Source organism: Roseomonas sp. TF40, assembly GCF_057219975.1.
The window spans coordinates 55,299-112,969 of the sequence record NZ_JBXVVR010000001.1; the positions used below are offsets into that span (position 1 = coordinate 55,299).

The window sequence follows — 57,671 nt, forward strand, 5'->3', positions numbered from 1 at the left end:
CGCGTGCCCTCCGGCATGGCCAGGATGCGGTCCACCATCTGGCTCACCGTCTGCGCCTCGATCGGCAGGCCGGTGGCGGGGGAATAAGGCACGCCGACGCGCGCCCAGAGCAGGCGCATGTAGTCATGGATCTCGGTGACGGTGCCAACGGTGGAGCGCGGGTTGTGGCTGGTGGTCTTCTGCTCGATCGAGATGGCGGGGGAGAGGCCCTCGATGCTGTCCACATCGGGCTTCTGCATGAGCTGCAGGAACTGCCGCGCATAGGCGCTGAGCGATTCGACGTAGCGGCGCTGGCCCTCGGCGTAGATGGTGTCGAAGGCGAGGGAGGATTTGCCCGAGCCCGACAGGCCGGTGACGACCGTCAGCGTGTCCCGCGGGATGTCGATGTCGACATTCTTGAGGTTGTGCTCCCGCGCGCCGCGGATGCGGATCATGCCGCTCATGCCTGCCACCGATCATTGGGCGCGGCCCCCTGGCGGGATGCGCGCGACGTTCGCATTGTGTTCTATGGTTCTGCCACCATATACTTGGGCAGGGAAGGGGTTTCGCCACCCCCCCCGCGCCGGGTAGAACCGGGCGTCCTGTGGGGAGATGCGGCGCGATGGCCGGTGTGAACAAGGTGATCCTGGTGGGCCGGCTCGGCCGCGACCCGGAGGTGCGGAACTTCCAGAATGGCGGCCGCGTGGTGAATCTGCGCCTCGCCACCTCGGAGCGCTACAAGGACCGCGAGGGCAACATGCAGGAGCGGACCGAGTGGCACTCGGTCGCCATCTTCAATGAGAAGCTGGGCGAGATCGCCGAGAAATACCTCAAGAAGGGCAGCGAGGTTTACATCGAGGGCCAGCTCGAGACCCGCAAATACGAGAAGGATGGGCAGGAGCGCTACTCGACCGAGATCGTACTGCGCCAGTACCGCGGCGAGATCGCGCTGCTCGGCGGGCGCGGCGGCGGGGGCGGTGGCGACGAGATGGGCGGCGATTCGGGCGGCTATGGCGGTGGCGGGCGATCCGCCGCGCCGGCGCGCAGCGGGGGCGGCGGCTGGGACAACAGCGGCGGCGGGGGACGCAGCTCGGCACCGAGCCGCGGCGGCCCGCCGCGCGGCGGCAGCGACCTCGACGATGACATTCCCTTCTGACCGGCTGGGCCCGGTGGCGTGGTTTTCGCGCGGCCGGGCCCGTTGTCAGGTCCGTCGCACGCCCCCACGTCCCGCGGCATGAGTGAAAGCCACGCCCGGACGCGCAGCAGCGCCATCGAGATCATCCGCCGGCGCGTGCGGCTGTATTACGACGCCCGGCGCGCCCGGCACTAGAGCCGCGTGCCCCGTGCGGCGGAGGATGCCCTCAACGCCATCTCCCTCGTCTTCCCGCCGGGCGAGGCCTTCTTCGCCCGCTCGGTCGCGCATTATCGCGACCGGATCACGGATCCCGTCCTGAAGAATAGGCCGAGCGCTTCATCTACCAGGAAGCCATGCATTCCAAGGAGCACGGCCGGTCCAACGCCGTGCTGCGGGAAGCCAATGTGCTCGGCACCGAGCTGGAGACGGCGACGCGGATCTTCGTGTGGATCGCCTCGCGCCTCTCGCTGCCCTCCACGCGCCTCGCCATGACCTGTGTGCTGGAGCACTTCACCGCCATGGTGGCCGAGCGCCTGCTCGCCTGCCGCTGGCTGGACCGCGAGGGCACGGATCCGGAGTTCCGCGCCCTGTGGATGTGGCATGCGGCCGAGGAACTCGAACACAAGGCCGTCTGCTTCGACGTCTACCGGCACATCTTCGGCACTGGTGTGCTGGCCTGGCTGCATCTCTGTTTCGCCATGCTGGTCATCACCCTGTTCAACGGCACGGGCATCCTGGTGGCCTTCGCCGTGGTCCGGCTACGGGCCTGGTGGGGGCGCCTGCGCCGCCGCGGGCAGGGGACGGCACCCGCCGCCACGAAGGGCCCGAGCCTCTCGATCCTGCTGACCGGGCTCGGGCCGCGCCGGTATTTCGACTTCTATCGCCGCAACTTCCACCCCTGGGACCATGACGACCGGGCGCTGCTCGAGGCATGGAAGGCCGAGAATCCCGGCTTCGGCCTTGGTGATCCCGCCGCCCGGCCCGCCGCCGCCTGACCGGCCCTCAGCCGCGGTCGAAGCGGAGCAGGCTGTAGCTCAGCATCCCCGTGCGCCCGGCGAGATCGAGCGCCCCGAGGCTCGCCCCGCCGACGATCCGGAGGCGTCCTGCCACCTCCGCCTGTCGCATCATCCGCCCGAGAAAGGCGTAGGTCGGCAGGATGTGGCGGGTGATGTCCCGGCGGGTCGTCTCTGTCAGCCCGGCAGCCGCGGCCAGGCGGCGGTAGCCGGCGGCGGAGCAGGAGACATCGCAGGCGCCGAACAGCGGCACGCGCCGCAGGCCCAGGCGCATGCCCAGAAGCAGCACCGGAACGCAGGCCTCCGCCGGCACGAAATCCGACAGCACCAGAACCCCCCCGGCCGCAGCACGCGCCGCACCTCGGCGAGGAAGGCGCTGCGGGAGGGGAAGTGGAAGATGCACTCCACCGCCAGCACCCGGTCGAAGCTGGCATCGGCGAAGGGCAGGGTGCAGGCATCGGCGGCGACGAAGGTAGGCGGCGCGCCCACCCCCTCCTGCGCCAGGGCGGCCGCGCGCCGCAACTGCCGGGCATCGATGTTGAGGCCGACCAGGTCGAGTCCCGCCCCCTGCGCGCGCAGGCTGGCCAGCGTGCCGCCGAAGCCGCAGCCGGCGTCCAGCACCCGCATCCCGGGGCGGATGTCGGCCATCGCCAGCAATTCCTGGCTGAGCCGCTCCGCCGCCCGGCCGTAATCCTCGGGCGAGTCCGGTTGGGCGGCAGCGGGGTCGGGCCAATAGCCCCAATGGATGTGGCGGCCGAAGCTGTGTTCCAGCGCGGGCGTCCCGCGCGCGAGATGCGTCAGCAATTGGTCGATATAGGGCAGGCTCATGGTGCGATTTCTCCCGCCGGGTCGCCCCGGTGTCGCACATCCCCGTTCGCTGCCGGTAGCCCCTCGGGCCGGAGCAGGGCAGGGGCGAAGTTTCGCCGCATCCGCGCCCGGCACCCTTTCGCCAGGGCGCCAAATTGCCTAATCCATACCGCGCCGGCCCCCGCTTTGCCCGGCCCCTCATGAGGATTCCGCGTTGAGCGACACGCCGCCTTCACCCCCAGGCTCGCCCCCCGACGAGCCCCGCTTCGGGGCCGACACCGCGCCGATCGGCCTCGAGACGGAGATGCGCCGCTCCTATCTCGACTACGCCATGTCGGTGATCGTCGCGCGCGCCCTGCCGGATGCGCGGGACGGGCTGAAGCCGGTGCACCGGCGCATCCTCTATGCGATGCATGAGGCCGGCTACGCCTCCGACAAGCCGCACCGGAAATCGGCGCGCGTCGTGGGCGACGTGATGGGCAAGTATCACCCGCATGGCGACGCCTCGATCTACGATGCGCTGGTGCGCATGGCGCAGCCCTTCTCCATGCGTGTGCCGCTGATCGACGGGCAGGGCAATTTCGGCTCGATGGATGGCGATCCGCCCGCGGCGATGCGCTACACGGAGGTCCGCCTCGCCCGCGCCGCCACCGCGCTGCTGGAAGGGATCGACGAGGACACGGTCGATTTCCAGCCCAATTATGATGAGAGCGCGGAGGAGCCGAAGGTCCTCCCGGCCGCCTTCCCGAACCTGCTGGTGAACGGGGCGGGCGGCATCGCGGTGGGCATGGCGACCAACATCCCCACCCATAATCCGGGCGAGATCATCGATGCCACGCTGGCGCTGATCGCGGAGCCGGCGCTCAGCCTCGAGGAGATCATGAAGATCGTCCCGGGGCCGGATTTCCCCACGGGCGGGCTCATTCTCGGCCGTTCGGGCATCCGTTCCGCCTTCGAGACCGGGCGCGGCTCCATCCCGCTGCGCGCGCGCGCGACCATCGAGGAGATGCGCGGCGGGCGCTCGATGATCGTCGTCACCGAGATCCCCTACCAGGTCAACAAATCCACGCTGATCGAGAAGATCGCCGAGCTGGTCCGCGCCAAGGCGATCGAGGGTATCTCCGACCTGCGCGACGAGAGCGACCGCGATGGCTTGCGCATCGTCGTCGAGCTGAAGAAGGACGCGACGCCCGAGGTCGTGCTGAACCAGCTCTACCGCTTCACGCAGCTCCAGACTTCCTTCGGCGTGAACTTCGTGGCGCTGGATGAGGGCCGGCCGCGCCAGATGGGGCTGCGCGACGCACTGCTCGCCTTCATCAAGTTCCGCGAGGAGGTCATCCTCCGCCGCAGCCGCTTCCGCCTGAACAAGGCGCGCGACCGCGGCCACCAGCTGATCGGCCTGGTCATCGCGGTGGCCAATATCGACGATGTCATCGCGCTGATCCGCGCCGCCCCCGATGCCGCCGCCGCGCGCGTGGCGCTGATGGCGCGCGACTGGCCGGCCGCCGATGTCGGCCCGCTGCTCGCCCTGGTCGATGACCACCGCAACACCCTCTCGCCCGAGGGCACGGTGCGCCTGACGGAAGAGCAGGCGAAGGGCATCCTGGAGCTGCGCCTGCAGCGCCTGACGGGCCTCGAGCGCGAGAAGATCGTGGCCGAGCTGAACGAGGTCGCCGCCACCATCGCCGAGCTGCTCGAGATCCTCTCCTCCCGCCCGCGACGCATGGAGCTGATGGCGCAGGAACTGGCCGCGGTGCGCGAGAAGCTCGCCGTGCCGCGCATGACGGAGATCGTCGATGGCGTCGCCGACCAGGATGATGAGAGCCTGATCGAGCCGGGCACGATGGTGGTGACGCTCACGCGCGACGGCTATGTGAAGCGCACCGGGCTCGACATCTTCCGCAGCCAGAATCGCGGCGGGCGCGGGCGCTCGGGTGCGGCGACGCGCGAGGACGACATCGTGGTGCGCAGCTTCGTCGCGCACACGCATCAATGGGTGCTCTTCTTCACCTCCCGCGGCATGGCCTTCCGCGAGAAGGTCTGGCAGCTGCCGGAGGGCGGCACCCAGGGCAAGGGCCGCTCGCTCCGCCAGGTGCTGCAGCTGCAGCAGGATGAGCAGGTCACCGCCGTGCTGCCGCTGCCGCAGGATGAGGCGCTGTGGGAGAACCTGCACCTCGTCTTCGCCACGGCGCAGGGCAATGTCCGGCGCAACAAGCTCTCGGACTTCCGCAACATGCGCGCGGTCGGCCTCATCGCCATGAAGCTGGATGAGGGCGACACGCTGATCGGCGTGGCCACCTGCCGCGAGGGCGACGACGTGATGCTCGCCACGCGCAAGGGCCGCTGCATCCGCTTCCAGGCCGAGGCCGAGCAGCTGCGCGTCTTCGCGGGCCGCGATTCCTCGGGCGTGCGCGGCATCAAGCTGCTGGGCGATGACGCGGTGATCTCGCTCGCCGTGCTCGGCCACGCCAAGGCCACGCCGGCCGAGCGCGAGGCCTATCTCCGCCTCGCCGCGCAGAAGCGCCGCGCCGCCGGCGAGGAACCCGCCGAGACCGCGCCCTCGCCGGAAGAGGCCGAGGACAGCGGCGAGGCCGTGACCCTCTCGCCCGAGCGTGTGGCGGAGATGGAGGCGCTGGAGGAAATCCTGCTCTGCGTCACCGATCGGGGCTTCGGCAAGCGCAGCTCCGCCTATGAGTATCGCGTCACCGGTCGCGGCGGCCAGGGCATCACCAACATCAACCTCACCCCGCGCACGGGGCGCGAGGTGGTGGCCACCTTCGCCGTGCGCGCCGGCGATGGCGTGATGCTGGTGACCGATGGCGGACGGCTGATCCGCCTGCCGGCCGACCAGGTGCGCATCACCGGGCGCAACGCCATGGGCGTGACCCTGCTGCGCCTGGGCGAGGATGAACGCGTCACCTCCTGCTTCCCGGTCATGGAGGATGACAGCGCCGAGGAGGCCGCGACGGATGCCTGAACTGCGGGTCGGGCTCTACCCCGGCACCTTCGATCCCGTCACGAACGGTCATCTGGACGTCATCGCCCGCGGCGCGCGGCTGGTGGATCGCCTCGTCATCGGGGTCGCCATGAATGCCGGCAAGGGCCCGCTCTTCCCGCTGGAAGAGCGCGCCGAGCTGGTGCGGGCGGAGACCGATGCCATCGCGGCGCGCACGGGCTGCGAGATCCTGGTGACACCCTTCGACGGGCTGCTGGTCGCCTTCGCCCGGCAGATCGGCGCGCGCATGATCGTGCGCGGGCTGCGCGCCGTCTCCGATTTCGACTATGAGTTCCAGATGGCCGGCATGAACCATCGCCTGGAGCCCGAGATCGAGACGGTGTTCCTGATGGCGAGCGAGACCAACCAGTTCATCTCCTCGCGCTTCGTGAAGGAGATCGCGATCCTGGGCGGCGACATTTCCAGCTTCGTGCCGCCTTTGACCCTCGAGCGCACGCTCGCCCGCGTGCAGAGCCGCAAGGACACCACCGCGTGACAGACCTCTCCCTCCGTCGCCGGGGCCTGATCGCCGCCGGCCTCGCCACCCCCTTCCTGGCGCAGGGCGCCGCCGCGCAGGGCGCGAGCGACCCCGAGAACACCCTGTTCATGGAGCTGAAGGATGGCCGCGTGACCATCCAGATGCTGCCCGACCTGGCACCCCGCCATGTCGCGCGCATCAAGGAACTCGCGCGGCGCAACTTCTACGACAACACGCCCTTCCACCGCGTGATCGAGGGCTTCATGGCCCAGGGCGGCGACCCGACGGGCACCGGCACGGGCGGCTCGCCGCTGCCCGACCTGCCGGCGGAATTCGTTCCCGCGAGCCGCGCGCGCTTCGTGCGCGGCACCTGCGGCATGGCGCGTACCCAGAACCCGAACAGCGCGAACAGCCAGTTCTTCATCATGTTCGCGCCCGCGCCGAGCCTCGACACGCAATACACCATCTGGGGCCGTGTGATCGCGGGCATGGAGGCGGTGGACCGCATCAAGCGCGGCGCCGGCCCCTCCGGCATGGTGCCGCCGCCGCCCGACCGAATCCGCACGCTCCGCGTCGCCGCCGACGTGCGCTGACCATTTCCCGAAGGACATCGAAATGAGCACCCAAGAGAACACGCTGCTGCTGGAACTCGCGAGCGGCGTCGTGACCATCGAGCTCCTGCCCGAGCTCGCGCCGCTGCATGTCGAGCGCATCAAGACCCTGGCCAGCGCCGGCTTCTACGACAACACGCCCTTCCATCGTGTGATCGAGGGCTTCATGGCCCAGGGCGGCGACCCGACCGGCACCGGCACGGGCGGCAGCGACCTGCCGGATCTGCCCGCCGAGTTCAGCCCGCCCGGCAAGGCGCGCTTCGTGCGCGGCACCTGCGGCATGGCCCGCACCCAGAACCCGAACAGCGCGAACAGCCAGTTCTTCATCATGTTCGCCCCGGCCTCGAGCCTCGACGGCCAGTACACCATCTGGGGTCGCGTGACCGCCGGCATGGAGTTGGTGGACGGCATCAAGCGCGGCGCGGGCATGAACGGGATGGTGCGCGAGCCCGACCGCGTGAAGTCCATGCGCCTCGCAAGCGCCGCCACGCAAGGCAGCGATGCCGCTGACGGGGTTGACAGCACGCCCGCCGCCGACGCCTAAAAGCGCCGACCGAGCCCGTAGCTCAGCCGGTAGAGCACGTGACTTTTAATCATGGGGTCGTGGGTTCGAATCCCACCGGGCTCACCACTTGCTGGCCGCCAGCATCTTACCCGGGGGCATCCGCCCCGAGGAAGGGTGACCGCGCTTCCTGACGCGATCAATCAGGTCTGCGCACAGCGCGCAGGCCATGCCCTTGCCGCCGTGCTTCACCCGCAATCGGCGGATAGTCCGTTCGCGGCGCACCACGCCAGCGATTCGCGTTCAGCCTCGGCGTCGGCATCGCGCAGCAAATCGAGAAAGGCCTGCTCGGCCTCCGCGAGCGGTCTTGCTCGCAGCCTGATGATGCCCGGATGCAGCGATACCCAGGGTGCGCGCCAACGCAGTGCCTCCACGGTGCCCATCCTCATCGCGGGCAGGGCGATCGCCAGGGTGGAGGCGGCAACGGCATCGCCATGTCGCAGCGCGGACATCGCCACCGTTGGGCTATCGTGCAGGATCGCCGGGAAGGCCGCATGCGGCTTGCCCGCAACTGCCGCCGCCTCGCGCGCCGCCGCCATCGGGCCCTGCACCGACTGCGGTGCGCGCGAGATGAACGCAAATGGGTAGGACATGATGTCCGACAGGCTGATGCTCGGCAGTTGCGTCAGCGGATGTCCAGGGCGGACCACGAAGATGCCCGGCTGGCGGCGCAGGGGCTCGACCTCCAGGCCCGGGTCGGGTTCGACGCCGCGCAGGTCGAGCAGGCCGACCGTCGCCTTGCGGGCATGCAGGGCGTGCGGAACATCTGCCCAATTGCCGCCCTGCAGCCTCAGGCGCACCCGCGGGTAGAGCGAAAGCATCCGCATGGCCGCCGTCATGCCAATCGATTCCAGCACGAAGCTACCTGCCATCACCGAGAGATCGCGCACCTGACCGCCGCGCACCTCCGCCATGCTGCGTTCCACGCGCTCCAGCCGGCCCAGGATGTCTTCCGCCTCTGCCATGAGGGCGCGACCGAGATTGGTGGTGATCACGCCCTGGCGATTCCGCTCGAACAACGCGCCGCGCAGCCTGGCCTCCAGCGCCGCGAGGCTGCGTGTCAACGCGGGCTGGCCCATGCCGAGCACGCGTGCCGCCCTCACCAGGCTGCCCTGGCGCTGGATCTCCAGGACGAGACGTAGGTCGCGCACCTCGATCATATGTTCCCACGGGCAAGTCGAGATTGCCGTTTGGGCATTGGCGCGCAGCGCCCGTGCTTTGGCAACCTCTTCTTGGGGAGAGGAGCGCGAAGCATGCGTGGGACGAGGGATGCCGCCGACGCTGCCGTCGCGACTCATGCCGGACCGGCCGGCATGCTGCGCATCCCCGGTGGCCGCTTCCTGATGGGTTCGGACCACCACTACGCCGAGGAAAAGCCTGCGCACCACGTGGCGGTCAGCGCCTTCTGGATGGATTGCAGCACGGTCACCAACACCGAATTCGCGCGCTTCGTCCACGCGACCGGCTATCGCACCGTGGCGGAACGCCCGCTCGATCCGGCGGACTACCCGGGGGCGAGGCCCGACATGCTGGCGCCCGGCGCCCTGGTGTTCCGCATGACGGACGGGCCGGTGGATACGCGCCAGGTGGCCCATTGGTGGCGCTGGACCAAGGGCGCGCAGTGGCGCCACCCCGAAGGGCCTGGCAGCGACCTCGCCGGCCGCGAGGACCACCCCGTCGTTCACGTCGCCTATGAGGATGCGCTGGCCTATGCGCACTGGGCGGGCAAGGATCTGCCCACCGAGGCAGAGTGGGAATTCGCGGCGCGTGGCGGGCTGGAGGCCGCGGAATTCGCCTGGGGCGACGACCTCACGCCGGGCGGCGTGCACATGGCGAATACCTGGCAGGGCCCGTTTCCCTGGCGGAACTTCGCCGCCGATGGCTTCGAGCGCACCGCGCCGGTCGCCAGCTACCCACCCAACGGCTATGGCCTGCACGACATGGCCGGCAATGTCTGGCAATGGACGAAGGATTGGTGGTCCGCCCGACATGAAGCGGACCCGGCCAAGCCCTGCTGCGCGCCCTCGGATCCGCGCGGACCGGCGATGGAGGGCAGCTATGACCCCGCGCAGCCGCGCATCCGCATCCCGCGCAAGGTGGTGAAAGGCGGCAGCTTTCTCTGCGCGCCCTCCTATTGCCGGCGCTACCGCCCTGCTGCGCGCCACGCGCAGATGATCGACAGCGGCATGAGCCATATCGGCTTCCGCTGCGTGCTTCGCGACAAACCGGAAACCAGGAAGGAAGACGCCCGATGATCGAGACCCTGACAGGCCGCCGCGCATTTCTGGCGTTGCCGTCGCTGGCGCTGCTCACGGCCTGCGGCGGCGGCACACCCGATGTGCAGAGCCAGCCGCAGCGCAGCATCATGGAGGTCCTGGCCTCCGACAGTTCCTTCGAGCGCTTCGTGGAGGCGGCCTCGCGCAGCGGCCTGCAGCAATCCCTGGTCGGCGCAGGGCCCTTCACGGTCTTCGCCTTCACCAATTCGGGCTGGGCGGACCTGCCGGTCTTCCTGCGCCAGTCGCTGCTCGACCCGGCCGAGATGCTGCGCCTGCGCTCGGTCATGGGCAATCTGGTGGTGGATGGGCGCCAGACCATCGCCTCGCTCGGCGGCCAGAAGCGCGACTTCACGACACGGGCCGGCACGACGCTGACGGTGGACGCGACCAATGCCGAGCGCGTGAGCGTCGAATCCTCCGGCGGGCGCGCGATGAGCGCCGGTGCCGCCACCGCGGGCCTGCGCTCCGCACGCCTCATCCGCCAGGACATCGAGGCGTCGAACGGCGTCATCCATGTCCTCAGCCAGATCATCGTGCCCTGAACGGGCCAGGAGGGGAGACGAACCAATGAGCGATCATCGCACCTCGCGCCGGGGCATGCTGCTGGGCAGCGCCGCGGGCGTTGCCGCGGCCGCGCATGGCCGCACCGCCCTGGCGCAGGCCCAGCCGCGCCCGGCCCAGCCCGCGGCGGCGCCGGGCGGCCCGGCACGGCGACCGAACATCCTGGTGATCTTCGGCGACGATGTCGGCTGGTCCAACATCTCCGCCTACAACATGGGGATGATGGGCTACCGCACGCCCAACATCGACCGCATCGCGCGTGAGGGCGCCATGTTCACCGACGCCTATGCGGAGAATTCCTGCACCGCCGGACGCTCGGCCTTCATCACCGGCCAGAGCCCGATCCGCACCGGCCTTTCCAAGGTCGGCCTGCCCGGCGCCGCCGAGGGCATGCGGCCCGAGGACCCGACCATCGCCGTCCTGCTCAAGGCGATGGGCTACGCCACCGGCCAGTTCGGCAAGAACCACCTCGGCGACCGCGACGAGCACCTGCCGACCATGCACGGCTTCGACGAGTTCTTCGGCAGCCTCTACCACCTCAACGCCGAGGACGAGCCGGAGAACGCCGACTATCCGCGCGACCCGGAGTTCCGCCGCCAATACGCGCCGCGCGGCGTGCTGAAGACCTGGGCGAACCCCGATGGCACGCAGCGCATCGAGAATACCGGCCCACTGACCATGAAGCGGATGGAGACGGTGGACGAGGAGTTCCTCGGCGCCGCGCTCAACTTCATCGACCGCGCGCACAGCGCCAACCGGCCCTTCTTCACCTGGTTCAACGCCACACGCATGCATATCTGGACGCGCCTCAAGCCCGAGAGCCGCGGCGTCACCGGCCTGGGCGTCTATGCCGATGGCATGGTCGAGCATGACGGGCATGTCGGGCAGCTGCTGAAGAAGCTCGACGACCTCGGCATCACCCAGGATACGATCGTGATCTACAGCACCGACAATGGTGCCGAAATCATGTCCTGGCCCGATGGCGGCAACACGCCCTTCCGCGGCGAGAAGGCGACCGCCTGGGAGGGCGGCTTCCGCGTGCCGATGGCGATCCGCTGGCCCGGGCGGATCCCGGCGGGCCGCGTGCTCAACGACATCTTCTCCCACCAGGACTGGCTGCCGACGCTGCTGGCCGCGGCGGGCGACGCGCAGATCAAGCAGAAGCTGCTGGAGGGGCATCGCGTCGGGGCGCGCAGCTACAAGGTGCATCTCGACGGCTACAACCAGTTGCCGCTGCTGACCGGCACGGGGCCCGGCGCGCGGCACGAGATGTTCTATTTCACCGATGACGGCGACCTCGCCGCGCTGCGCTACGACAACTGGAAGATCCACTTCATGATCCAGGAGAATACGGGCCTGCGTGTCTGGGAACGCAGCTTCACGCCGCTGCGCCTGCCGATGCTGTTCAACCTGCGCTCCGATCCCTTCGAGCGCGCGGATGAGAGCTTCGACTATGGCCGCTGGCGGGTGGAGCGCGCCTTCGCCTTCGTTCCAGCCCAGCAATATGTCGGCCGTTTCCTCGCCACCTTCCGCGACTTCCCGCCGCGGCAGGCACCTGGCAGCTTCAGCCTGGGCGATGCGATGGCGCGGCTGCGCCAGGGCGCGGCCGCGCGCTGAGGTCAGGCAACCCGCCGCAGCCTCCTCCGCGGCGGGCCAGGAGTCGGCGGGCGCGCGACCATCCGCGCCCGCCGGACCCGCGACAGGCGCAAGAGGACAGCGCGATGCAGCGGCGTGACAGGACCACACGCGATGATGGCGGCGGCCTCATGGCCCTGCGACGCATGCTGCTCGAAGGCGCGCTGGTGGTGCTGCCGATCGGCGCGGTCGTGCTGCTCGTGCTGGGATTGCTCGGCCGGATCGAGCACGCGGCGGATCCGCTCGCCGGGCATGTCGTGCACCCGGCGATCGTCGCCGTGGTCGGGCTGCTGCTGATCTGCCTTGTGGTCGGCCTTGCCATCCGCTCGCGCCTCGGCCACCGGATGCGCGCGCTGATCGAGGGCGCGCTGCTGGACCGGCTGCCGGGCTATCGCCTCGCCAAGGCCTTCGCCTCCGACGGCCCCTGGAGCGGCAGCGGCGGCCGCGCCGTGCGCCCCGCGCTGGCGGCCATCGAGGAAGGGCTTTGCCCGGCCCTCGTCATGGATGAGTTCGACGATGGGCGCCTTGTGGTCTTCGTCCCCGGCGCGCCGGCACCGATGGCGGGCGCCATCTACGTCTTCGCACCCGAGAAGGTCACGCTGCTGGACGTGCCGGTGCTGCCCTTCCTGCGCACCATCTCCTCCTGGGGGCTCGGCCTGGTCGAGCTCATCGAGGCGGCGGAACGCGCGCGCAAAAAGGAGAGTCTCACGTGACCCACCCGGACCTGCCCCGTCGTACGCTCGGTGCGCTCGGCCTCGCCGGGCTTGCCGCGTCGCAGGCGCGTGCCCAGGCGGCCGATCCGCTGCCCTCCTGGCGCGAGGGACCACGCAAGCGTGCGCTGCTCGACTTCGTGGCGGCGGTCACGGCCGAAGGCAGCCCCGATTTCGTGCCACCGGCCGCGCGCATCGCGGTCTTCGACAATGACGGCACGCTCTGGGTCGAACAGCCGGCCTACACGCAACTCCTCTTCGTGCTCGACCGGCTGCGCGCGCTGGCCCCCGCCAACCCCGCCTGGCGCGAGGATGCGCTGTTCCGCGCGGCGCTCGAGGGCGACCTGCATGGTGCGGCCGCCGGCGGCACGGCGGGGCTGCTGCGCCTGGTCGGCGCGGCGCAGGCCGGCACCACGCCCGAGGCCTTCCAGCAGCTTGCCGCCGCCTGGCTCGCGACGGCGCGCGACCAGCGCTGGGGCCGGCCCTACACCGCGCTTGTCTACCAGCCGATGCTGGAGGTGCTGGCCCTGCTGCGCGCGCGGGGCTTCATCACCTTCATCGTCTCCGGCGGCGGGGTCGAGTTCATCCGCGCCTATGCAGAGGCCAGCTACGGCATCCCGCCGCACCAGGTGATCGGCTCGACCTTCGCGCTGGAGCCCGGCGAGGCCGAGGGGCGGATCGTGCTGACGCGTCAGCCGCGCGTGGATTTTGTGGATGACGGGCCGGGCAAGCCGGTCGGCATCGCGAAGCATATCGGCCGCCGCCCGATCGCCGCCTTCGGCAATTCCGACGGCGATTGGCACATGCTGCGTTACGCGACCGAAGGGCAGGGGCGCCGCCTGGGGATGATCCTGCGCCATGACGATGCGGCGCGCGAATTCGCCTATGACCGGGAGAGCCATGTCGGCCGGCTCGCCCGCGCGCTGGATGAGGCGCCGGCGCGCGGCTGGCAGGTGATCTCGATGCGTGAGGATTGGTCGCGGGTCTTCGCCTGAGATCCTCTTACGCGCTGTTGAGGCGCGTCAGTTCGCTCATCAGGAAGCGCGTCAATTGCCGCGCCGGGGCCGTGGGGGCACGCGCCTCGGCGATGACCAGGCCGACGCAGAGCGCGTTGATCGCGGCACTCTCGAAGGGCCGCCAGGCCACTTCGCCGCGCTCGATCTCGTCGAGGAAACCCAGCCGCGTGAAGAAGGCGATGCCCATGTTCAGCCGGATCGCGAGTTTCAGCGCCTGGATCGAGTTGGACACCAGCCGCGGCTTCAGCCCGGCGCGGAAGCGGGCGAAATCGGGGTCGATGTCGGCCGAGCGCGGCAGCGGCCCGGATTGCGCCAGGAAGGGATAGGCGACCGTATCCTGGAAACGGATGCTGCTGCGCGCCGCGAGCGGATGATCCGCCGGCATCACCACGCCGATGGGGGCGGGAAACTCGGCCGCGAAATGCACCGCGCGGCTGCTGCGCGCGACGAAGGTGAAGCCGATATCGGCCTCGCCATCCGCCACCATCTGCGGCACCGCGGCCGGCGGGACCGCATCCAGCGCATAGGTCACGGCGGGGAAATCGGCCCGGAAACGATCGAGCGCGCGGGGCAGGAAATCCACCAGCAGGCTGTCGATGGCGACGATGCCGACATGGCCCGAGCGCGCGGCGCGCAAGTCATCGATCTGCGCGCGCACCGCGTCGAAATCATTGAGCGTCGCGGCGACATGGCGCAGCAGCAACTCGCCCGCCGCCGTCAGCCGCATGCCGCCCGGCAGCCGGTCGAAGAGCGGCGTGCCCAGCGCGGCTTCGAGGTTCAGGATCTGCCGGTTCAGCGCGCTCGCCGCCACGTTGAGATGCGCGGCGGCGCGGCGGATGGACCCCAGCCGCGCGGTCTGGCGGAAATAGGTCAGCGCGGCGGCGTGCATCCCAGGGCTATTCCCCGCGCCAGACCGGCTTCCGCTTCTCGACGAAGGCGCGCACGCCTTCGTCCTGGTCCTTCGCGTGCAGGGCTTCGATCAGCGCGGGCAGGCGCGCGGCCTGGGCCTCCTGCGCGGTCAGATGCGCGGTACGGCGCACGGCCTGCTTGATGGCGCGCACCGAGAGCGGCGCGCAGGCCAGGATGCCCTCGAGCCAGCGCTCGACCGCCGAGTCCAGTTCTGCCTGCGGCACGACCTCATTCACCAGGTCGAGGCGCAGCGCCTCGGCGGCGGTGATGCGCCGGCCGGTGAGCATGATGCCCATGGCGTGGCGGAAGGGGATCTGGCGCTGCAGCAGCGCCATGCCGCCATCGAGCGGCAGGCGGCCAAGGCGCGGTTCCGGCAGGCCGAAGCTCGCATTCTCGGCGGCGACGATCAGGTCGCAGCCCAGCACCATCTCGAAGCCGCCGCCCAGCGCATGGCCGTTGACGCGCGCGATCACCGGCACGTCGAGCGTGGTGCGCAGCGCGATGCCGCCGAAGCCGCCCGGGCGGGGCGCCGCCCAGTACTCAAGTCCCGTGACGCCATCGCCATCCTTCACATCGGCGCCGGCGCAGAAGGCGCGCGTGCCGGCGCCGGTCAGCACCACGGCGCGCACCCCACGGTCGGCCTCGATGGCGGTCCAGATGCGCTGCAACTCGGCCTCGGTCGCGCGGTCCACCGCATTCATCGCCGCGGGGCGGTCGATGGTGATTCGCGCGACGTGGTCCTTGACCTCGAAGAGAACGCTCATTCGGCGGCCATGCCCTTCGCGAGTTCCGCCTTCACCTCCGCCGTGTGCCGGCCGAGCGAAGGGGGCGGGATGCGGATCGCAACCGGCGCGTCGCTCATGTTGATGGGCGAGCCGATGACGCGCACCGTCTCCACCTCGCCGGCGGCCTCCAGGATCATGCCGTTGATCGTTGCCTGCTCATCGGCCAGCGCCTCGGCCAGGGTGCGGACCGGCGCGCAGAGCAGATCCTGCGCCTCCAGCCGCGCCAGCCAATAGGCGGTGGTGTTGCTGCGGAAGCGCGCCTTGAAGATGGCCTGCAGCGCGGGCTTGTTCGCGACCTGGTCGGCGAAGGTGGCGAAGCGCGGATCGCGGCCGAGATGCTCGATCTCGAGCGCGGTGGAGATGTCGCCCAGCGGATCCGCCTTGAAGGCGCCGACCATCACCAGCGCGCCATCGGTGGTCTCGAAGACGCCCGAGAGCGGCATCGCGCCCCAATTCACCTCGCGCCCGCGCATCAGATGGGCGGTGCCTTCCTGGGTCTGCGCGGCGAGCATGGAATCGAGCAGCGAGACCGCCACGCGCTGCCCGCGCCCGGTCTGCGCGCGCTGCAGCAGCGCCAGCAGCACGCCCTGCACCAGATGCATCCCGGCCGAGTAGTCCGCAAAGGTCGTGGCATGCACGGCGAGGGGCTGGTCGTCATTGGAGCGGCGATGCATGACGCCGCTCATCGCCTGGGCCAGCACATCCTGCCCGCCCTTGTGCGCGTAGGGGCCCTCAAGCCCGTAGCCCGTGCCGACGGCGTAGATGATGCGCGGGTTGAGCTTCGTCAGGTCCTCCCAGCCGAAGCCCAGGCGCTCCATCACGCCGGCGCGGAAATTGTTCACCACCACATCGGCGCCGCGCACGAGGTCGAGCACCACCTGGCGCTCCTCAGCCTTGCGCAGGTCGAGCACGACGGAGCGCTTGTTCCGGTTGAGCGAGCAGAAGACCGGCCCCAGCAGCCCGGCCGGATCATTGGGGAAGGCGGTGCGGGAGAGGTCGCCGGCGGGGCGCTCGATCTTGATCACGTCGGCGCCGTAATCGGCCAGCATCTGTGTGGCCACGGGGCCCATCATCACCTGGGTGAAGTCGATGACGCGAATGCCCGCGAGCGGGAGGGGCGTGCTCATGCCGCCTTCTCCAGGATGGTGGCGTTGGGCGAGGGGATGTCGCCCGGATCGCCGCCCTGGGCGCGCACGCGCGTGCAGATCTCGGCCACCGGCACCTCGCGCAGCCCGATGCCGCGATGCGCCGCGATGGCCGCGGCGATGCCGGCGGACTGGCCCATCGCCATGCAGGGCGGGATCTCCCGCGAGTTCTTCTGGGCCGATTCGGTCGCGGAATAGTGGCGCCCGGCGACGACCATGCCCTCGAGCCCCTTCGGCAGCATCGCGCGATAGGGGGTGTAGTAGTCGCGCCCGCGCGCCACCGTATCGGCGAAATGCACGCGGTTCATCACATCGTCCTTGGTGACGACATAGTCGCCCACCAGCAGCCGCGTCTGCCGCACGCCGAGCTGGGGGGCCACGTCGATCACGTAGGCGCCGGCGAAGCCGGGCATGTTGGCACGGATGAAATCGACCATCGCGTAGATGCGCTTGCGGCCCTCGAAATCGGCGCGGGTGGAATCCTCCACCGAGATGCCGTCGAGCCCCGTCATGTGCGGACAGTTGCACCACACCACGCCGGGCAGGGGTGTCTTGAGCCACCAGCGATCCCAGGAGCCGCCGATGATCTTCTTCGCCTGCTTGTCGAGCACGGCGAAGCGCGCGGGGTCTTCCCAGCGGAAGCGCTCGGCGGCCTCGGTGTCCACGCCGCCCAGGCGGAACACCGTGGTCAGCATGTAGGAGCCATGCACGAAGGGGCTGCCGGCGGCGACCGCGACGTCGAGGTCGCCGGTCGCATCCACCACCACCTGGCCCATGATGGCCTGGCGCCCGGCCTTGGTCTCGCAGATCACGCCGGTGATGCGGTTGTCCTCCATCACGGCGCGGGAGAACCAGGAGTTGAGCCGCACATCGACGCCGGCTTCGGCGATCATCTCGTTGGAGATGCGCTTCCAGCCATCCGGGTCGAAGGCCGCCGCCATGACGATGGGCTGCGGCTTCGATTGGGCGCGGAAATCGAAGAGGCCCCAGCTTGCCCATTTGCGGTGCATCGCCTCCGTCCCCAACCGCTCGGCCACGGGCGGATAGACGCAGGCATCGACGCGCGCCATGCGCTCGATCATCTCCATGCACAGGCCGGTGGTGGTGACCTGGTCGCCATTGTGCATGTCGTCCAGCACCAGCACCATGCCGCCGGCGGCGAGCCCGCCGAGATAGGGGTAGCGCTCGATGAGCGTGACGGAGGCGCCCTCACGCCGCGCGGCGACGGCGGCGGCGAAGCCGGCCGGGCCGCCGCCGACGACGACAACGTCCGAGCGCGCAACGATTTTCGCCTCGCCCGGGCCTTCGCTGATCCGATCTTTCTGCATGGGCGTGTCCTCAGACGGGGTTGGCCGGCTGCCAGCGGACGAAGAAGCGCTCGGCGGCCACGATCAGCGCGAAGAACGCGACCGAGAAGGCGGAGCCGACGATCACCGTCGCGTAGAGCATCGGGCTGTCGAAATTGTACATGGACTGGATGATCAGCGCGCCGATGCCGGTGGTGGAGCCGATCCACTCGCCGACGATGGAGCCGATCACCGCCGTGCTCGCCGCGATCTTCAGCGCCGAGAACAGATAGGGCAGGGAGTTGCGCAGCCGCAGCTTGAAGAAGATCTCGCGCTCGCTGGCGGAGAGCACGCGCATCAGCTCCATCGCCTGCGGGTTCACCGATTCCAGCCCGCGCACCATGTTCACCAGCGTGGGGAAGAAGCAGATCAGGGCCGCGATGGCGATCTTGGGTTCCATGCCGTTGCCCATCAGCAGCACCAGGATCGGTGCCTTGGCGACGACGGGGATGGTGTTGATCAGCACCACCACGGGGAAGAAAGCCTCCTCCGCCGTCTTGCGGTGCACGAAGACGGTGGCGATGACGATGGCCGCGAGATTGCCGAGGATGAAGCCGGCGATGGCCTGCATCGCGGTCGGCATCAGGTTGCGCAGCAGCGTCTCATGCTTCTCCACGAGTGTGGCGGCGACAAGTTGCGGCGAGGGGGCGACGAAGCGCGGCACCTCGAAGAACCAGACGATGAAGGCCCAGAGGCCGAGGAAGGTCGCGATGCCCGCAACCGGCAGCAGCCGCCGCCGCCAGGCCAGGCGCCGCATCTTCTGGTGATAGGCCGCCTCGGCCGCCTGCAGGCCGGGATCGAGGGGCGCCTCAAGCGTGGTCGTGCTCATGCGGCGCGGTGTCCCTGCGCGGTGCGCGGACCCGCGCGACCCATCACGTCGCGGAGTCCGGCAACGATGGCGGTGAAGGCCGGCGTCTCGCGGATGATCAGCTCCCGTTCCCGCGGCAGGTCGACATTGACCCGCGCGGCGACACGGCCCGGATGGGCGGCCAGCACCAGCACCTGCTCGCCCAGATAGACGGCCTCATAGACCGAGTGCGTCACGAACAGGATCGTCGTGCCGGTCTCGATCCAGATGCGGCGCAGTTCCTCATTCAGCCGGTCGCGCGTGATCTCGTCCAGCGCGCCGAAGGGCTCATCCATCAGCAGCAGCCGCGGCCCGCCGAGCAGCGCGCGCGCGATGGAAACGCGCTGGCGCATGCCACCGGACAATTCATGCGGGAAGCTGTTCTCCCAGCCCTCGAGGCCGACGAGCTTCATCAACTCGCGCGGCGTCGGCGCGCCGGGTGGCAGGGCGCGCCGCCCGCCGACCTCGAGCGGCAGCTCGACATTCTGGATCGCGCTGCGCCAGGGCAGCAGCGCCGCGTCCTGGAAAACGAAGCCCAGGGCCCGGGCCGCGCGCGCCTCGGCCGGCGAGGTGCCGAGCACCGTCGCCGTGCCGGAGGAGGGCGGCACCAGATCAGCCACCACGCGCAGCAGCGTCGATTTGCCGCAGCCCGAAGGGCCGAGCAGCGTGAGGAAACCGCCCGCCTCCACCTCGAAGGAGACGTCCTGCAGCGCCGTCACGGTGCGCCGGTCCGTCACGAAGCGCACGGTGACGTTGCGGCACGCCACCGCAGCCGCGCCCGACATCCGCGTCAGCCGATCAGCGGGCGCTGCCCGTTGGTCATGCGCAGGATGTCCATGGTCATCACCTCTTCGAGCCGCGGCGTGCGGCGGGCGAATTGGCCAAGCTGCGCGTAGAGGTCGATCTGCTCGCGCCAGACGGCGGGATCCATCGTGCCCCAGCCCTCGGCGGCGGTCTTGCTGCTGAAGGCGTATTTCAGCATCACATCGGCGGCCGCACGCTCATCGGCGCGGTTGAGGTTGGGGAATTCGCGCACCAGCATGTCCACCGCCTGGTCGGTATTGGCATGGGCGAAGGCCCAGCCGCGGCCCGTCGCGCGCAGGAAGCGCGCCAACACATCGGCGCGGCGCTCGATGGTCTGGACCGTCGCGTAATAGGGCAGGGCGTAGAGCCGCACGCCCGTATCCCACAGCCGCATCACGACGGGGTCCGGGATCACGCGCAGCGCCGTGGTGTTGGTCAGCCAGCCGGTGATGACATCCACCTGCCCGGTCATCAGCGGCGACATGTCCGAGCCGATCGGGATGATCGTCACCTGGCTTTCCGCGATGTTGTGCTTGGCGAGCAGCGCGCGCAGCAGGATGACGGCGGTGGATTGCGTGCCGATCTTCTTGCCGATCAGGTCGCGCGGCTCACGCACCGGGCGCCCGGCGCGGGAGATGTAGCTGAAGGGGTGCTCCTGCGCGCCGGCGGCGAAGCAGCGGATCGGCAGATCCTGCGAGCTTGCCAGCATCAGCGACGGCGAGGAGGAGACCTGCCCGACCTCGAAGCGGCCCGAGGCCACCACGGCGACGCCATCGATGTTCGGCCCGCCCGCCTGGAAGCGCAGCTCCAAGCCTTCCTGTTCGTAGAAGCCCTGCTGCTTGGCGCAGACCTCGCCGATCTGGTTGCCCGAGAGCAGCCAGCCGAGCTGGAGGTTCACCACCGCGCGCCCCTGCGCGCTGGCCTCGACGCCGAGCATCGCGCCGGCCGGCGCGGCCGCCGTTGCCTTGAGGAAGGTCCTGCGTGCGATTGCCATGGGTGTGCTCCTGTCCCGCTGCTGCAGCCGCGTCCGCCCCCCGGCGGATCGCCAATCCGTGTATCGAAGCACGGGGGGAGCGTTCGCAGAAGTGCAAACTTATGGCCTTGCTGTCCTTAATTTGCGTACGCTCGGCACGCCCTGTGCGTCGGCTTGACCGGGCGCGGCGGCGTTGCTCGGCTGCGGGCGGACAGGTGGGAGGCCGCCCATGGCCCTGGTGCTGCAAGCCGCCACGGTGCTGACCGTGGATGCGGCGGATCGGCTGCTGCACGCGGTGGATATCCGCATCGAGGGCAACGCCATTGCCGCCATCGGCCCGGACCTGCTGCGGCCGGGCGACACGGCGCTGGATTGCCGCCGCGGCCTGGTCATGCCGGGCCTGGTGAACGTGCACACCCATGCCGCGACGGCGCTGTTCCGCGGCCTGGCGGAGGATCTGCCGCGCGAATTCTGGGCCGGCGCCTATAAGGTGCCGGGCGAGGCACGGTTCGGGCCGGCCGACTACGCGCTCTCGCTGCGCGCCGCCTGCGCGGAGTTCCTGGCCAATGGCGTGACCTGCATCGCCGATCGCCTCGCGGGCATGGACCGCCTGGCGCCGGTGATCGAAGAGAGTGGGCTGCGCGCCGTGGTCGGCAGCACGCTCACCGAGGCGCGCGCCCAGGCCGCCTGGGCGGAGACCGAGGCGCTGCTGTCGCGCTACGGCACCAATCCTGCCGCGTCGCGTGTCACGGCGGGCATCGCGCCGCATGCCCTCGACAGTTGCTCGGACGCGCTGCTGGCCGAGTGCGCGCGGCGGGCGCGGGCGGTGGGGGCGCGGGTCTTCCTGCATGTGGCGCAGAGCGCGCCCGAGGTCGCGGCGGTGCGCGCGCGCGGCCATGACGGCGCGCTCGCCTGCCTGCGCGCCGCGGGCCTCACCGGGTCCGATGTGGTCGCCGCCCACGCCCTCTATTTGGATGAATCCGAGATCGAGGGCTGGTGCGCGGATGGCACCGCGATCGCGCATTGCCCGGCGAGCAACCTCAAGATCGAGGCCCGCACGCTGTCGCTGCATCGCTTCGCCGGGCGCGTGCCGGTCGGCCTCGGCACGGATTGGACGGCCTCCGACAACAGCATGGACATGTTCTGGGAGGCGCGGCTCGCTGCGCTGGTCGGCAAGATGAACGCAGGTGATCCCACCGCCCTGCCGGTGCGCAGCATGCTCCGCATGATGACCATCGAGGGCGCGCGCGTGCTCGGCCTCGATCACCTGATTGGCAGCGTTGAGCCCGGCAAGCGCGCCGATCTGATCGTGCTCGACCTCGACCGGCTGGAGATGGCGCCGGCGCATGATCTGGCCGCGAATGTGCTCTACAGCGCCTCACCGCGCAGCGTGCGCGACGTGATCGTGGATGGCGTGCTGCGCAAGCGCGACCACGCGCTGCTCGATGTCTCGGAGGCCGCGCTGGTCGCGCAGATGCGCGCGGCCGGCTGGGCGCAACCGGGGTGAACGGCGCCGGCTGCGCTTTCGCACCCAGCCGCGCTACCTTGAAGCCTTTCCGCCGGCCGCAGGAGTACCCGCGTGATCGACATGCATTCGCACTACTACGGGGAAGCCCTGTTCCGCCGCATGGCGGCGCGTGCGGCCGTGCCACGGGTCGAGCAGGCGGGCGGTGCGCGCTTCATGGTCACGCCGACCAGCCGCTTCGAGCTGCGCGGCGGCTTCACCGACCTCGCGGAGCGGCTGGGCTGGATGGCGGGGCAGGGGATCACCCACCAGCTGCTGACCTTCCCCGGCGCGCTGGGGCCGGATGTGCTGCCGGCAGAGGAGGCGCTGCCCCTGGTGCGCGACGTGAATGATGAACTGGCCGCCGTCTGCGCCGCGCATCCCGACCGCTTCAGCGCGCTCGCCGGCCTGCCGCTGGCCGATGTCGATCTCTCCGTGGCGGAGCTGGAGCGCGCCGTTGGCGGGCTCGGCCTGCGGGGCGTCATCATCCCGAGCAACTACTTCATCAGCCTCGCCACGCTCGCGCGGCTGCACCCGGTGCTGGCGGCGGCGAGCCGGCTCGGCGCGCATGTGATGGTGCATCCCGGGCAGCGCCATGACGAGGACCTCGCGCCGCGCCGCTACGATGATCTGGGCATGCATCGTGCCTCGACCATCGACCTGCACAATGGGCTGAGCCACGCCACCACCACGCTGATCCATGCCGATCCGTCCGGCACCTGGCCGGCGGCGAGCTTCCAGGTGGTGAATTTTGGCGGCGCCTTTCCCTTCCTGCTCGAGCGGCTGGACCATGTGAGCGCGATCCGCGCGCCGGAGGCGCCGCTGCCCTCGACGCTGATCGGCAACCTGTTCTTCGACAGCGCCTCGCTCGGCCCAAGATCGCTGGAGATGGCGGTGGCGATGCTCGGCGCCGGGCGGCTCTTCCTCGGCACCGACTACCCGATCTTCACCACCAGCATGGCGACCGAGGCGCTGCGAACGGCGCGGATCAGCGAGGCCGAGCGCGCGGCGATCGCCACGGGGCATGCAGCGGCGCTGTTGCGGGGCCGGGCCTCAGCCGCGGGGTGAACCGAGCCGGCGATGCGTGCGCCAGGCGATGGCCGCGCCCAGCGCCGGTACCGCCGCCAGCACGCCGAAGGCGCCGGCATAGGAGCCCACCAGGCTCACCGTCAGCGCGAAGATCGAGGGCCCGACCACCACGCCGGTGAAGGTGACGGCCAGGATCGCCCCCGTCGCCGCCCCGGCGGCGCCCGGCGGGGCGAGGCGCGCGCCCTCGGCCATGGAAAGCCCCGTCCAGCCCGCGGTGCAGGCGCCGAAGCCGCAGAGCAGGACCAGCACCATCGCCGCCGGCCAGCCCAGCGCGAAGGGCATCACCGAGGCGGCGGCCGCTGTGCACAGGCCGATCACCGCCAGCACCGGCAGCCCCGCGCCGATCCGGTCCGCCACCGCCGCCCAGATCAGGCGCCCGACGGCCCCCGCGATCAGCGAAGCGGCGGCCGCGCCACCGGCGGCCACGGCGCTCCAGTGGAATTCCTCGACCAGCATCGTCACGGCATAGGCGCCGAGCGAGAGCTGCATGGCCGAGAAGCAGGCCCCCATGGCCGCGAGCGGCACCAGGCCCGGCTGGCTGCGCAGCAGCGCGAAGCCGCGCGGGCCCTGGCGCGCGGGCGGAAGGGCGCCCTCCTTACGGCCATCCCAGGGGCCATCCCAGGCTGGGCGGAACAGTCCCACGGCCAGCGCCGCCAGCCCCGCCAGCAGCGCCACCACGCTAAGAGCCCCGCGCCAGCCCAGCAGCAGCGACAACCCCGGCAGCAGCAGCCCCGCCGCCGCCCCGCCCAGGGGCACGCCGGTCTGCTTGATCGAGAACACCATGTTGCGCCGATGCGCCGGCGCCAGCTGGTTCAGCACCTGCGACGCCGCGGGGTTGGTCAGCCCATAGCCGATGCCGAGCAGCAGCGAACCGGCGGCCGCGCCCGCCAGCCCGCCCCAGGCAATGGCCCCCGCGCCGATGGCCGCCGCGGCAAGGGCCATCTGCGTGCTGCGCGCCGCGCCGAAGCGCGCCAGGATCTGGCCCGCGCGCAGCGAGGTGCTGGCCGCCGCGACATAGATCAGCGCCACCTGGTAGCCCACCAGATGGGGCGCCACGCCGAGGTCATCGGCGACCAGCGGCGCCAGGGTGGGCAGCGCGAAGACGGCGAGCGTGGCCAGGGCCTGGGCGGTCGTGGTCGCGAGCAGCGCCGCGGCCAGGCCGTGCAGCCAGGGGCGCAGGTCCGGCGTCACGGGAGAGGGGAAAGCGGCATGGCGTCGTTCTGCCACGATCGGCGGTGTCGCGGCCATGGGCCGAGCCCCGCATTCCCGGCCGGTCTGGCCTTGCGCAAACCGGGCGGCTGGGGCGTGGTGCGGCAGCATTCGCCGGAGGAGTCCAAGACATGCCCGACACCGCCATTCCTGGCCCGCACTTCCCCGTGGGCCTCGCCGATGCGCCCGGCCGCAATCGCCGCCTGCGCGAACTGCTCGCGGGTCCGGACCTGTTCCTCGCGCCGGGCGCCTTCGATGGCGTCAGCGCCCGGCTGGTCGAGGCTGCGGGCTTCGGTGCGCTCTACATCACCGGCTCGGGCGTCTCGATGAGCGCGCTGGGTGCGCCCGATGTCGGCGCGCTCTCCTTCGGGGAGATCCTTGATCGCGTGCGGCGGATCTGCGACGTGGTCTCGATCCCCGTGATCGCGGATGGCGATACCGGCTATGGCGGGCCGCTCAACGTGATCCGCACGGTGCGCGAGTTCGAGCGCGCGGGCGTTTCCGCGATCCAGATCGAGGACCAGGAATGGCCGAAGAAGTGCGGCCATGAGCCCGGGCGCCGCATCGTGCCGGTGGCCGAGATGTGCGCGCGCATCCGCGCGGCGGTGGAGGCCCGGCGCGATCCCGACTTCGTGGTGATCGCGCGCACGGATTCCCGCGCGGGAGAGGGGCTCGACGCCGCCATCGCCCGCGCCCGTGCCTATCGGGCCGAAGGGGCGGATGTGATCTTCGTCGAGAGCCCGCAGAGCGAGGCGGAGCTGGAGACGGTCGGCCAGGCTTTCCCCGGCGTGCCGCTGCTGGCGAACATGGTGGAGGGCGGGCGCACGCCGATCCTGCCGGCCGCGCGGCTGCAGGCGCTGGGGTATCGCCTGGCCATCTATCCCAACGCGCTGACGCGCCTCTTCGCGAAGGCGGGGCTGGAGATGCTCGCTTCGCTGAAGGAGACGGGGTCCTCCAACGCCATGGCGTCGCGCATGCTGAGCCATGGGGAGCTCTGGACGCTGTTCGACAATGCGAATTGGCGGGCGCTGGAGTCCCGCTATGCGGGCAGTGGCGGGACCGGCTCACCCGTCTGAAGGCGCTGCGAGGGCGACCTCACGAATTCGTGATGTGAAGCTCCTGTGTCGATGCATGATGCCGGGGCGTCAGGCCAGAATCACGATAAAACAGTGATCTAGTGGTGTTCGGGGTGGCCGCGCGGGCCGTGTGGCGCTGCGCTGGCCGGGATCGGCCCCATGGTCGGGCGGTGCTCGATACCGGGCGAGTGGTCCGAAGAAAACACAACCGTGAAGAGAAGGCGTGACTTGCCCTGCACCGCAAGGTTCGGGCGAGGCCGCCCGCGTGCATCCACGAAGCTGCGTGGTGATGGCCGACCTGCCTGGGGATTCCGGCATCCGCCGAGAGGGGAGCATTGCCTCGGCCGCGAGGTGCTCGCCCCGCCGAAAGTGGCAACGAGGTAATTCCGGGAAGCATATGTCGCGGAAGTGCAACCGTTGCGGGAAGAACAAGATTGTTTATCCAGTCACGTAACGACCAAGTAAATAAACTTTCTTACCTTTGTGCGGTGATCGCATTCATTGACAAAAATTACCGTGAGCGGCGTTCTAGGAGTCTAGGTCGTAACGAAAGCACGCCATGAAGGCGGGTGCTTTCGTCAGGACTCATGAACTCAGGAGGCCGCCCCGATGACGACTTCTCCCTTCACCGAGAACGACGATTTCCGCTCTCTCTCCAACGCCGCGAATGGCACCGAGGCCGCCCCCATCCAGGCTGGCGCCGGGGCCGATATCGTCTTCGGGAATGGTGGCAATGATGTCATTCAAGGTGAGGAAGGCGCCGACATCCTGGATGGCGGCACGGGCAATGATCTTCTGGATGGCGGCGAAGATAACGACGCGCTGAGCGGTGGCATCGGCGCGGACACCCTGCTTGGCCAGGGCGGAATTGATTCCGCGGCCTATTCGGATGTGCTGACGCTCGGCTCGATCGTGGATGCCGGCGACAACTGGATCATCACCACGACCGAAGAGGGGGTGGACCAGCTCAACGGCATCGAGATCGTCACCGACGGCAGCGAGGGCGGCGCACGCTACCTGCTGGTCGGCAATGGCGGCTTCGCCTCCATCCAGGCCGCGATCGACGCGGCGCAGGATGGCGACACCATCGTTGTCGGCGCGGGCACCTGGGGTGCCTTCACCGTGCCCGCCGGGCTCGACAACATCACCATCGCAGGCGTCAACCACGCGCTGGGCGGCGCCGCGCATGGCGTGGGCGGCAGCATCGTCAATGCCTATGGCTCGGTGGTGAACGGCACCGGCGTGACCATCACCGGCCTGCGCTTCGATGTGACGGGCAATCAGGGTGCCGAAACCTCGGCGCTGCGCATCGCCGGCGCGGGCGTGACGGTGGAGAACAGCGTGTTCTTCCGCACCGGGGCGCCGGGCAGCAGCACCTGGCACCACGCGATCGTGGTGGACAATGCAGCCGGCGTGACCATCGCCGACAGCCTCTTCGACCAGGCCGCGCCCGGCCCCTTCACCTCCACGCAGAGCAATGGCTGGCGCAACGGCGTGCTCGCCACGGGCACCGGCACGGCTGACATCAGCATCACCGGCAACACCTTCCAGGGTGGCGGCACCTCGGCCCTCTCGCTGCTCGCGCTCGGCGCGGCGACCGAGGTCGCGGGTAACACCATCTCCGGCTACGGCACCTTCGCGACCATCGCTGATCCCGCGATCAACAACCCGGGCAGCGTCTTCACCAACAACGCCTATACCGGCCCGGCCGCCAATCTCGGCGGCAACGGCACCTTCCTCAACGCCCAGGCCGGCAGCGGCGCGGCAGTGACGGTGGATGCGGATGACCTCGCCACGGCGGGCAACACCAGCACCACCAATGGCGGCTCGGGCTTCATCATCTTCAATGGCGGCGCGAATGTCGCCAACGACACGCTCTCGGGCGGTTCGGGCAATGACGGCCTGGGCGGCAGCGGCGGCAACGACCTGCTGAGCGGCGATGCGGGCAATGACGTGCTCACCGGCGGTGCGGGCGACGACACGCTCGATGGCGGCGAGGGCACCGATACGGCCGTCTATGGCAATGGCGCCGTGACTGTCGATCTCCACAACGGGACCGCCAGCGGCGCCTTCGGTTCGGACGTCCTTACGAGCATCGAGAACGTTACGACCGGCAACGGCAATGACGTGGTGATGGGCACCTCCGGCGCCAATGTCATCACCACCGGCGCGGGCAACGACACCATCGACGGCCGCGGCAACGACACCTCCGGCGGCGGCGACAGCGGCGATGACGTCATCGATGCCGGCGACGGCACGGCCGACACGGTGGTGATGTTCGACAGCTTCGCCAGCTACACGATCGGCTTCGTCGACGGGAAGCTGACGCTGACGCGCGCGGGCGAGACCACCACGCTCAGCAATGTCGAGCGCGTGAACTTCGCCGACCGCACCATGCTCGTCGTGGACAAGGACAGCGTTGCGAGCGACCTGACGACGATCGGCGCGGCCGTGACGGCGGCCGATGCCATTGCCGGGCCGGTGACCGTGCTGATCGCCGATGGCAGCTATGGCGAGGATGTCGCCGTCACGCGCGGCGACCTCACCTTCGCCGGCCAGAGCCGGGCGGGCGTGGTGCTGAGCGGCCAGGTCAGCGTCACCGGCACGCAGAACGGCGCGCTGGCCTTCCAGGATCTGACGATCAACGCTGCCGGCGAGAGCTACGGCATCCTGCACAATGCGCTGGCCGGTGCCGGCGCTACCCTGTCGCTGGCGCGGGTCTCGATCAGCGGGGCGCTCGAGAACGCGCTGCTCTACACCCGCCCGGGCAACAGCAGCACGCCCAGCATCACCACGGATCTGCTGTCGGGCATCAGCATCGTCGACAGCCATCTGAGCGACAGCGGCATCACCAACACCGGCAACAACGGCCGCGGGCTGATGAATCTGTTCGGGTTCAACGGTGACCTGACCGTCACCGGCAGCACCTTCTCCGTCAGCAGCGGCGAGGCGGCGCGCAAGGGCATCGCCGTCACCGGCTCGCCGCGGACCGGCACGCTGAGCGAGGGCGGCGCCATCGTCTTCGAGGACAACAGCATCGAGGGCGCCTTCCTCACCGACGCCATCGCCTTCTACTACTTCGCCGATTTCGCGAGCTTCGCCGCCAGCGGCAACATCGCCGATGTCACCGCGCCCTGGGGCGTGCTGAACATCGACAAGATCGGCGGCGCCGTGAGCATCGCGGACTTCTTCTCCAGCGCCACCAACGCGGCGCCCCAGGCCATCGGCGTGCTCCAGGGCAATGCCACGGATGACAGCCTGACCGGCTCCGATTTCAACGACGTGCTGCTGGGCAACAACGGCAACGACGTGCTGGTGGCCGGCCATGGCGCCGACTACCTCGATGGCGGCGCGGGCGACGACACGCTGACGGGCGACGATCGCTCGCCGGAGGCCACCGGGGCGGACACGCTGATCGGCGGCGCGGGCAATGACGTGCTGATCGGCGGCGCCGGCGCGGATTCGCTGGTCGGCGGCGGCGACACCGACACCGCGCAATACAGTGAGACGCTCACCACCGCCGATATCTCCGCAGTGGGCGGGGGCTGGCAGGTTCAGGCCGGCGGGGCGACCGATACGCTCGCGAGCGTCGAGGTCATCTCCCATGCCGGTGGGCGCATCCTGCTGGTGGGCAATGGCGGCTACGCCACGATCCAGGCAGCGGTGAATGCCGCGTCCGCGGGCGATACCATCCAGGTCGCGGCCGGGACCTATACGGAGACGGTGACGCTCGACAAGCAGGTGACGCTGATCGGCGCCAATGCGGGCACGGCCGGGTATGGGAGCCGCGCCGCCGAGAGCGAACTGGCCGGCAGCTTCATCGTGGCGGCCGATGGCGTGACCATCAACGGCTTCAAGATCGGCGGCGCGGCGGATGCGATCCGCGGCGTCTCCGGCGGGTCGGCGCATGACAACCTCACCATCGTCAACAACCTGATCAGCGGCACCACCGACAGCCCGATCCGCTTCGGCCTGGGCTTCGGCGGCGGCATCGGCAGCGATGACTGGGTGATCACGGGCAACCTGATCGAGGCCATCAACGGCAATGCCCGCACCGCGATGGTGCTGTTCAACATCGACGGCCTGCTGGTGTCGGGCAACGTCATCAACCACGACGTCGAGACCTCGACCGGCCGCCGCGGCATCAACCTCGACGGTGTGCTCAACGCGCAGATCGGCGGCAACACGATCAACATGGGCCTGGTCGCGCCGACGGATGCGACGGCGGCCAGCACCGCCACGCCCTGGGCGATCCAACTCTCGATGAGCGACCGCGCCCTGGAATCGGTGACGGTCTCCGGCAACACGCTGCAGGGCAGCAGCACGGGCATCGTCGGGCTCAGCCAGCGCGGCATGACCGATGTCGCGATCACCGGCAACACGATCAGCAACGTCGTCAGCGGCGTGGTGCTGAATGGCGGCAGCGTGCCGCCGGTTGCGCCGGGTGTCGTGATGGATGTCGGCGTGTTCGGCAACACCATCACAGCCGCCGTCAACGCGGTGTTCGTGCGTGACCTGCATGGCGGCCACCCGAATGGCCCCGTCGTGTTCGAGGGGCTGGGCGTCGCCGGCAACACCATCAACGCCGGTGTGGTGCAGATCGGCCGGGCGGAGACCTTCGTGCCCAGCGGCGCGTCCGGCCCCGGCAATGGCCTGCTGAACATCACGGGTCAGGCCACGCTGCTGGGCGCCGAGGGCAATGACGTGGCGCAGCTGGAGGGCAGCGGCTCCGCCCTGTTCATCGGCGGTGCCGGCAATGACCTCTTCATCGGTGGCGCCGGGAACGACACGGCCGTCGGCGGCGAAGGCGCCGATACGCTCCAGGGCGGCGGCGGCAACGACACGCTGCAGGGCGGCAATGGCGGCGACCTCTACATCGTGGATGGTGGCGAGACCATTCTCGAGATCCCCGGCGACACGGGTGCCGACACGGTCCAGTCGAGCGTGAGCTTCACCGCGCCCGACAGCGTCGAGCAGCTGCATTTGACCGGCAGCGCCGATATCGACGGCACGGGCAATGCAGGTGCCAACACCATCCTCGGCAACAGCGGCGCGAACGTCCTCACCGGTGCGGGTGGCAATGACGCGCTGGACGGCGGTGCCGGCATCGATACGGCGGGCTATGCCGAGGCGATCGACGCGACCGAGATCTCGATCGTGGATGGCGGCTGGGTTGTCACTTCCGACGACGAGGGCACCGACACGCTCAAGAACATCGAGGTCGTGGATGGCGCTGGCGCGGGCAAGTTCCTGCTGGTCGGTGCGGGCGGCTTCGCCACCATCCAGGCGGCGATCGACGCGGCCACGGCGGGCGACACCATCGTCGTCGCGTCCGGCAGCTTTGGCGGCGCGACGGTTTCCAAGAGCCTCACCATCCTTGGCGCCAAGCATGGCGTCGCCGGCTACACCACCCTGGGCCTGACCGGGGAGGCCCGTGACGCGGATGGCGAGACGGTGATGACGGGCGGCTTCACCGTCCAGGAAGGCATCAGCGTCGAGATCAACGGCTTCCGCTTCGTCAACACCAACGCGATCAACACCAACAGCGGCAGCCTGGTGCAGGACGTGGTGTTCGCGAACAACGTTGTCGTCGGTGGCGTGAACCAGTTCATCGGCAACGCCAACGGCCTGGGCACGGTGTCGGTTACCGGCAACTTCATCAGCAGCGCCACCAGCAACGGCTTCCAGATCAACGGCGCCGGCAATGGCGCCGTGACGATCGAGGGCAACCTCTTCGATGGGACCGGCAGCGGCGGCGCGGCCGTGAACGCGAACGGCATCGCGACCTTCGACTTCAGCGGCAACGTCGTGATGAACACCAACTCGCACGGCATCCAGGTTGCCGGCGCGATGGGTGACGTGACCATCGACGGCAACACCTTCGACGGCACGGTGCAGTCCGGCGCCCTCGATCGCGGCGCGATCTCGGTGGCGAACCCGCAGGGCTTCACGAGCCTTTCGATCACGGACAACACCGTGACCGACAGCCCCTTCGGCGTGGTCTATCGGGGCGCCAACGATGCCAATCCGGGCGCCATCACGCCGACCCTGTCGGGCAATGACTTCACGGGCGCGACCGTCAGCGCCTTCGGCTATGCCGGCAACAACAGTGCCAACCTCCTGACCGGTGGCGCCGAGGATGCGGTTTTCCGCGGCTTCGACGGCGCAGACACGCTCTTCGGTGGCGGCGGTGACGACGCCATGGACGGCGGCACGGGCGTGGACGTGGCGCTGTTCGACACGACCATCGCGGCGGCATCGGTCTCCGCCAGCGGCGGTGGCTGGACCGTGGAGAATGGCGACGACAGCGACACCCTCGCCAATGTCGAGGTCATCAGCCATGCCGGTGGGCGCATCCTGCTGGTCGGTGCGGGCGGCTTCGCCACCATCCAGGCGGCGATCGACGCGGCGAACGCGGGCGATACCGTCATCCTCGCTGCCGGCACCTATGGCGATGCTGTCACCATCGACAAGGCGATCACCCTGCTCGGGCCCAATGCCGGGGTCGCCGGGACGGAGAGCCGCGACGATGAGGCGGTGATCACGGGCGCGGTGACGATCTCGGCCGCGAGCGGCGCCGTGACGATCGGCGGTGTCGAGTTCCGCTACACCGGGGCCGCGGATACGCTGGGCGTGATGCTCAACGTCACCGGGGCGGCGGATGTCACCATCGAGGACAATCGCTTCTACACCGAGGCGGCGCAGGGGGCGGCCGGCAGCGGCCGCGCCATCCAGCTGACCACGGCGGCCGGCGGCAACATCACGATCGACGACAACTTCTTCGGCGGCGTGGTGGTGGATCCGGCGGCGCGGTTTGGCGGTGCCAATTTCAACCGTGCCATCTGGTCGGATGGCAGCTCGGCAAGCCTGACGATCACCGACAACACCATCGTCAATGCGCGCACGGCGGCCAACCTGGATGGCTTCGACGCCGCCCCGGTGACCACCGTCACGGGCAACACCATCGTCAACAGCGGCAGCGGCTTCTCGATCGCCACGCCGGGTGGTACGGCCATCACCGGCATCTCGGGCAACGTCTTCCAGAACGTGCAGTCCGACTTCAACCTGCAGAACGTGACGACGGCCTTCACCTTCGCCACCGGTACCAACTCGGCGACCACGCTGGTGTCGACGGAGCCCGGCCTGCGCGTCCTGGGCGGCACGCAGGATGACGCCCTGACCGGCAATGATGGCATCGACGAACTGTTCGGCCGCAACGGCAACGACACGCTCAATGGCGGCGGCGGCGACGACGTCCTCAACGGTGGCGCGGGCAATGACAACCTCGTCGGCGGTGCGGGCAATGACGCGGCGACCTTCGCGGCTGGCACCACCCTGCTCAAGAACTTCGACGGCAGCGTGACCGCCACCGGCCCGGATGGCACCGACCAGCTCAGCGGCGTGGAGACGGCCTTCGTCGGCACCACGCCGGTGGACCTGGCGGCCATCCCGACGCCGAACGTCACCATCGCGCTGACCACGGATACCGGTGAGGACGATGCGGCGGACGCCACCAGCGACGCCACGGTGAGCGGCACGGGGCGTCCGTTGACCGATGTGAAGGTGACCTGGACCGTGGGGGCGACCAGCCTCACCACCACCGTCACGGCGGATGCCGCCGGCAACTGGTCGGCCAGCCTGCCCAGCGTGCTGCCGGATGGCGAGGTCAGCGTCACGGCCGAGCAGAAGGACGGCCTGGGCGTGACCGACAGCGCCGGCACGGCGTTCCTCTACGACACCGTCATGGATGTGCCGGACATCGACCTCGATCCGGCGTCCGATACCGGCGCCTTCGACGATGACTACGTGACCGGCGACAACACCCTCGCGCTGTCCGGCACGGCCGAGGCCGGCAGCGTGGTGGTGATCAAGGACGACCTGTCCGGAGACACGCTGACCACCTTCACGGTCGGTATCAGCGGGACCTGGACCTTCACCACGGACCCGCTCGACGATGGCACCTACGACATCTTCGTCACCTCCAAGGATGCGGCGGGGAACGGGAACAACTCCGACTCGATCCTGGTGTTCGTCGACACGACCGCACCGGATGCGCCCACGATCGACCTGCTCGCGGCATCCGACAGTGGCGCCTCCGCGACCGACAACATCACCAAAGACACCACGCTGCGCCTTGCCGGCACGGCGGAGGCCGGCAGCAAGGTGGAGGTGTTCTCGGGCACGACCTCGCTCGGCTTCGCCGATCTCGTCGGCAGCGACTGGACCTTCACCCGCGTCTTCGATGCCGGCACGCTGCCGGATGGCGATTACGCGCTGACGGTCGTCTCCACCGATCTGGCGGGCAATGAGACCGGTTCCTCGGTTCTGACCGTGACCGTGGACCGGACCATGGCGACGCCGACCATCGACCTCGTCGCGGCGTCCGACAGCGGGGTGTCCGACACGGACAACCTGACCTCGGATGCCACGCCTTCGCTCTCCGGCACGGCCGAGGCCAACAGCACGGTCGAGATCTTCGACGGTGCGACCTCGCTCGGCAGCGTCACGGCGGACGGTACGGGGAACTGGAGCTTCACCAGCCCCAGCCTGGCTGCCGGCGCGCATGACCTGAGCGTCACCGCGACCGACGCGGCGGGCAACAGCGCGACCTCCGCGGTGCTGACCGTGGCCGTGGATGTCGCGACCGCCACGCCGACGATCGATCTCGATGCGGCCTCTGACAGCGCCAATGACAGCGACAACATCACCACCGACACGACGCCGAGCCTGAGCGGCACGGCCGAGAAGGGCGCCAGCGTGGAGATCTTCCGCAATGGCACCTCCGTCGGCACGGTGACCGCCGACAGCCTCGGTGCCTGGAGCTTCACCTCCGCGGCCCTTTCCGACGGCAGCTACAGCTTCACGGCGGTGGCGACCGACACGGCGGGCAATGTCAGCGCCACCTCGGCCGGCCTCGCGGTGACCATCGACACCACGGCGCCGGCGGCGCCGGTGCTGACGGCAGCCGGGGCTGGCGTGGGCAACACGCTGACCGTGGTCGGCACGGCGGAGGCGAATGCCGAGGTCGAGGTCTTCATCGGCGCGGTCTCGATCGGCACGGCGACCGCCGATGATGATGGCGAATGGGCGCTGGAGAATGCCGCGATTTCGGCCGGGGGCGCCATCACCGCCCGCGCCACCGATGACGCGGGCAATGTCAGCGCGGTCTCGGCGTCCTACACCCTGGGCATCGGCCTGCTTGGCGGGGCGCTCACGGGTGGTGCGGGGGCGGACAGCCTCGGCGGCAGCGACGGTGCGGACACGCTGGCGGGCATGGGCGGCAATGACACGCTCAACGGCGGCGCGGAGAACGACACGGCCGACTACCGCCATGTCGCGGGCGGCATCACCGTCGATCTCGCGGCCGGCACGGCCTCGGGCGAGGGCGATGACATGCTGATCTCGATCGAGAACGTGTTGGGCGGTGCCGGGGTGGACTTCATCTTCGGCAGCGCGGCGGCCAACCTGCTCGTGGGCGGCGGCAATGACGACATCCTCGACGGTGCGGAGGGCAACGACACGCTGCTCGGCGGCGCGGGCGCGGATGAGATCAGCGGCGGCGATGGCTTCGACGTGCTCAGCTATGCGGGCTCGGGCGCTGCCGTGCAGATCTCGCTTGCGGCGGCTTCGGCGGCCGGTGGCGACGCTGAAGGCGATGTCTTCTTCGATGTCGAGGGCGTCATCGGCTCCGGCTTCGCGGACAGCCTGGTCGGCAGTTCGCTCGCTGATCTCCTCGATGGCGCGGTCGGCAACGATACGCTCATCGGTGGGGCTGGCGCCGACACCCTGATCGGCGGCGACGGCTTCGACACGGCTTCCTATGCCGGGTCCTCGGCGGTGAACGTGAACCTCGCGACCGGCACGGCCGCGGGCGGTCATGCGACGGGCGATGTCCTGTCGGGCATCGAGGCGCTGATCGGCGGCAACGGGTCGGACGTCTTCACCGGCAATGCCGTGGCCAACATCCTCTCCGGCGAGAATGGCAATGACCGCCTGATCGGCAACAGTGGCAACGACACGCTTTCGGGCGGCATTGGCAACGACACGCTGGATGGCGGCGACGATGCCGACAGCCTGTCGGGCGGCGACGGCGCCGACAGCCTCAGTGGCGGCGCTTCGGATGACGTTCTCTTCGGGGGTCTCGGCAAGGACACGCTGAGTGGCGGTGCAGGCGCGGATCGTTTCGTCTGGACGTCGGCGGCGGAGTCGGCGGCAAGCACGGCGGGTCGCGACGTGGTGGCCGACTGGGGGGTGGGCGATCGCATCGACCTGTCCGGCTTCGACGCCAACATTGTCCTGGCTGGCGTGCAGAGCTTCACCTTCCGTGGCACGACCTCCAGCTTCAGCACGGCGAATGCGGGCGATGTGTGGACCTACGTCTTCGGTGGCACCACCTACATCATCGCGGGCGTCGACGGGGATGCGGTGCGCGATTTCCAGATTGAGCTGACCGGCGTTCACGCGCTGACGCTGAGCAGCTTCATCGGCGTGGGTGGCCTGGTTCTGGGCACCAGCGCCTCGGAGACGCTGACCGGCTTCGAAGGCAACGACACGGTGAGCGGCCTGGATGGGGCGGATACCCTGACCGGTGGCCTGGGCGCCGACTCGCTGAACGGTGGTGGCGGCGAGGATGTGCTGGAGGGCGGTGAGGGTAACGACGTCCTGCAGGGTGGCGCCGGGAGCGACGTGCTGATCGGTGGCGGCGGGCGCGATACGCTGGCCGGCGGCGACGGCCTTGACCGCTATGTCTGGACGAAGGCGAGTGACAGCACCGCGAGCGCCACGACGCGTGACGTTGTCAGCCAGTGGCAGGCGGGTGAGTTGCTGGACCTGTCGCTCATCGACGCGAATACGGGCGTGGATGGCGACCAGGCCTTCACCTTCGGCGGCGTTGCGGCAAGCCGCACGGCGGCGGGTGCGGGGCAGGTGTTCTTCTACACCAGCGGGGGCAACACCTTTGTCATCGCTGGCGTGGATGGCGACGGGATCGCGGATATGGAGTTCGCGCTGAATGGGCTGCACAGCCTGACGGCCGCAGACTTCGTTCTCTGATCGCCCCGCCCGCGGCGCCGCACCCGCGGCGCCGCGCGGACCTCGGCGCGCGCCGGTCCTGTCTTTGGGCCGGCCGCTGCACAGCGCAGCCTGGTCGCATTGAGGCATTGCGATCAGACTTCGCGATGTAGCTTCAACAGCCTGCCGCGCAGCAGATCCGACCAGATGATTCCCTCTGGTCGGATATTGCTCTAGACCGGGCGCGTGACCCTCGCCTCTCGTCCCCCGCAGCTTGCCGTCATCATTCCGGTCTTCCGGGAGGCGGCGAATGTCGAGCCGCTCGTTGCGCGGCTCGACACCGCGCTCGCGGGCATCGCCTGGGAAGCGGTCTTCGTCGATGACGACAGCCCCGATGGCACGACCGAAGCGGCGCGGGCCATCGCGGCGGTCGATCCGCGCATCCGCTGCATCCGCCGCGTCGGCCGGCGCGGGCTTGCCTCGGCCTGCGTCGAGGGACTGCTGAGTGTCTCCACCCCCTTCGTCGCGGTCATGGATGGCGACCTGCAGCATGACGAGGCCATCCTGCCCGCCATGCTCGCCGCCGTGCAGGGCGGGGCGGACATCGCCATCGGCAGCCGCCATGTGGCGGGTGGGGCGGCTGCGGGCGGCTTCTCGGCGGCGCGCGGCGCCCTGAGCGACGCCGGCACGCGCCTGGCCCAGGCGCTGCTGCCCACCCGCGTCGCCGACCCGATGAGCGGCTTCTTCCTGCTCCGGCGCGACCTGGTCGAGGAGGTCGCGCCGAAGCTCGCCGCGCGGGGCTTCAAGATCCTGCTCGACATCCTGCTCAGCGCCGGGCGGCGGCTGAGCGTGGCGGAGATCCCCTACAGCTTCCGCAGCCGCCAGGCGGGCGAGAGCAAGCTCGACGCCACGGTGCTGCTGGAATTCGCGGGACTGCTGCTCGACAAGGCGACGGGCGGGCTGGTGCCGCTGCGCTTCGTCGCCTTCGCCGCCGTGGGCGCCTTCGGCGTGCTGGTGCACATGGCCGTGCTCGCGGCGCTGGTGCAGGGCGTGGGGGCGGGCTTCGGGCCCGCGCAATGGGGCGCGACGGCGGTCGCCATGACCGCGAATTTCTGGCTCAACAACCGCATCACCTACCGCGATGCGCGGCTGCGCGGGCCGCGGCTCTGGCGGGGGCTGGTGCTGTTCTACCTGGTCTGCGGCGTTGGCGCGGCAGCGAATGTGGGCATCGCGGGGCTGCTGGTGCGCGATGGCATCCTCGCCTGGGGGCTGGCCGGCGCAGCGGGGGCCCTGATCACCGTGGTGTGGAACTACGCCGTCTCCTCCACCCTGGTCTGGCGCGCCCGGTGACCTCACAGGGCTTGATCTGGGCGGTGGCCCTCGCGGCGCTGACGGCGCTGCGGCTGGTCTTTGCCGCGCTCGTGCCGCTTTCCCCGGACGAGGCCTATTACTGGGTCTGGTCGCGCACGCTGCAGGCCGGCTATCTCGACCACCCGCCGATGGTCGCCCTCTTCATCCGCGCCGGCACCTTGCTGGCGGGCGAGGGGCCCTTCGGCATCCGGCTGATCGGGCCGCTCTCCATCGCGGCCGCAAGCCTGCTCCTGGCGCGAGCGGCGGATGACCTCTTCCCCGATCGCCGGCCGGGGCTCTGGGCGGCGGCGCTCTTCAACGCGACGCTGCTGGTCGCGGTGGGTGGGCTGCTCGCCACGCCGGATCTGCCGCTGCTGGTCTTCTGGGTCGCGGCGCTCTGGGCGCTGGCGCGGCTGCACGCGACGCAGGACGGTCGCTGGTGGCTGGTCTTCGGCGTGCTGGCGGGCCTCGCGCTGGTCTCGAAATACACGGCCGTGCTGCTGGGCGCGGGGGTGGTGGCTTGGCTGCTCGGCAGCCGGAGCGCCTGGCGCTGGTGGCGCGATTGGCGGCTCTATGCCGGCGGCGCGCTGGCCCTGGCGGTCTTCGCGCCGGTCGTGCTCTGGAACGCGGCGCAGGGATGGGCGAGCTTCGCCAAGCAGGGCGGGCGCGCCGGTGTCGATGAGGCCGGCTTCACCCTGCGCTATCTCGGCGAGTTGATCGGCGGGCAGATCGGCCTCGCCACGCCGCTGGTCTTCGGCATGGCGGTGGCGGGGCTCGCCCTCGCCGGCCTCGCCTGGCTGCGGCGCGGCGATGCGGGGGCGGCGCTGCTGGTGGCGCTGGTGCTGCCGGGGGCGATGCTGTTCCTGTGGCAGGCGACGGGCAGCCGGGTCCAGGCGAATTGGCCCGCCCCCCTCTGGCCCGCGGCCTGCATCGCGGCGGCGGCCTTCGCGCCGCGCTGGCGCGGCTGGGCGGCGGGGCTCGGGGTCGGGCTGGGCGTGCTGATCTACCTCCAGGCCGCCTTCGCGCCGCTGCCGCTGCGCCGGGCGCAGGACCCCACCTTGGCGCGCATGGGGGGCTGGGCGGAATTCGCAGCCCTGGTGGAGGCCGAGCGCCTGCGCCAGGGGGCCAGCTTCGTCGCGGCGGAGGAATACGGCCTCGCCGCCCAGTTGGCGCTTCGCCTGCCCGCCGGCGTGCCGGTGATCGCGCTGCATTCGCGCTGGGCGCTCTTCGACCTGCCGCGCCCCGCGCCCGGGGCCACCGGCCTGCTGGTGCAGAGTGCGCGGCGCGATTCCGTGCCCGATTGGCCGGGGGCCGCCGACCTCGCCACACCGCTCGAGCGCAGCCGCCGGGGCATCCTGGCCGAGCGCTACCGCAGCTTCCGCGTGGAGACCACGCCGGGCCTGCCCGCCGCCGCCGTGCTGCCGCGGCCTTTCGACGTAACCGCGCGGCCTTGACGCGCGAAGTCTCCACCCGATGCTTTATAGTCATCGGCACGGCCGGAGGAGTGGGACCATGTGGATCAAGCGCAGGCGTGGCTGGGAGATCCCTGAGAGCCGGGTGACGCCCGAGCCGCTGGTGCTCAACCGGCGCGCGCTGATGGCCGCGGCCGGGGCAGGGACCATGCTGGCGCCGACCGTCGCCAAGGCGCAGTTCTTCCGCCGCAGCGAGGCCGACCCCTGGGCGCGCCTGCCCACCGACACGCCCGACCTGCCCGCCGCCATGCGCAACCCGCGCTACGTCGCCGGCCGCGCCCTCTCGCCCGAGCGTGAGGCGGTGACCTTCAACAATTTCTACGAATTCGGCAGCAGCAAGGATGTCTGGCCGACGGCGCTGCGCATGCCGGTGCGGCCCTGGACCATCCGGATCGACGGCATGGTGGAGAGCCCCGGCGAGTTCGGCGTCGATGACCTCATCCGCCGCATCGGGCTGGAGGAGCGCGTCTATCGCCTGCGCTGCGTCGAGGCCTGGGCGATGACCGTGCCCTGGACCGGCTTCGAACTCTCGAAGCTGCTGGAGATCGTGAAGCCGCTCGGCTCGGCGAAGTATCTGCGCTTCGAGACAGCGCAACTGCCCGCGGTGATGACCGGGTTGCGGCAATCCTGGTATCCCTGGCCGCATATCGAGGGCTGCACGATCGAGGAAGCGGCCAATGAGCTGGCCTTCATGCCGGTGGGCCTCTTCGGCAAGCCCCTGCCGCCGCAGAATGGCGGGCCCTTCCGCGTGATGCTGCCGTGGAAATACGGATTCAAGTCGGGCAAGTCGCTCAGCCGCATCACGCTCACCGACCAGCGCCCGAAATCCTTCTGGGAGACGCTGCAGGGCAGCGAATACGGCTTCTGGGCCAATGTGAATCCCGCCGTCGCGCATCCGCGCTGGAGCCAGGCGACCGAGCGCCTGATCGGCAGCAATGAACGCGTGCCGACGCAGATCTTCAACGGCTATGGCGAATTCGTCGCCGGCCTCTACACCAACCTCCAGGGCGAGCGGCTCTGGGCCTGAGCCCGGCCCATGGCTGAGCCGCGGCCCGAGCGGGTGCTGCTGGTCGAGGACACGGCCTCGCTCGCCGCGGTCTATGGCGAGTATCTGCGCGCCGCCGGCTATGCGACCGAGCACGCCGGCTCGGCCGAGGCGGCGCTGAAATCCGCGGCCGCCAACCGCCCGGATGGCGTGCTGCTCGATCTGCGCCTGCCCGATGCCGATGGGCTTTCCGTGCTGCGCGCGCTGCGGCGCGAGGATGCGGATCTGCCCGTGGTGGTGATGACCGCGCATGGCTCCGTCGCCACGGCGGTCGAGGCCATGCGCGCCGGCGCGATCGACTTCCTGGTCAAGCCCTTTGCGGCCGAGCGTCTGGCGGTGACGCTGCGCAACGCGCTCGAGCGCGCGGCCCTGCGGCGCGAGGTGCGCAACCTCGCGCAGGCGCAGCCGCGCACGCAATTCGCGGGCTTCATCGGCGCCGCGCCGGCGATGCAGGCGGTCTATCGCATCCTGGAGACCGCCGCGTCCTCCCGCGCCACGGTCTTCATCACGGGCGAGAGCGGCACGGGCAAGGAATTGGCGGCGGAGGCGGTGCACAAGCTCTCGCCGCGGCGCGACGGCCCCTTCATCGCCATCAACTGCGCGGCGATCCCGAAGGAGCTGATCGAGAGCGAGGTCTTCGGCCATGTGCGCGGCGCCTTCACCGGGGCGGTCGCGGACCGCATCGGCGCGGCGCAGGCGGCGGATGGCGGCACGCTCTTCCTCGACGAGCTGTGCGAGATGGATCTCTCGCTGCAGGGCAAGCTGCTGCGCTTCATCCAGTCCGGCAGTTTCCAGCCCGTGGGCTCCACGCAGCTGCGCCGCACCGATGTGCGCTTCGTCTGCGCCACCAACCGCAACCCGCTGCGCGAGGTGCGCGAGGGCCGCTTCCGCGAGGATCTCTACTACCGCCTGCATGTCGTGCCCGTGGCCCTGCCGCCGCTGCGCGAGCGCGGGGAGGATGTGGTGGCGATCGCGGAAGCCATGCTCGCCCGCGCCGCGACCGAGGAAGGCAAGCCCTTCCGCGGCTTCGCCGAGGATGCGAAGGCCGCGCTTCTCGCCCATCGCTGGCCGGGCAATGTGCGCGAACTGGAGAATGCCGTGCGCACGGCGGTGGTGCTGCATGGCGGCGAGTGGATCACCGCCGCGATGCTCCCCCTCGTGCATCCCGAGAACGCGCCCCCGCCGCCAAGCGCGCCGAAGGAGGACCGCACGCGCCAGATCCGACCGCTGGCCGAGATCGAGCGCGAGGCGATCGAGCGCGCGGTGCTGCTCTGCGACGGCAATATCCCGAAGGCCGCCGCCCATCTGGGCATCAGCCCCTCGACGCTCTACCGCAAGCGTGCGGCCTGGGGCGAGGGCGCGTAGCTACCGCAGCATTTCGCGCGCCTCGTCGATGACGCGCAGCGCCTCGGGCGTCAGCGCATAGGGCGCGAGGTCGCGCGTATCGGCCCAGATCGCCTCGGTCACGTCGCCGCCCGGGCGGGGCTCGCCCGATTGCCAGCGCGCGGCGTAGTCGATGATCGTGTAGTGGAAGCGCGGGCCGCGATCCGCCTCGCCGGGCGTGATGGCGTCGATCACCGCGAGCAGGCGCAGCGCGCCGACTTCGATGCCGGTCTCCTCGCGCAATTCGCGCCGCGCGCAGGCCTCGGCCCCTTCGCCCAGGCGCTGGCCGCCGCCGGGCAACGACCAGGAACCTGCCCGCGGCGGGCGCCCGCGACGGATCAGCAGCACCTCCTCGCCGCGCAGCGCCACCACGCCGATACCGACCCAGGGGCGCGTGGGGTATTCGCGCGGGCTCGGCGCCTCGCTCATTGCGGCGCGGGGGCCTCGGCGGGGGCTTCGGCGGGGGACTCGGGCGGCGGCTTCACGAGATCCGCGAGGCGCGGCGCGAAGGCCTTCTCCTTCCACTGCCCGACCTGATAGGCCCAGCCGCGGAAGCGCGCATTCAGCCGTGCCGCTTCCTCATCGCCGGCGGCGGCGATCAGCGCCCAGAGATTGTCGCCCTCCTTGTGCAAGGTGAGGGTGAGGGCGAGGTTGTCGGTCAATTCGAAACGACCCTCGCCGATCCGCGCGCCGGGGATCTCCGCGGCCGGCTTCACGTCGAGGAAGGTGAGGAATTCGAAGGCACGCGCGACCTCGTCGAGGCTGACCTCATCCAGTTCCGGCGTCTCGGCGGGCTCGACCACGCGCAGCGGCGCATCGCCGTCCGGGCCGCGTCGCAGGATCAGCGGCGGCTCGCCCTCGCGCGTCACGCGCAGGCTGCGCACGCGCTCGCGCGCGATGTTCGTCAGGTCCCGGTCGATCCAGAGATTGGGGTCGCCATCGAGCGGCAGGCGGCCCTCGGCGAGCCAGGTCTGGCTCTCATTCGGGCGGCGCACATAGATGCTCTCGGGCACATTGCCCTGCATCCGCACGCGGCGGCGGCCGAGCACGAGTTCCACGATGGGCTGGCCCTGCGCATCCAGCACCCGCAGCAGCGAGGCGGTGGAGCCCGGCCGCGTCGGGTCATCGACGCCGAGGCGTTCCAGCATCTCGGGATTGGCCGTGCGCGGCTCGGTGAAGCGCAGCTCCGTGAGGCCCACGAGCAACTCGCGCACGCGCTCGGGCCGCACGGGGTAGTCGGATTTCGCGGGCAGCACCCAGCGATCGGGCCCCTCGCGCTTGATCAGCAGCGTGCCGTCATGCCGCCGCACCTCGATGGAGCCCGCCGCAGCCAGCCGCGCGGCGAGGTTCGGGAAGGCGAGCGGCACGCTGGAGGGCGGCGGCGGCTCGGCGCGATCGGGCGTCAGCAGGATCGCCGCCGCGATGAAGGCACCCGCGGCCGTGCCGAGCAGCAGGAGGTTGCGCCGGTTCATGCGCGCGCCTCCGCGCGCCTGCGGGCCCGCATCACGCCCAGCACGATGGCGAAGATCGTGAGCAGGGCAGGGACGAGAGCGATGTTGAGGATCCGGAGGAAGGTCTCCAGCCCCTCGATGTCGCGGCGCAGTTCGAGCTGCACCTGGCGCAGCTCGCCGCGCGTGCGGCGGATTTCCTCGCGCGCGCGGTCGATCTCGGCGCGCTGCTCGGGCGTGATGATGGTCTGCGCGGCCCCGCCTTGTGGGCCCTGGCGCAGTTCGCGCAGCCGGCGTTCGGTCGCTTCCAACCGCTCGGTCAGGCCGCGCTCGGTCTGGCGGAACTGGGCTTCCGCGTCGCGGCGGATGTTCTCGACCAGTTCGAAGGGCCGCAGCGATTCCCCGCGCGAGCGCAGCGAGATCAGCGCCTCGCCGCCGGCCATGCTGTCGGCGAGGTTGATCAGGAAGCTGCCATTGTCGCTGAGCGGCGTCGTGACCTGCTGGCCGAAGAAATCCTGCACGCGCACCCAGAAGCGATCCTCGAGCAGGTCGGCATCATTGCCCACAACGAGGTTCGCCGGGTCTTCCGTGCGGGCGCGATGGGCGGGGAAATCCGCCGGGCGATCCGCACTCTCGGGCGGGCCGGTGAAGGCGGAGGTCAGCTCCCCGCGCACGCGCGCGACGATGACGCGGGACTGGCCATCGGGCCGGAACTCCGCGAGCAGCCGCGCCGGGCTCGGCTCGCGCTGCACGGCGGTGGCATCGACCAGCATGGCGCGCTCGCTGCTGCTGACCAGCGGCACGAATTCGATGCTCGCCCCCTCGCGCCGCCGCACCTCGCCGGCGGAGGCGACCGTGACCTGCGCGAGTTCGGCGGTGGCGATCTCGCTGCGGTTCAGCCCGGCGGCGGGCACGTTGAACCAGGCGAGGTAGTCCACCGCCTGCACCCGGTCGCGCGGATCGGCGCGCACGCGCCACGCCCCGCGCTGGTCCAGCACCACCTTGTCCGACGGCGCCTCGATGCCCCAGGCATTGAGCAGGCGATGCAGGCTGGAGCCCGTGTCGCTCGGCGGGCGCCCGGTCGGGCCGGGGCGGGAGGCCTGGCTCTCGCTATGCGGATCGGTGAGTGCGATCAGCCGCCCGCCGCGCATGACGAACTGGTCGATGGCGTAGAGCGTCGTCTCCGGCAGGTTCTGCGCATGCGCCACCAGCAGCACCTGCACGTCCGGCTCGATCACCTGCGCGTCGAGCGCCACGTCGCGCACCGTGTAGAATTGCCGCAGCTGGTTGAGGATGACGAAGGGCTGCCCCGCACCGGGCTGGCGCATCATCATCGCGCGCGGATCGCCGTTCAGCGGCAGGGAGGACAGCACGCCCAGCACCGGACGGCGCGGGTTGCTCAGCTCCCAGATCATGCGGGTGAGGTCGTATTCGAGGAAGCGCTCGCGATCCGGCTGGAAGAAGGGGATGGTGCGCTCGTCATCCAGCAGGTTGATGCCGGCGAGGCCGAAATAGACCTGCTCGCCCGATTGATCCACCGGCACGCCCTGCAAGCCGAGCGCCATGGCGCGGTCCTCGGTCTCGCTGAAGGGCTCGGGGTCGAAGATCTCGAGCCGCACCTTGCCGCGGCTGACGGAGGCGTATTCGCGCAGCATGGCGATGACGCGCTCGGCATAGGCGCCATAGACCGGGATCGTCGCACCCAGGCGGCGCGAATAGTAGACGCGCAGCGTGATCGGGTCCGACAGCCCCTGCAGCACCTGCCGCGTGCCGTCCGAGAGCGTGTAGAGCCGGTTCTGGGTGAGGTCGATGCTCGCGCGCGGCAGCAGCCTGTCCGCCAGCATGTTGACGCCGATGGCGAGCAGGCCCGCAAGGAACAGCGCCAGCGCGGCGGAGAGGCCGCGCTTGCCGCGCGGGGTGGCAGTGGTGGTGCTCATGCGCTCAATCCGCCTTCCGCTGATCGACGGCGACCGTGTTGGCGAAGAGGAAGAAGCCGATGAAGGAGGCGAAGAAGATCAGGTCCCGCGCCCCGATCACGCCGCGCGAGAAGCCCGCGAGGCGATCGGTGATGCTGATGGCGCGCGCCACTTCCGCCATCTGCGGGATGCGCTGGGAGAGGAACTCCGTCACCACCGGGCTGCCCGCGGCGGTGAGGAAGAAGCAGGCCGCGACGGCGAGGACGAAGGCGATGACCTGGTTCTTCGTCATGGCCGAGATCGCCGCGCCCACCGCGAGGAAGGCGCCCGCCACCATGATGCAGCCGAGATAGCCCGAGAGGATCACGCCATTGTCGGGGTTGCCCAGCACATTCACCGTGATCACCAGCGGGAAGGTCAGCGCCAGGGCGATGGTGCAGAAGGCCCAGGCGGCGAGGTACTTCCCCACCACGGCCTGCCATTGCGCGATCGGCAGCGTCAGCAGCAATTCGATGGTGCCCAGGCGCCGTTCTTCGGCCCAGAGCCGCATGGTGAGCGCGGGCACCAGGAACAGGAACAGCCAGGGCACGAAGGTGAAGAAGGGCCCGAGATCCGCCTGGCCGCGGGCGAAGAAATTGCCCAGCGTGAAGGTCAGCGCGCCCGACAGCACCAGGAAGATCACGATGAAGACGGTGGCGACGGGGGTGGCGAAGTAGCTCGCCAATTCGCGCCGGAAGACGGTGACGACGCCGCCCATCACGCGGCCTCCTCTTGCGGCAGGGTGAGCGCGCGGAAGACCGCATCCATCGAAGGCCCGCGCGCCGCGAGTTCCGCCGGGGTTGAATCGGCCACCACGCGGCCGCGCGCGATGACCACGGCGCGCGTGCACACCGCGCCGACTTCCTCGAGGATATGGGTCGAGATCACGATGGCCTTGTGCGGCGCCATGGCGCGGATCAGGTTCCGCACCTCATGCTTCTGGTTCGGGTCGAGGCCATCCGTGGGCTCGTCCAGCACCAGCACGGGCGGGTCGTGCGACAGCGCGGCGGCGAGGCCCACACGGCGCTTGAAGCCCTTGGAGAGCGTCTCCACCGGCTGCAGCCGCACGCCTTCGAGCTGCGTGAGTTGCATCGCCTGCGCCACGCGATCCGCGAGCTCACTGCCGCGAAAGCCCCGCGCCCGGGCGCAGAATTCCAGGAAGCCGGTGACGCTCATTTCCGGATAGGTGGGCGCGCCCTCGGGCAGGAAGCCGAGGTGGCGGCGCGCCGCGACGGGCTTGTCCACCACATCCTCGCCGCAGATGCGCGCGGTGCCGGCGGTGGGCGTCATGAAGCCCGCCAGCATGCGCATGGTGGTGGATTTGCCGGCGCCGTTCGGCCCCAGGAAGCCCACGACCTCCCCCTTGGCGACGGAGAAGGTCACGTCATCCACGGCCGTGAAGGCGCCGAAGCGCTTGGTCAGGCGCTCGATCTCGATCAGCGCGGTCAAGGCGGTTTCCCCGAATTACCCGGCGCAGCGATTAAGGAGGGCAGGGGGCGGATGCAACCCCCGGAGAGCCACGCGGAACCTCCGCAGAGCCCTCTCCCCCCGCCGGGGGGAGAGGGTTGGGTGAGGGGGGATGCACGACAGGTCCATTTCTAACTGGTTGAAAATGCTTTCGTCTGGATATGACTGGGTCGGCAATCTGCTGAACAAAGCCCCCTCACCCAACCCTCTCCCCCCGGAGGGGGGAGAGGGCTTCAGTGGCGCTTTTCCGCGCTCAACCTACCCCGCATCCAGCGCCGCCATGGTCGGGTCATGCCCGAACAGCGCCAGCAACGCCAAGGCCGCCCCGCCGCGCGGCCCATCCAGCGCGGGCTCATCATGCAGCAGCTTCTGCGCGTCGCGATGGGCGATGCTGATCAGGCGGCCATACTCCTCCGGCTCCTCCCGCGGGTCGAGCAGCCGCGCGCCGGGCATGCCGGCCTGGCGGGCACCCAGCGCGTCCCCGCCGCCGCGAGTCAGCAGATCCTCCTCGGCGATGCGGAAGCCATCCTCGGTGTCGCGCAACACGAGCAGGCGGCGCTTCTCGGCCTCGCCCAGGCCGATGGAGTGGACCAGCAGGCAGGATGAGGGCTTCGCGCCGCGCCCGACCCGCCCGCGCAGCTGGTGCAGGGCCGCGAGGCCGAAGCGCTCGGCCTGTTCGATCAGCATGATGGTGGCCTCCGGCACATCGACGCCGACCTCGACCACCGTCGTCGCCACCAGCAATTGCGTGCGCCCGGCGGCGAAATCGCCCAAAGCGGCCTCCCGCACCGCCAGCTCCTGCAGCCCATGCGCCATGCCGACCTGGCCGGGGAAGCGCGCGGAAAGCTCGGCAAAGCGGTCCTCGGCGGCGACGGAATCGTCCCTTTCCCCCCCCTGGATGGCGCGCACCACCCAATAGGCGCGCTCGCCACGGCCCATCGCCTCGCCGAGCCGGTCCACCACCTCCGGCAGGCGCTCCTGGCTGACGATGCGCGTTGCGATGGGCTGGCGGCCGGCGGGTTTGCCCTCGAGGCGCGAGACCGCCATCTCTCCCCACTGCGTCAGCAGCAGCGTGCGCGGGATGGGCGTTGCGGTCATCACCAGCATGTCCGCATCCCGCCCCTTGGCGGCGAGCATCAGCCGCTGGCCGACGCCGAAGCGGTGCTGCTCATCCACCACCGACAGGCCGAGGTCGCGGAAGGCGACACTTTCCTGGAACAGCGCATGGGTGCCGACCACGATCTGCACGCTGCCATCGAGCAGCCCGCGCAGCACGCGCTTGCGCTCCGCCCCCTTCACGCTGCCGGTCAGCAGTTCGACATGCACCCCCGCCGGCACGCAGAGCTTCGCGAGGGTGCGCAGATGCTGGCGCGCGAGCAATTCCGTGGGCGCCATGAGCGCCGCCTGCGCGCCCGATTCCACGGCGCGGAGCATCGCCAGGATCGCCACCAGCGTCTTGCCGCTGCCGACATCGCCCTGCACCAGGCGCAGCATCCGGCGCGGGGCGGCCATGTCGGCGCCGATCTCGGCCAGGGCCTGGGCCTGGCCGGGGGTGGGGGCATGGCCGAAGGCGGCCAGCGCCTTCGCCTGCAGCTCGCCCGTGCCGCGCAGCGCCCGCCCCGGCCGGCCGCGCTGGCGGCGGCGCACCAGCGCCACGGCAAGCTGCGCGGCCAGCAATTCGTCATAGGCCAGCCGCCGGCGCGGCGCCTGGGGCAGGGGGCCGCCCGGGCGCTGCAGGGCCCGGATGGCGGCGCCGAAGCCGGGCCAGCCCTCCCGCGCCAGCAAAGGGGCGTCAGCCCATTCGGGCAGCGGCGGCAGCACGGCGAGTGCGGCCTCCATCGCGCCCCGCAGCCTTTTCTGGGTGAGGTCGCGCACCAGCGGCCAGACCGGCTCGACCAGCGGCAGGTCCTCCTCCCGCGCGGCGCAGAGCGGGTTGAGCATGGCCCAGCCCTGGCTGCCCTCCGCCAGCACGCGCCCGGCGACCAGGCGGAAGCTGTCGCGTGGCAGCAGCTTCTCGATCCAGGGCAGGCGGCCATTGATGAAGCGCAGCGTGAGCTTCTCCCCCCCGCTCACCGCCTGCACCTCCACATAGGGTCGGCCCGTGCGGTGCGAGCGCGCGGCGCGCAGGGCGCGGATCTCCACCTCCAGGATGCAATCGGCATCAAGCGGCGCTTCCGCGGGGCGGGCGACACGGCGGCGGATCACCACGCGCTCGGGCAAGTGCAGCAGCAGGTCGAGCACGCGCGGCCCGCCCCCCGCCTCGGTCAGCAGCTTCGCGAGCGTCGGCCCCACCCCCGGCAGGCTCTCCAGGGGCGCGAGGAGGGGTTCGCAAGCGTCTCGGGCTGACAGGATTCCCATGCGCCTCTATATGCCAGCCGAGATCATGACAGACACCCCAGTGGCACAAGACCCGACACCCGAGCTCTCCCCGCGGCGCCGCCGGCTGCAGTTCCGCGCCTGGCACCGCGGCACCAAGGAGACCGATCTGATGGTCGGCGCCTTCGTCGCCCGCCACATCGCCACCTTCACCGAGACCGAGCTCGACGAGATCGAGCATGTGCTGGAGCTGGACGATGTGGACCTCGCCGATTGGCTGAGCGGGCGGCGGCCCATCCCGGCGGAGGTCGCCACCCCCATGCTCACCCGCATGGCGGTGGAATGCGCCGGCTCGGGCGCGGGGCTGCCGCCGGAACTGCGCCGCTGATGGCGATCCTCACGGTCCATGGTGCGCCGGAGGGGTTCGACGCGCTGCTCCTCGCCCGCCGCCGGGCCGAGAGCACCGCGCCCATCCTGCATGTCTGCCGCGACGACGCCCGCATGGCCCGGATGGGTGAGGCGCTGGCCTTCTTCGCCCCGCATGTCGAGGTGCTGCGCTTCCCGGCCTGGGACTGTCTGCCCTATGACCGCGTCTCGCCCAATCCCGAGATCGTCTCCGAGCGCATCGCCACGCTCACGCGCCTCGCGGAACGGACGAACCAGCCGCGCATCCTGCTGACCACGGTCAACGCGCTCGTGCAGAAGCTGCCGCCGCGCGCCGCCTTCACGGGTGCGGTCATCGCGCTGAAGCGCGGCGGGCGCGTGGACCCGAAGGCGCTGGCGGAGTTCCTCGAGGCCAATGGCTATCACCGCACCGGCACGGTGATGGAGCATGGCGAGTACGCGATCCGCGGCGGCATCGTGGACCTGTTCCCGGCCGGTGAGAACGAGCCCGTGCGGCTCGACCTCTTCGGCGACGAGATCGAGGATTTCCGCCGCTTCGACCCGAGCACCCAGCGCAGCGGCGCGCGGGTGGAGGCGCTGACCCTGCGCCCGGCCGGGGAGATGTTCCTCGACGCGCCCTCGATCAGCCGTTTCCGCACCGCCTATCGCGAGCTGTTCGGCGCGGCGGCGGGGGAGGACCCGCTCTACGTCTCGATCTCCGCGGGGCGCAAGCATCCGGGCATGGAGCATTGGGCCGGGCTGTTCCACGAGAGCATGGAAACCCTGCTCGACCATCTGGGCGAGGGCGCTTCCGTCTCGCTCGACCACCAGGCGGAGGACGCGCTGGAAGCGCGGCTCGAGATGGTGGTGGACCATTACGAGGCGCGCCGCCTGCCCACGCGCGATGGCGAGGTGCCCTATCGCCCCGCGCCGCCGGGCAGCCTCTATCTCGACCACTCCGACTGGGATGCGATGCTGGAGGGCGCGCGCGTCTTCCGCTTCTCGCCCTTCGATGCGCTCGCCGGCGCCGAGGGCATCGATGCGGGCGGGCGGCTCGGCCGGCTGTTCAACGATGTGCGCGCCGAGGGGCGCAACGTCTTCGTGGCCTTCGGCGAGCACGCGACCGCGCTGGGCAGGCGCGGCCAGCGCCCGGTGCTCGCCGCCTGGACGCGCGGCTCGCGCGAGCGGCTGGCGAACCTGCTGCGCGAGAACGGGGTGGCGTGCGAGCCGGTCGATGATCTCGCCGCCCTCCAGGCCCTGCCGAAGGGCGTGGTGGCGCTGGCCATCCTCGGCGTCGAGCGCGGCTTCGTGGCGCCCGACATCGCGCTGGTGGGCGAGCAGGATCTGCTGGGCGAGCGCATCGCCCGCCCGCCACGCCGGCGCAAGCGCGCCGACCAGTTCATCGCCGACGCCACCGAGATCGCCGAGGGCGACCTGGTCGTGCACCAGGACCACGGCATCGGGCGCTATGACGGCCTCGCGACCATCGAGGTCGGCCACGCGCCGCATGAATGCCTGCGCCTGATCTATGAGGGCGGCGACAAGCTCTTCGTGCCGGTCGAGAACATCGAGGTGCTCTCGCGCTTCGGTTCCGAATCCGCGGGCGTGGCGCTCGACAAGCTCGGCGGCTCCTCCTGGCAGGCGCGCAAGGCCAAGGCCAAGTCGCGCATCCAGGACATGGCGGCGGCGCTCATCAAGGTCGCGGCCGAGCGGCGGATGCGGGATGCGCCGGCGGCCATTCCGCCCGAAGGCGCCTGGGACGAGTTCTGCGCCCGCTTCCCCTTCGCCGAGACCGAGGACCAGTCCCGCGCCATCGCCGATGTGCTGGAGGATCTCGCCGCCGGGCGCCCGATGGATCGCCTGATCTGCGGCGATGTCGGCTTCGGCAAGACCGAGGTGGCGCTGCGCGCCGCCTTCTGCGTCGCGATGTCGGGCAGCCAGGTGGCGGTGGTGGTGCCCACCACGCTGCTCTCGCGCCAGCATTTCCGCACCTTCTCCGCCCGCTTCGAGGGGCTGCCGATCCGGGTCGCGCAGCTCAGCCGCATGGTCACCGCCAAGGAGGCGCAGGCGGTGCGCGACGGCGTGAAGGACGGGACGATCAACATCGTCGTCGGCACCCATGCGCTGCTCGCCAAGGGCATCGAATTCGCCGAGCTCGGCATGGTGATCGTCGATGAGGAGCAGCATTTCGGCGTCGCCCACAAGGAACGGCTCAAGCAGTTCAAGTCGGACGTGCATGTGCTGACGCTGACGGCCACGCCGATTCCGCGCACGCTGCAGCTCGCCCTGACCGGCGTGCGCGAGATGAGCGTGATCGCGACACCCCCGGTCGATCGCCTCGCCGTGCGCACCTTCATCATGCCCTGGGATGGCGTGGTATTGCGTGAGGCGATTCAGCGCGAGCGCTTCCGCGGCGGGCAGGTCTTCTGCGTCTGCCCGCGGCTCGAGGACATGCCGAAGCTGCGCGAACGCCTGGCCGAGATCGTGCCCGAGGCACGGGTGGTGGAGGCGCATGGCCGCCTCGCCCCCACCGAGCTCGAGCGCGTGATGACCGAGTTCGGCGACCAGAAATACGACATCCTGCTCTCCACCAACATCGTCGAGAGCGGGCTCGACATGCCGGCGGTGAACACGCTGATCATCCATCGCGCGGACATGTTCGGCCTCGGCCAGCTCTACCAGCTGCGCGGGCGGGTGGGCCGCGGCAAGCAGCGCGGCTATGCCTACCTCACCTGGCCGCAGAGCCACCGGCTGAGCGCGGCGGCGGGGAAGCGGCTCGAGGTGATGCAGACGCTGGACAATCTCGGCGCCGGCTTCACCCTCGCCTCGCATGACCTCGACATCCGCGGCGCGGGCAATCTGCTGGGCGACGAGCAGTCGGGCCATATCCGCGAGGTCGGCATCGAGCTCTACCAGCAGATGCTCGAGGACGCGGTGGCGGACCTCAAGCAGGGCAGCGGGCGCGAGGAGGCGGAGGCGCGCGACTGGACGCCGCAGATCAATCTCGGCCTGCCGGTGATGCTGCCCGAGGCCTATGTGCGCGACCTGCCGGTGCGCCTCGGGCTCTACCGGCGCATCGGCGCGCTGACGAGCGAGGCGGAGATCGAGGCGATGGCCGCCGAACTCGCCGATCGCTTCGGCCCGCTGCCGGCGGAGGCCGAGACGCTGCTGCAGGTGGTCTGGCTGAAGGCGCTGTGCCGCCAGGTGGGGGTGGAGAAGCTCGATGTCGGGCCGAAGGGCATCGTGCTGGGCTTCAGGGCCAACCGCTTCGCCAATCCGGGCGGCCTGATCGAGTGGGTGGCTGGGCAGGGGGGCGCGGTGAAGCTCCGCCCCGACCACAAGCTCGCCCTGGCGCAGGAGATGCCCTATGAGGCGCGCATCAAGGCCGCGCGCGGGCTGCTGACGGCGCTGGCCGAGGTGGTGCAGGGGCGCGTGCCCAAGGCCAGCGCGCCACCGCCCAAGCCACCCGCCCCCGCGCCGAAGCCCGCCGCCGCGCCGGCGAAGAAGAACGTCTTCGGCCGGCCCATCGTGCCGCCGCCGGGCAAGGGCGCGCCGACGAAGCCGATCCCCTTTCCGGGGCGCTGGAAGCGGTAGGTGCCGGTCAGGCGGCCGCGCGAAGCTCGGGCTCCGCCGCCTCGATCATCGCCGTGGCGAGGACGCCATAGGCCGCTGCCCAGGCCTCGCGCATCGCCGGGGTGAAGGTCTCACCCAATCCCTGCGCCAGCGTGTCCAGCAGCGCCGCGCCGACCGTGACGTAGTGGGCGGGCTGCACGCCATAGGCACCATGCCGCGCGCCCAGCGCGCGCACGGCCGGCAGCATTGCCTCGGGCCGGCGGAGATGGGCCACCACGAAGCCGATCGCCGCCATCAGCTTGCGGCCCTGCGCGGGCAGGTCGGTCTGGGCGAAGAGCGGACGCAGCGCGGGGTCGAGCTCGAAGAGGCGCGCATAGAACAACGCCGCCGCGGGCTCCGCGATCGGGGCGACGGCACGGAAGCTGGTCTCGATCAGGGCGATCTGGTCGTCGGTCATGGCGGCATCTCCTGCGTTGCGATGTCCGCAGGATGCCGCGCGGCCCTTGCGCCGCTGTTTCGCGCCCGATTTCTATTGTGTCAGCCGCGCCACGCGCGCCTGCCAGGCGCAGAGCAGCGGCGTGACCACCAGTTCCATCAACAGCGTCGCGGCCATCGGCCAGCCCGGCCAGCCGCCAAGGCCGATGCCCAGCAGCCGCATCAAGCCGCCCACCACGACGACGAAGGTGAGCACGCGAAAGCGCGTGCCGTGCTGCTCGATCCGCGGGATGCTGGCCCAGAAGGCGATCCCGATGCCGAGCAGCAGCCCGGAGAGGTATCGGTAGTGGCTGTCCATCGCCGCATCGACAGGTAAGCCGAAGATCGCCCCGCCCGCCCCCGCGGCCACCGGCACGCAGCCGGCCAGACCCACCGCGAGCCGCAGCCACAGCGCCTCGCGATGCGACCCTGGGGTCACGCGCCGATGTTGCGCGCGAAGATGGCGCGAAGGCCGCATGCGGATCACACCCCCCTTCGCGCCGGGCTGATCCTAGGCAGCGCCCTGACAAGGCGGCAAGATGTTCGCCAGTAGATCGAGGTGATCGCCATGCGAACGGAAAAGGGGCGGCTCGAGGGGCGCGTGGTGCTGCTCACGGGGGCGTCCAAGGGCATCGGCGCGGCCTGCGCCGCCGAACTCGCCGCCGAGGGCGCGCTGGTCATCGCCCACTACAACAATGACCGCGCCGGCGCCGCGCAGGCCCTCGCCGACGTGGCGAAAGAGCGCCACCTGTTGCTGCAGGCCGATGCCGCCGATCCGGTCCAGATGGACCGCCTCTGGGCCGAGGCCCTGGCCTGGCGCGGGCATGTGGATGCGGTGGTGCTCAACGCCGCCATCATGGTCGCCGGCGGCGGCATCGCCGAGTCCGTCGCGGAATGGGACGAGGCCTGGGACCTGCAATGGCGCGTCAACGTGCTCTCGCCCACGCGGCTGATGCGCCACGCGGTGCGGCACTTCCAGTCGCGCCCGGCGGGTGAGGGCCCGCGCGGCGTGCTGGTCACCATCTCCTCCTGGGCGGCGCAGCGCGGCGTGACCAACCCGGCGATGGTCGCCTATGCGGCGAGCAAGGCAGCGGTGAAGGCCGCCGCGCAGACCATCGCGCGCGGCTACGCGGCCGAGGGCATCCTGAGCTTCATCGTCGCCCCCGGCGTGGTGCGCACGCGCATGTCGGAGGATTTCGCGGCAACCCAGGGCGGCGAGGCGAAGGTCAGCGCCACCCTCGCCATGGGCGAATGGGTGCCGCCCAGCGACATCGCGCGCACCGTCGCCTTCCTGTGCGAGGGCCGCGTCCGGCATCTCTCCGGCGCGACCCTCGACATCAACGGCGCGTCCTACGTCCGTTGAGCGGCGGTTCAGGCCGCCTTGCTGGCGTTGAACTGGTCCATGAGCCGGTCCAGCTTCTGCAGCAGCGGCACCAGGCGCGCGACCTGGCGCTGGCCTTCCTCGCCCAGCGAGCGGAAGGTCGTGATCGGCGGGCGCACATCGCCCACCGGATAGCCCGCCGCCGCGGCCAGCGCCTTCGAGTAGCACTGGTGGCCGTAGAGCGGGTGGCCTTCCTGGATGATCGCCGTCATCTCCTCCAGCACATGCTGGATGGCGATGGCCTCGCGCACCCGGCCGGCCTGCAGCAGCGGCCACAGCGCGGTCGAGGCGCGCGGCGCGTAATTGCCATAGGGGTCCACATAGCCAACCGCGCCGAGCTTGAAGCTCTCCACCACGCGCTCACCGGCGAAGACGTTCATCACGCCCTCGGTCGCCTCGACGATGTCGAAGACGCGCCCGACATCCATGCTCGCTTCCTTGATGTAGCGGATGTTGGGCAGATTCTTCGTCAGCCGCGCGACCAGCTTCGGCTTCATGTCCACATGCGTGGTGAAGGGGTTGTTGTAGAGCATGATGGGCAGGGAGACCGCCTCGCAGATCGCGGCGTAGTAGCCGAAGATCTCGTCCTCCGTGGGCGTGTAGTAGTAGGGCGGCGCGATCATCAGCCCGTCCGCGCCGAGCTTCTCCGCCATCTTCGCGTAGCGCACGGCGGTCGGCGTATGGGCGTTGGTCGCGCCCACCATCACGCTCATCTTCCCGGCGCAATGGGCCACCGTCTCACCCACCAGCTGCTCGCGCTCGGCGTCGGAGACGGTGAGGAACTCGCCCGTGGTGCCGAGCACGATCACGCCCGGCACGCCGCTGACATGCTGCCAGTCGAGGAACTTCTTCAGCGCCGGCACGTCGATGGCGCTGCCATCCTCGGTGAAGGGGGTGACGGTGACGGTGTGGCAGCCGCGGAACTGTTTCGTCATGGCGGGACGCATCCTCTCCTCCGGGGCGCTTCGCACCCCCTGCGCCGTCCCGTATAGCCGATGTTACGTGCAATTCACCATCCGGGGGGCAGCGTGGCGCGTGAGGTCGATATCGCCGTGATCGGCGGCGGGCTGATCGGCATGGCCGCCGCCTATCACCTCGCGCGGGATGGCGGGGCGCGGGTGGTGGTGTTCGAGCGTGGCGAGATCAACGCCGCCGCCTCGGGCAACAATTCCGGCTCGATCCACGCGCAGATTCCGGTCGAGCCCTTCCTGAACCAGGGCGAGGCCTGGGCGATCCGCTTCGCGCCGACGCTGCGGCTGATGATGGCGGGCATCGCGCGCTGGCGCGAATTGCCGGCGGAACTCGGCACAGACCTGCTCGAGATCGCCAATCGCGGCGGGCTGGTGATGGCGCGCAGCGCGGCCGAGATGGCGATGCTGGGCCGCAAGAGCGCGATCGAACGCGCGCAGGGGCTGGAGACGGTGTTGCTCGGCCGCGCCGAGCTGCTCGACCTCGCCCCCTATCTCGCCCCCGATGTGGTGGGCGGCGCCTTCTGCGCCATCGAGGGCAAGGCCAATCCCCTGAATGCCACCTTCGCGCTGGCCGCCGCCGCCCAGGCCCAGGGCGTGGAGATCCGCCGCCGCACCGAGGTGACGGGGCTGACGGCCGACGGCGCGGGCTGGCGGCTCGCCACCAGCGATGGCGGGTTGCAGGCGCGCCGCGTGCTGAACTGCGCCGGCGCCGAAGCGGGGCGCATCGCCGGCCTGCTTGGCCTTGACCTGCCGATCGAGGCGCACCCGATCCAGGTGACGGTGACCGAGCGCGCCGCCCCCTTCATGCCGCACCTGGTCTATTCGGCCGCGGACCGGCTTTCCCTGAAGCAGAGCGCCGCGGGCAGCGTGCTGATCGGCGGCGGCTGGCCGGCGCGCACGCATCCCGTCACGGGACTACCGGTGGTGAGCGAGGAGTCGCTCTTCGGCAATCTGCGCCTCGCCCTTGGCGCCGTGCCGGGCATCGCAAGGCTGCGCGTGGTGCGGTCCTGGGCGGCGATCGTCAACGGCACGCAGGATTGGCGGCCGATCCTGGGTCAGATGGCGCCGGGCGCCTTCATCTGCTTCTTCCCCTGGATGGGCTTCACCGCGGGGCCGCATGTGGCGCGGCTGGTGGCCGACCTCGTGCTCGGCCGGCGGCGCCTGGATGATCCGGAGATCGCGGGCTTCGCCCCCGGCGCGTGAGGCGTCTGGCTCAGAAGACGCGCGGCGCCACCGCGGCGTCGAGGATCGCGCCATGCAGATCGAGCAGCCGCACCGGCTTGCCGACATGGGCGGCGAAGCCGGCGGCGAGGTAGCGCGCGCGCTCGCCCTGCAAAGCTGGCGAACAGGCGAGGATCGGAATCCGCCCGGCCTCGCCCAGGGCGCGGATGCGACGGACGGTCTCGAAGCTGTCGGGGTCGTGCAGCTCCATGTCGAGCAGCACGAGGTCGAAGGGTTCCTGGCTGAGCGCGGCCACCGCCGCCACGCCATCGGGCGCGGTCTCCGCCGCATGGCCCAGCTGGCGCAGCAGCGCCACGGCGGCGGAGCGCGCGGCCGGCAGGTCATCCACCACCAGCACCCGCAGGGAGGGCACGGGCGGCAGCGCGGCCTCCGGCGCCGCCACGCTCGCCACCTCCAGCGGGATCTCGAACCAGAAGGTGCTGCCCTGGCCCACCTTGCTGTCGAAGCCGATGCGCCCGCCCATCAGCTCCACCAGCTGGCGGCTGATCGCCAGCCCCAGCCCGCTGCCGCCGAAGCGGCGCGTCGTGGAGCTCTCGGCCTGGCCGAAGCGCTCGAAGACGCGCGGGCGGGCGTCTTCGGCGATGCCGATGCCGGTGTCGCGCACCTGCACGCGCAAGACGCCGTGCCCGGCGCCAGGCCTGTCGGGCAGCCACTCGGCCCGCACCGTCACCTCGCCGCGCGCGGTGAATTTCAGCGCGTTGCCGGCCAGGTTCAGCAGCGTCTGCGCCACGCGCG

The 57,671-nt window shown here is 70.4% G+C and carries 44 protein-coding genes and 1 tRNA gene (2 of these 45 cut by a window edge); 24 read left to right on the plus strand and 21 right to left on the minus strand.

Going from position 1 to position 57,671, the window contains the following annotated elements:
- Positions 1-443, minus strand: the beginning of a protein-coding gene (uvrA, locus tag AC2D9U_RS00280; protein ID WP_484745230.1) for an excinuclease ABC subunit UvrA. Its footprint begins 2,437 nt before the window's first position; 443 of the gene's 2,880 nt are visible here — the first part of the coding sequence; its start codon is at positions 441-443; its stop codon lies off the left edge, out of view.
- A gap of 158 nt (positions 444-601) precedes the next feature.
- Between uvrA and ssb the strand changes: the two genes are divergently transcribed.
- Together ssb and AC2D9U_RS00290 are read left to right on the plus strand one after the other, a co-directional pair.
- Positions 602-1,135 carry a single-stranded DNA-binding protein gene (gene ssb / locus AC2D9U_RS00285; RefSeq protein ID WP_484745232.1) on the plus strand — a complete coding sequence of 178 codons (534 nt, stop codon included), beginning with the start codon at positions 602-604 and terminating at the stop codon, positions 1,133-1,135.
- A gap of 317 nt (positions 1,136-1,452) precedes the next feature.
- Positions 1,453-2,109 carry a metal-dependent hydrolase gene (locus tag AC2D9U_RS00290; protein ID WP_484747299.1) on the plus strand — a complete coding sequence of 219 codons (657 nt, stop codon included), beginning with the start codon at positions 1,453-1,455 and terminating at the stop codon, positions 2,107-2,109.
- Positions 2,110-2,304: 195 nt separating this feature from the next.
- On the opposite strand, the gene AC2D9U_RS00295 is transcribed toward AC2D9U_RS00290, so the two are convergent.
- Positions 2,305-2,955 carry a class I SAM-dependent methyltransferase gene (locus tag AC2D9U_RS00295; RefSeq protein WP_484745234.1) on the minus strand — a complete coding sequence of 217 codons (651 nt, stop codon included), beginning with the start codon at positions 2,953-2,955 and terminating at the stop codon, positions 2,305-2,307.
- Between the two features lie 283 nt (positions 2,956-3,238).
- Between AC2D9U_RS00295 and gyrA the strand changes: the two genes are divergently transcribed.
- From gyrA to AC2D9U_RS00320, 5 genes are all read left to right on the plus strand, one after another.
- On the plus strand, positions 3,239-5,911 hold the full coding sequence (gene gyrA / locus AC2D9U_RS00300; RefSeq protein WP_484747300.1) for a DNA gyrase subunit A: 2,673 nt from the start codon (positions 3,239-3,241) through the stop codon (positions 5,909-5,911).
- Positions 5,904-6,425 (plus strand): pantetheine-phosphate adenylyltransferase, encoded by a 522-nt coding sequence (gene coaD / locus AC2D9U_RS00305; protein ID WP_484745236.1) that lies wholly within the window; start codon positions 5,904-5,906, stop codon positions 6,423-6,425. Before gyrA ends, coaD begins: the two co-directional genes overlap by 8 nt.
- A 110-nt stretch (positions 6,426-6,535) precedes the next feature.
- Positions 6,536-7,000 (plus strand): peptidylprolyl isomerase, encoded by a 465-nt coding sequence (locus tag AC2D9U_RS00310; RefSeq protein WP_484747302.1) that lies wholly within the window; start codon positions 6,536-6,538, stop codon positions 6,998-7,000.
- Between the two features lie 22 nt (positions 7,001-7,022).
- Positions 7,023-7,562, plus strand: a complete 540-nt coding sequence (locus AC2D9U_RS00315) for a peptidylprolyl isomerase (protein ID WP_484745238.1) — start codon at positions 7,023-7,025, stop codon at positions 7,560-7,562.
- A gap of 11 nt (positions 7,563-7,573) precedes the next feature.
- A tRNA-Lys gene (locus AC2D9U_RS00320) sits at positions 7,574-7,649 on the plus strand.
- Positions 7,650-7,768: 119 nt separating this feature from the next.
- Here AC2D9U_RS00320 and AC2D9U_RS00325 read toward each other — a convergent pair.
- Positions 7,769-8,878, minus strand: coding sequence for a LysR family transcriptional regulator (locus AC2D9U_RS00325; RefSeq protein WP_484745239.1), 1,110 nt, complete (start codon positions 8,876-8,878; stop codon positions 7,769-7,771).
- Between the two features lie 15 nt (positions 8,879-8,893).
- Here AC2D9U_RS00325 and AC2D9U_RS00330 point away from each other — a divergent pair, with 15 nt between their 5' ends.
- From AC2D9U_RS00330 to AC2D9U_RS00350, 5 genes are all read left to right on the plus strand, one after another.
- The gene (locus tag AC2D9U_RS00330; RefSeq protein ID WP_484745241.1) at positions 8,894-9,835 is read left to right on the plus strand and encodes a formylglycine-generating enzyme family protein; all 942 of its coding nucleotides are present in this window, start codon (positions 8,894-8,896) and stop codon (positions 9,833-9,835) included.
- Positions 9,832-10,398: a fasciclin domain-containing protein gene (locus AC2D9U_RS00335; RefSeq protein WP_484745242.1), complete on the plus strand. Its 567-nt coding sequence runs from the start codon at positions 9,832-9,834 to the stop codon at positions 10,396-10,398. Before AC2D9U_RS00330 ends, AC2D9U_RS00335 begins: the two co-directional genes overlap by 4 nt.
- A 25-nt stretch (positions 10,399-10,423) precedes the next feature.
- Positions 10,424-12,034: an arylsulfatase gene (locus tag AC2D9U_RS00340; RefSeq protein WP_484745244.1), complete on the plus strand. Its 1,611-nt coding sequence runs from the start codon at positions 10,424-10,426 to the stop codon at positions 12,032-12,034.
- 149 nt (positions 12,035-12,183) lie between these two features.
- A complete protein-coding gene (locus AC2D9U_RS00345) occupies positions 12,184-12,765 on the plus strand; it encodes a DUF502 domain-containing protein (RefSeq protein WP_484745246.1) in 582 nt (193 codons plus the stop codon).
- Positions 12,762-13,757, plus strand: coding sequence for an HAD family hydrolase (locus AC2D9U_RS00350; protein WP_484745248.1), 996 nt, complete (start codon positions 12,762-12,764; stop codon positions 13,755-13,757). Before AC2D9U_RS00345 ends, AC2D9U_RS00350 begins: the two co-directional genes overlap by 4 nt.
- 7 nt (positions 13,758-13,764) lie before the next feature.
- Here the strand turns inward: AC2D9U_RS00350 and AC2D9U_RS00355 are convergent, their stop codons facing one another.
- From AC2D9U_RS00355 to AC2D9U_RS00385, 7 genes are read right to left on the minus strand one after another with little or no spacing between them, the layout of a single operon-like run.
- Positions 13,765-14,667, minus strand: coding sequence for a LysR family transcriptional regulator (locus AC2D9U_RS00355; protein ID WP_484745249.1), 903 nt, complete (start codon positions 14,665-14,667; stop codon positions 13,765-13,767).
- Between the two features lie 7 nt (positions 14,668-14,674).
- Complete coding sequence (locus AC2D9U_RS00360; protein WP_484745252.1) at positions 14,675-15,451, minus strand: enoyl-CoA hydratase-related protein; 777 nt, start codon at positions 15,449-15,451, stop codon at positions 14,675-14,677.
- Positions 15,448-16,599, minus strand: a complete 1,152-nt coding sequence (locus AC2D9U_RS00365; RefSeq protein ID WP_484745254.1) for a CaiB/BaiF CoA transferase family protein — start codon at positions 16,597-16,599, stop codon at positions 15,448-15,450. Before AC2D9U_RS00365 ends, AC2D9U_RS00360 begins: the two co-directional genes overlap by 4 nt.
- A complete protein-coding gene (locus AC2D9U_RS00370; RefSeq protein WP_484745256.1) occupies positions 16,596-17,945 on the minus strand; it encodes an FAD-dependent oxidoreductase in 1,350 nt (449 codons plus the stop codon). The genes AC2D9U_RS00365 and AC2D9U_RS00370 overlap by 4 nt, the downstream gene beginning before the upstream one ends.
- Positions 17,946-17,955: 10 nt before the next feature.
- A complete protein-coding gene (locus tag AC2D9U_RS00375; protein WP_484745259.1) occupies positions 17,956-18,792 on the minus strand; it encodes an ABC transporter permease in 837 nt (278 codons plus the stop codon).
- Complete coding sequence (locus AC2D9U_RS00380; RefSeq protein WP_484745260.1) at positions 18,789-19,595, minus strand: ABC transporter ATP-binding protein; 807 nt, start codon at positions 19,593-19,595, stop codon at positions 18,789-18,791. The genes AC2D9U_RS00375 and AC2D9U_RS00380 overlap by 4 nt, the downstream gene beginning before the upstream one ends.
- A gap of 5 nt (positions 19,596-19,600) precedes the next feature.
- Entirely contained in the window at positions 19,601-20,608 is a 1,008-nt protein-coding gene (locus AC2D9U_RS00385; protein ID WP_484745263.1) for an ABC transporter substrate-binding protein, read from the minus strand.
- Between the two features lie 208 nt (positions 20,609-20,816).
- Between AC2D9U_RS00385 and AC2D9U_RS00390 the strand changes: the two genes are divergently transcribed.
- Together AC2D9U_RS00390 and AC2D9U_RS00395 are read left to right on the plus strand one after the other, a co-directional pair.
- The gene (locus AC2D9U_RS00390; RefSeq protein WP_484745266.1) at positions 20,817-22,094 is read left to right on the plus strand and encodes an amidohydrolase family protein; all 1,278 of its coding nucleotides are present in this window, start codon (positions 20,817-20,819) and stop codon (positions 22,092-22,094) included.
- Positions 22,095-22,175: 81 nt separating this feature from the next.
- Positions 22,176-23,159: an amidohydrolase family protein gene (locus tag AC2D9U_RS00395; protein WP_484747303.1), complete on the plus strand. Its 984-nt coding sequence runs from the start codon at positions 22,176-22,178 to the stop codon at positions 23,157-23,159.
- Here AC2D9U_RS00395 and AC2D9U_RS00400 read toward each other — a convergent pair.
- Positions 23,145-24,371: an MFS transporter gene (locus tag AC2D9U_RS00400; protein ID WP_484745268.1), complete on the minus strand. Its 1,227-nt coding sequence runs from the start codon at positions 24,369-24,371 to the stop codon at positions 23,145-23,147. The two genes, AC2D9U_RS00395 and AC2D9U_RS00400, sit on opposite strands and share 15 nt — an antisense overlap.
- Before the next feature lie 149 nt (positions 24,372-24,520).
- Here AC2D9U_RS00400 and AC2D9U_RS00405 point away from each other — a divergent pair, with 149 nt between their 5' ends.
- From AC2D9U_RS00405 to AC2D9U_RS00430, 6 genes are all read left to right on the plus strand, one after another.
- On the plus strand, positions 24,521-25,465 hold the full coding sequence (locus AC2D9U_RS00405; protein WP_484745270.1) for an isocitrate lyase/PEP mutase family protein: 945 nt from the start codon (positions 24,521-24,523) through the stop codon (positions 25,463-25,465).
- 609 nt (positions 25,466-26,074) lie between these two features.
- Complete coding sequence (locus AC2D9U_RS00410; protein ID WP_484745273.1) at positions 26,075-36,517, plus strand: Ig-like domain-containing protein; 10,443 nt, start codon at positions 26,075-26,077, stop codon at positions 36,515-36,517.
- 204 nt (positions 36,518-36,721) lie between these two features.
- Positions 36,722-37,825, plus strand: coding sequence for a glycosyltransferase (locus tag AC2D9U_RS00415; protein ID WP_484745274.1), 1,104 nt, complete (start codon positions 36,722-36,724; stop codon positions 37,823-37,825).
- A complete protein-coding gene (locus AC2D9U_RS00420) occupies positions 37,822-39,279 on the plus strand; it encodes a glycosyltransferase family 39 protein (protein ID WP_484745276.1) in 1,458 nt (485 codons plus the stop codon). The genes AC2D9U_RS00415 and AC2D9U_RS00420 overlap by 4 nt, the downstream gene beginning before the upstream one ends.
- A 58-nt stretch (positions 39,280-39,337) precedes the next feature.
- A complete protein-coding gene (gene msrP, locus AC2D9U_RS00425) occupies positions 39,338-40,324 on the plus strand; it encodes a protein-methionine-sulfoxide reductase catalytic subunit MsrP (RefSeq protein WP_484745277.1) in 987 nt (328 codons plus the stop codon).
- A 9-nt stretch (positions 40,325-40,333) separates the two neighbouring features.
- A complete protein-coding gene (locus tag AC2D9U_RS00430) occupies positions 40,334-41,707 on the plus strand; it encodes a sigma-54-dependent transcriptional regulator (RefSeq protein ID WP_484745279.1) in 1,374 nt (457 codons plus the stop codon).
- On the opposite strand, the gene AC2D9U_RS00435 is transcribed toward AC2D9U_RS00430, so the two are convergent.
- The 6 genes from AC2D9U_RS00435 to recG all read right to left on the minus strand — a co-directional run bounded on the left by AC2D9U_RS00435 (position 41,708) and on the right by recG (position 48,953).
- Positions 41,708-42,154, minus strand: coding sequence for an NUDIX hydrolase (locus tag AC2D9U_RS00435; protein WP_484745281.1), 447 nt, complete (start codon positions 42,152-42,154; stop codon positions 41,708-41,710).
- The gene (locus tag AC2D9U_RS00440; RefSeq protein WP_484745283.1) at positions 42,151-43,197 is read right to left on the minus strand and encodes a DUF4340 domain-containing protein; all 1,047 of its coding nucleotides are present in this window, start codon (positions 43,195-43,197) and stop codon (positions 42,151-42,153) included. Before AC2D9U_RS00440 ends, AC2D9U_RS00435 begins: the two co-directional genes overlap by 4 nt.
- On the minus strand, positions 43,194-45,110 hold the full coding sequence (locus tag AC2D9U_RS00445) for a GldG family protein (protein ID WP_484745285.1): 1,917 nt from the start codon (positions 45,108-45,110) through the stop codon (positions 43,194-43,196). The genes AC2D9U_RS00440 and AC2D9U_RS00445 overlap by 4 nt, the downstream gene beginning before the upstream one ends.
- Before the next feature lie 4 nt (positions 45,111-45,114).
- The gene (locus AC2D9U_RS00450; protein WP_484745287.1) at positions 45,115-45,846 is read right to left on the minus strand and encodes an ABC transporter permease; all 732 of its coding nucleotides are present in this window, start codon (positions 45,844-45,846) and stop codon (positions 45,115-45,117) included.
- Positions 45,846-46,577, minus strand: coding sequence for an ABC transporter ATP-binding protein (locus AC2D9U_RS00455; RefSeq protein WP_484745290.1), 732 nt, complete (start codon positions 46,575-46,577; stop codon positions 45,846-45,848). The genes AC2D9U_RS00450 and AC2D9U_RS00455 overlap by 1 nt, the downstream gene beginning before the upstream one ends.
- A 276-nt stretch (positions 46,578-46,853) precedes the next feature.
- The gene (gene recG, locus AC2D9U_RS00460; protein WP_484745292.1) at positions 46,854-48,953 is read right to left on the minus strand and encodes an ATP-dependent DNA helicase RecG; all 2,100 of its coding nucleotides are present in this window, start codon (positions 48,951-48,953) and stop codon (positions 46,854-46,856) included.
- Positions 48,954-48,978: 25 nt separating this feature from the next.
- On the opposite strand from recG, the gene AC2D9U_RS00465 reads away from it, so the two are divergent.
- Entirely contained in the window at positions 48,979-49,299 is a 321-nt protein-coding gene (locus AC2D9U_RS00465) for an FAD assembly factor SdhE (protein WP_484745295.1), read from the plus strand.
- On the plus strand, positions 49,299-52,889 hold the full coding sequence (gene mfd, locus AC2D9U_RS00470; RefSeq protein WP_484745298.1) for a transcription-repair coupling factor: 3,591 nt from the start codon (positions 49,299-49,301) through the stop codon (positions 52,887-52,889). The genes AC2D9U_RS00465 and mfd overlap by 1 nt, the downstream gene beginning before the upstream one ends.
- A gap of 7 nt (positions 52,890-52,896) precedes the next feature.
- On the opposite strand, the gene AC2D9U_RS00475 is transcribed toward mfd, so the two are convergent.
- Entirely contained in the window at positions 52,897-53,325 is a 429-nt protein-coding gene (locus tag AC2D9U_RS00475; protein ID WP_484745301.1) for a globin family protein, read from the minus strand.
- Between the two features lie 72 nt (positions 53,326-53,397).
- The gene (locus tag AC2D9U_RS00480; RefSeq protein ID WP_484745303.1) at positions 53,398-53,781 is read right to left on the minus strand and encodes a DUF4345 domain-containing protein; all 384 of its coding nucleotides are present in this window, start codon (positions 53,779-53,781) and stop codon (positions 53,398-53,400) included.
- A 129-nt stretch (positions 53,782-53,910) separates the two neighbouring features.
- On the opposite strand from AC2D9U_RS00480, the gene AC2D9U_RS00485 reads away from it, so the two are divergent.
- Positions 53,911-54,705, plus strand: coding sequence for an SDR family NAD(P)-dependent oxidoreductase (locus tag AC2D9U_RS00485; protein ID WP_484745307.1), 795 nt, complete (start codon positions 53,911-53,913; stop codon positions 54,703-54,705).
- Between the two features lie 8 nt (positions 54,706-54,713).
- On the opposite strand, the gene AC2D9U_RS00490 is transcribed toward AC2D9U_RS00485, so the two are convergent.
- Positions 54,714-55,658 carry a dihydrodipicolinate synthase family protein gene (locus AC2D9U_RS00490; RefSeq protein ID WP_484745309.1) on the minus strand — a complete coding sequence of 315 codons (945 nt, stop codon included), beginning with the start codon at positions 55,656-55,658 and terminating at the stop codon, positions 54,714-54,716.
- A 93-nt stretch (positions 55,659-55,751) separates the two neighbouring features.
- Between AC2D9U_RS00490 and AC2D9U_RS00495 the strand changes: the two genes are divergently transcribed.
- Positions 55,752-56,897: an NAD(P)/FAD-dependent oxidoreductase gene (locus tag AC2D9U_RS00495; protein WP_484745311.1), complete on the plus strand. Its 1,146-nt coding sequence runs from the start codon at positions 55,752-55,754 to the stop codon at positions 56,895-56,897.
- 10 nt (positions 56,898-56,907) lie between these two features.
- Here AC2D9U_RS00495 and AC2D9U_RS00500 read toward each other — a convergent pair whose 3' ends face one another.
- Positions 56,908-57,671: the end of an ATP-binding protein gene (locus AC2D9U_RS00500; protein WP_484745313.1), read on the minus strand. 1,147 nt of this gene lie beyond the right edge of the window; 764 of the gene's 1,911 nt are visible here — the last part of the coding sequence; the start codon falls outside the window, past its right edge; it ends in the stop codon at positions 56,908-56,910.

Excerpts from the sequence above, each read along its gene's own strand:
- AC2D9U_RS00340 (WP_484745244.1), top strand. The coding sequence starts at position 10,424 with ATGAGCGATCATCGCACCTCGCGCCGGGGCATGCTGCTGGGCAGCGCC.
- AC2D9U_RS00430 (WP_484745279.1), top strand. The coding sequence starts at position 40,334 with ATGGCTGAGCCGCGGCCCGAGCGGGTGCTGCTGGTCGAGGACACGGCC.
- AC2D9U_RS00475 (WP_484745301.1), bottom strand. The coding sequence starts at position 53,325 with ATGACCGACGACCAGATCGCCCTGATCGAGACCAGCTTCCGTGCCGTC.
- AC2D9U_RS00410 (WP_484745273.1), top strand. The coding sequence starts at position 26,075 with ATGACGACTTCTCCCTTCACCGAGAACGACGATTTCCGCTCTCTCTCC.
- AC2D9U_RS00395 (WP_484747303.1), top strand. The coding sequence starts at position 22,176 with ATGCATTCGCACTACTACGGGGAAGCCCTGTTCCGCCGCATGGCGGCG.
- AC2D9U_RS00355 (WP_484745249.1), bottom strand. The coding sequence starts at position 14,667 with ATGCACGCCGCCGCGCTGACCTATTTCCGCCAGACCGCGCGGCTGGGG.
- AC2D9U_RS00465 (WP_484745295.1), top strand. The coding sequence starts at position 48,979 with ATGACAGACACCCCAGTGGCACAAGACCCGACACCCGAGCTCTCCCCG.
- AC2D9U_RS00360 (WP_484745252.1), bottom strand. The coding sequence starts at position 15,451 with ATGAGCGTTCTCTTCGAGGTCAAGGACCACGTCGCGCGAATCACCATC.
- AC2D9U_RS00375 (WP_484745259.1), bottom strand. The coding sequence starts at position 18,792 with ATGAGCACGACCACGCTTGAGGCGCCCCTCGATCCCGGCCTGCAGGCG.
- AC2D9U_RS00370 (WP_484745256.1), bottom strand. The coding sequence starts at position 17,945 with ATGCAGAAAGATCGGATCAGCGAAGGCCCGGGCGAGGCGAAAATCGTT.
- AC2D9U_RS00390 (WP_484745266.1), top strand. The coding sequence starts at position 20,817 with ATGGCCCTGGTGCTGCAAGCCGCCACGGTGCTGACCGTGGATGCGGCG.
- coaD (WP_484745236.1), top strand. The coding sequence starts at position 5,904 with ATGCCTGAACTGCGGGTCGGGCTCTACCCCGGCACCTTCGATCCCGTC.
- AC2D9U_RS00490 (WP_484745309.1), bottom strand. The coding sequence starts at position 55,658 with ATGACGAAACAGTTCCGCGGCTGCCACACCGTCACCGTCACCCCCTTC.
- AC2D9U_RS00445 (WP_484745285.1), bottom strand. The coding sequence starts at position 45,110 with ATGAGCACCACCACTGCCACCCCGCGCGGCAAGCGCGGCCTCTCCGCC.
- AC2D9U_RS00330 (WP_484745241.1), top strand. The coding sequence starts at position 8,894 with ATGCTGCGCATCCCCGGTGGCCGCTTCCTGATGGGTTCGGACCACCAC.
- AC2D9U_RS00435 (WP_484745281.1), bottom strand. The coding sequence starts at position 42,154 with ATGAGCGAGGCGCCGAGCCCGCGCGAATACCCCACGCGCCCCTGGGTC.
- AC2D9U_RS00335 (WP_484745242.1), top strand. The coding sequence starts at position 9,832 with ATGATCGAGACCCTGACAGGCCGCCGCGCATTTCTGGCGTTGCCGTCG.
- AC2D9U_RS00385 (WP_484745263.1), bottom strand. The coding sequence starts at position 20,608 with ATGGCAATCGCACGCAGGACCTTCCTCAAGGCAACGGCGGCCGCGCCG.
- AC2D9U_RS00365 (WP_484745254.1), bottom strand. The coding sequence starts at position 16,599 with ATGAGCACGCCCCTCCCGCTCGCGGGCATTCGCGTCATCGACTTCACC.
- AC2D9U_RS00440 (WP_484745283.1), bottom strand. The coding sequence starts at position 43,197 with ATGAACCGGCGCAACCTCCTGCTGCTCGGCACGGCCGCGGGTGCCTTC.
- AC2D9U_RS00380 (WP_484745260.1), bottom strand. The coding sequence starts at position 19,595 with ATGTCGGGCGCGGCTGCGGTGGCGTGCCGCAACGTCACCGTGCGCTTC.
- recG (WP_484745292.1), bottom strand. The coding sequence starts at position 48,953 with ATGGGAATCCTGTCAGCCCGAGACGCTTGCGAACCCCTCCTCGCGCCC.
- AC2D9U_RS00295 (WP_484745234.1), bottom strand. The coding sequence starts at position 2,955 with ATGAGCCTGCCCTATATCGACCAATTGCTGACGCATCTCGCGCGCGGG.
- AC2D9U_RS00315 (WP_484745238.1), top strand. The coding sequence starts at position 7,023 with ATGAGCACCCAAGAGAACACGCTGCTGCTGGAACTCGCGAGCGGCGTC.
- AC2D9U_RS00405 (WP_484745270.1), top strand. The coding sequence starts at position 24,521 with ATGCCCGACACCGCCATTCCTGGCCCGCACTTCCCCGTGGGCCTCGCC.
- AC2D9U_RS00485 (WP_484745307.1), top strand. The coding sequence starts at position 53,911 with ATGCGAACGGAAAAGGGGCGGCTCGAGGGGCGCGTGGTGCTGCTCACG.
- AC2D9U_RS00345 (WP_484745246.1), top strand. The coding sequence starts at position 12,184 with ATGGCCCTGCGACGCATGCTGCTCGAAGGCGCGCTGGTGGTGCTGCCG.
- msrP (WP_484745277.1), top strand. The coding sequence starts at position 39,338 with ATGTGGATCAAGCGCAGGCGTGGCTGGGAGATCCCTGAGAGCCGGGTG.
- AC2D9U_RS00325 (WP_484745239.1), bottom strand. The coding sequence starts at position 8,878 with ATGAGTCGCGACGGCAGCGTCGGCGGCATCCCTCGTCCCACGCATGCT.
- mfd (WP_484745298.1), top strand. The coding sequence starts at position 49,299 with ATGGCGATCCTCACGGTCCATGGTGCGCCGGAGGGGTTCGACGCGCTG.
- AC2D9U_RS00450 (WP_484745287.1), bottom strand. The coding sequence starts at position 45,846 with ATGGGCGGCGTCGTCACCGTCTTCCGGCGCGAATTGGCGAGCTACTTC.
- ssb (WP_484745232.1), top strand. The coding sequence starts at position 602 with ATGGCCGGTGTGAACAAGGTGATCCTGGTGGGCCGGCTCGGCCGCGAC.
- gyrA (WP_484747300.1), top strand. The coding sequence starts at position 3,239 with ATGCGCCGCTCCTATCTCGACTACGCCATGTCGGTGATCGTCGCGCGC.
- AC2D9U_RS00310 (WP_484747302.1), top strand. The coding sequence starts at position 6,536 with ATGGAGCTGAAGGATGGCCGCGTGACCATCCAGATGCTGCCCGACCTG.